General features: G+C 58.6%; 39 protein-coding genes. 17 read left to right on the top strand and 22 right to left on the bottom strand.

Annotation, left to right across the window (positions count from 1 at the left end):
- Positions 1–6: 6 nt before the first annotated feature.
- Complete coding sequence (locus IQ265_RS26875; RefSeq protein WP_194055677.1) at positions 7–264, bottom strand: hypothetical protein; 258 nt, start codon at positions 262–264, stop codon at positions 7–9.
- A gap of 79 nt (positions 265–343) precedes the next feature.
- Positions 344–1,426 carry a PIN/TRAM domain-containing protein gene (locus IQ265_RS26870; RefSeq protein WP_194055675.1) on the bottom strand — a complete coding sequence of 361 codons (1,083 nt, stop codon included), beginning with the start codon at positions 1,424–1,426 and terminating at the stop codon, positions 344–346.
- Positions 1,427–1,628: 202 nt separating this feature from the next.
- On the opposite strand from IQ265_RS26870, the gene IQ265_RS26865 reads away from it, so the two are divergent.
- Positions 1,629–2,753: a histidinol-phosphate transaminase gene (locus IQ265_RS26865; RefSeq protein WP_194055673.1), complete on the top strand. Its 1,125-nt coding sequence runs from the start codon at positions 1,629–1,631 to the stop codon at positions 2,751–2,753.
- Between the two features lie 86 nt (positions 2,754–2,839).
- Here IQ265_RS26865 and IQ265_RS26860 read toward each other — a convergent pair whose 3' ends face one another.
- Together IQ265_RS26860 and IQ265_RS26855 are read right to left on the bottom strand one after the other, a co-directional pair.
- Positions 2,840–3,307, bottom strand: a complete 468-nt coding sequence (locus tag IQ265_RS26860; protein WP_347404979.1) for a hypothetical protein — start codon at positions 3,305–3,307, stop codon at positions 2,840–2,842.
- A 337-nt stretch (positions 3,308–3,644) separates the two neighbouring features.
- The gene (locus tag IQ265_RS26855) at positions 3,645–4,250 is read right to left on the bottom strand and encodes a GNAT family N-acetyltransferase (RefSeq protein ID WP_194055671.1); all 606 of its coding nucleotides are present in this window, start codon (positions 4,248–4,250) and stop codon (positions 3,645–3,647) included.
- A 174-nt stretch (positions 4,251–4,424) separates the two neighbouring features.
- Between IQ265_RS26855 and IQ265_RS26850 the strand changes: the two genes are divergently transcribed.
- Together IQ265_RS26850 and ubiG are read left to right on the top strand one after the other, a co-directional pair.
- Positions 4,425–5,402: a hypothetical protein gene (locus IQ265_RS26850; RefSeq protein ID WP_194059415.1), complete on the top strand. Its 978-nt coding sequence runs from the start codon at positions 4,425–4,427 to the stop codon at positions 5,400–5,402.
- Positions 5,403–5,466: 64 nt separating this feature from the next.
- Positions 5,467–6,207: a bifunctional 2-polyprenyl-6-hydroxyphenol methylase/3-demethylubiquinol 3-O-methyltransferase UbiG gene (gene ubiG, locus IQ265_RS26845; RefSeq protein ID WP_194059413.1), complete on the top strand. Its 741-nt coding sequence runs from the start codon at positions 5,467–5,469 to the stop codon at positions 6,205–6,207.
- Positions 6,208–6,247: 40 nt separating this feature from the next.
- On the opposite strand, the gene IQ265_RS26840 is transcribed toward ubiG, so the two are convergent.
- Entirely contained in the window at positions 6,248–7,009 is a 762-nt protein-coding gene (locus IQ265_RS26840; RefSeq protein ID WP_194059411.1) for a histidine phosphatase family protein, read from the bottom strand.
- Between the two features lie 261 nt (positions 7,010–7,270).
- On the opposite strand from IQ265_RS26840, the gene IQ265_RS26835 reads away from it, so the two are divergent.
- From IQ265_RS26835 to IQ265_RS26825, 3 genes are all read left to right on the top strand, one after another.
- Positions 7,271–8,119, top strand: coding sequence for a cation diffusion facilitator family transporter (locus IQ265_RS26835; RefSeq protein ID WP_194059409.1), 849 nt, complete (start codon positions 7,271–7,273; stop codon positions 8,117–8,119).
- A 51-nt stretch (positions 8,120–8,170) separates the two neighbouring features.
- Positions 8,171–9,748, top strand: coding sequence for a D-Ala-D-Ala carboxypeptidase family metallohydrolase (locus IQ265_RS26830; RefSeq protein WP_194059407.1), 1,578 nt, complete (start codon positions 8,171–8,173; stop codon positions 9,746–9,748).
- 340 nt (positions 9,749–10,088) lie between these two features.
- Entirely contained in the window at positions 10,089–11,651 is a 1,563-nt protein-coding gene (locus tag IQ265_RS26825) for a hypothetical protein (RefSeq protein WP_194059405.1), read from the top strand.
- An 80-nt stretch (positions 11,652–11,731) separates the two neighbouring features.
- On the opposite strand, the gene IQ265_RS26820 is transcribed toward IQ265_RS26825, so the two are convergent.
- On the bottom strand, positions 11,732–12,556 hold the full coding sequence (locus tag IQ265_RS26820) for an SDR family oxidoreductase (RefSeq protein ID WP_194059403.1): 825 nt from the start codon (positions 12,554–12,556) through the stop codon (positions 11,732–11,734).
- The gene (rnc, locus tag IQ265_RS26815; RefSeq protein WP_194059401.1) at positions 12,553–13,218 is read right to left on the bottom strand and encodes a ribonuclease III; all 666 of its coding nucleotides are present in this window, start codon (positions 13,216–13,218) and stop codon (positions 12,553–12,555) included. The genes IQ265_RS26820 and rnc overlap by 4 nt, the downstream gene beginning before the upstream one ends.
- 72 nt (positions 13,219–13,290) lie before the next feature.
- Between rnc and recF the strand changes: the two genes are divergently transcribed.
- Positions 13,291–14,424, top strand: coding sequence for a DNA replication/repair protein RecF (gene recF, locus IQ265_RS26810; protein WP_194059399.1), 1,134 nt, complete (start codon positions 13,291–13,293; stop codon positions 14,422–14,424).
- A gap of 79 nt (positions 14,425–14,503) precedes the next feature.
- Positions 14,504–14,803, top strand: a complete 300-nt coding sequence (locus IQ265_RS26805) for a hypothetical protein (RefSeq protein WP_228038557.1) — start codon at positions 14,504–14,506, stop codon at positions 14,801–14,803.
- Positions 14,804–14,940: 137 nt separating this feature from the next.
- On the opposite strand, the gene IQ265_RS26800 is transcribed toward IQ265_RS26805, so the two are convergent.
- Positions 14,941–15,594 carry a hypothetical protein gene (locus IQ265_RS26800; RefSeq protein WP_194059397.1) on the bottom strand — a complete coding sequence of 218 codons (654 nt, stop codon included), beginning with the start codon at positions 15,592–15,594 and terminating at the stop codon, positions 14,941–14,943.
- Positions 15,595–15,911: 317 nt separating this feature from the next.
- Here IQ265_RS26800 and IQ265_RS26795 point away from each other — a divergent pair, with 317 nt between their 5' ends.
- Positions 15,912–16,154: a ChaB family protein gene (locus tag IQ265_RS26795; RefSeq protein WP_194059395.1), complete on the top strand. Its 243-nt coding sequence runs from the start codon at positions 15,912–15,914 to the stop codon at positions 16,152–16,154.
- 142 nt (positions 16,155–16,296) lie between these two features.
- Here IQ265_RS26795 and IQ265_RS26790 read toward each other — a convergent pair whose 3' ends face one another.
- From IQ265_RS26790 to xdhA, 5 genes are all read right to left on the bottom strand, one after another.
- Positions 16,297–17,280 carry an XdhC/CoxI family protein gene (locus tag IQ265_RS26790; RefSeq protein WP_194059393.1) on the bottom strand — a complete coding sequence of 328 codons (984 nt, stop codon included), beginning with the start codon at positions 17,278–17,280 and terminating at the stop codon, positions 16,297–16,299.
- A gap of 84 nt (positions 17,281–17,364) precedes the next feature.
- The gene (locus IQ265_RS26785; protein ID WP_194059391.1) at positions 17,365–18,177 is read right to left on the bottom strand and encodes a pentapeptide repeat-containing protein; all 813 of its coding nucleotides are present in this window, start codon (positions 18,175–18,177) and stop codon (positions 17,365–17,367) included.
- A 122-nt stretch (positions 18,178–18,299) separates the two neighbouring features.
- The gene (locus IQ265_RS26780; RefSeq protein ID WP_194059389.1) at positions 18,300–19,754 is read right to left on the bottom strand and encodes a hypothetical protein; all 1,455 of its coding nucleotides are present in this window, start codon (positions 19,752–19,754) and stop codon (positions 18,300–18,302) included.
- 198 nt (positions 19,755–19,952) lie between these two features.
- Positions 19,953–22,280, bottom strand: a complete 2,328-nt coding sequence (gene xdhB, locus IQ265_RS26775; protein WP_194059387.1) for a xanthine dehydrogenase molybdopterin binding subunit — start codon at positions 22,278–22,280, stop codon at positions 19,953–19,955.
- A gap of 225 nt (positions 22,281–22,505) precedes the next feature.
- Positions 22,506–23,966: a xanthine dehydrogenase small subunit gene (gene xdhA / locus IQ265_RS26770; RefSeq protein ID WP_194059385.1), complete on the bottom strand. Its 1,461-nt coding sequence runs from the start codon at positions 23,964–23,966 to the stop codon at positions 22,506–22,508.
- 685 nt (positions 23,967–24,651) lie between these two features.
- Here xdhA and IQ265_RS26765 point away from each other — a divergent pair.
- Entirely contained in the window at positions 24,652–25,227 is a 576-nt protein-coding gene (locus tag IQ265_RS26765) for an HD domain-containing protein (RefSeq protein ID WP_194059383.1), read from the top strand.
- A gap of 136 nt (positions 25,228–25,363) precedes the next feature.
- Here IQ265_RS26765 and IQ265_RS26760 read toward each other — a convergent pair whose 3' ends face one another.
- The 5 genes from IQ265_RS26760 to IQ265_RS26740 form a co-directional block, all read right to left on the bottom strand.
- A complete protein-coding gene (locus IQ265_RS26760) occupies positions 25,364–25,966 on the bottom strand; it encodes a class II aldolase/adducin family protein (protein WP_194059381.1) in 603 nt (200 codons plus the stop codon).
- Between the two features lie 105 nt (positions 25,967–26,071).
- Positions 26,072–27,181, bottom strand: a complete 1,110-nt coding sequence (gene mtnA, locus IQ265_RS26755) for an S-methyl-5-thioribose-1-phosphate isomerase (RefSeq protein ID WP_194059379.1) — start codon at positions 27,179–27,181, stop codon at positions 26,072–26,074.
- 117 nt (positions 27,182–27,298) lie between these two features.
- Positions 27,299–29,512 carry a hypothetical protein gene (locus IQ265_RS26750; RefSeq protein ID WP_194059377.1) on the bottom strand — a complete coding sequence of 738 codons (2,214 nt, stop codon included), beginning with the start codon at positions 29,510–29,512 and terminating at the stop codon, positions 27,299–27,301.
- Between the two features lie 62 nt (positions 29,513–29,574).
- Positions 29,575–30,438 (bottom strand): thermonuclease family protein, encoded by an 864-nt coding sequence (locus IQ265_RS26745; protein WP_194059375.1) that lies wholly within the window; start codon positions 30,436–30,438, stop codon positions 29,575–29,577.
- A 214-nt stretch (positions 30,439–30,652) separates the two neighbouring features.
- Positions 30,653–34,660, bottom strand: coding sequence for a WD40 repeat domain-containing protein (locus IQ265_RS26740; RefSeq protein ID WP_194059373.1), 4,008 nt, complete (start codon positions 34,658–34,660; stop codon positions 30,653–30,655).
- Positions 34,661–35,063: 403 nt separating this feature from the next.
- On the opposite strand from IQ265_RS26740, the gene IQ265_RS26735 reads away from it, so the two are divergent.
- The 4 genes from IQ265_RS26735 to IQ265_RS26720 all read left to right on the top strand — a co-directional run bounded on the left by IQ265_RS26735 (position 35,064) and on the right by IQ265_RS26720 (position 38,310).
- Complete coding sequence (locus IQ265_RS26735) at positions 35,064–35,516, top strand: cupin domain-containing protein (RefSeq protein ID WP_194059371.1); 453 nt, start codon at positions 35,064–35,066, stop codon at positions 35,514–35,516.
- A gap of 133 nt (positions 35,517–35,649) precedes the next feature.
- Positions 35,650–36,132, top strand: a complete 483-nt coding sequence (locus IQ265_RS26730; protein WP_194059369.1) for a hypothetical protein — start codon at positions 35,650–35,652, stop codon at positions 36,130–36,132.
- A gap of 188 nt (positions 36,133–36,320) precedes the next feature.
- Positions 36,321–37,154 carry a DUF5602 domain-containing protein gene (locus IQ265_RS26725; RefSeq protein WP_194059367.1) on the top strand — a complete coding sequence of 278 codons (834 nt, stop codon included), beginning with the start codon at positions 36,321–36,323 and terminating at the stop codon, positions 37,152–37,154.
- Between the two features lie 262 nt (positions 37,155–37,416).
- Positions 37,417–38,310, top strand: a complete 894-nt coding sequence (locus IQ265_RS26720) for a sulfotransferase domain-containing protein (RefSeq protein WP_278002874.1) — start codon at positions 37,417–37,419, stop codon at positions 38,308–38,310.
- 3 nt (positions 38,311–38,313) lie between these two features.
- Here IQ265_RS26720 and IQ265_RS26715 read toward each other — a convergent pair whose 3' ends face one another.
- Positions 38,314–39,507, bottom strand: coding sequence for an NAD(P)/FAD-dependent oxidoreductase (locus IQ265_RS26715; protein ID WP_194059363.1), 1,194 nt, complete (start codon positions 39,505–39,507; stop codon positions 38,314–38,316).
- Positions 39,508–39,606: 99 nt separating this feature from the next.
- On the opposite strand from IQ265_RS26715, the gene IQ265_RS26710 reads away from it, so the two are divergent.
- The 3 genes from IQ265_RS26710 to IQ265_RS26700 all read left to right on the top strand — a co-directional run bounded on the left by IQ265_RS26710 (position 39,607) and on the right by IQ265_RS26700 (position 41,080).
- Entirely contained in the window at positions 39,607–40,320 is a 714-nt protein-coding gene (locus IQ265_RS26710) for an AzlC family ABC transporter permease (RefSeq protein ID WP_194059417.1), read from the top strand.
- A gap of 45 nt (positions 40,321–40,365) precedes the next feature.
- On the top strand, positions 40,366–40,710 hold the full coding sequence (locus IQ265_RS26705; protein ID WP_194059361.1) for an AzlD domain-containing protein: 345 nt from the start codon (positions 40,366–40,368) through the stop codon (positions 40,708–40,710).
- 169 nt (positions 40,711–40,879) lie between these two features.
- Positions 40,880–41,080 (top strand): heavy metal transport/detoxification protein, encoded by a 201-nt coding sequence (locus tag IQ265_RS26700; protein WP_194059359.1) that lies wholly within the window; start codon positions 40,880–40,882, stop codon positions 41,078–41,080.
- A gap of 217 nt (positions 41,081–41,297) precedes the next feature.
- On the opposite strand, the gene nth is transcribed toward IQ265_RS26700, so the two are convergent.
- The 3 genes from nth to ispE all read right to left on the bottom strand — a co-directional run bounded on the left by nth (position 41,298) and on the right by ispE (position 44,255).
- Positions 41,298–42,005 (bottom strand): endonuclease III, encoded by a 708-nt coding sequence (gene nth / locus IQ265_RS26695; RefSeq protein WP_194059357.1) that lies wholly within the window; start codon positions 42,003–42,005, stop codon positions 41,298–41,300.
- Positions 42,006–42,117: 112 nt separating this feature from the next.
- Positions 42,118–43,209 (bottom strand): RIP metalloprotease RseP, encoded by a 1,092-nt coding sequence (gene rseP / locus IQ265_RS26690; protein WP_194059354.1) that lies wholly within the window; start codon positions 43,207–43,209, stop codon positions 42,118–42,120.
- Positions 43,210–43,310: 101 nt separating this feature from the next.
- Positions 43,311–44,255 (bottom strand): 4-(cytidine 5'-diphospho)-2-C-methyl-D-erythritol kinase, encoded by a 945-nt coding sequence (ispE, locus tag IQ265_RS26685; RefSeq protein WP_194059352.1) that lies wholly within the window; start codon positions 44,253–44,255, stop codon positions 43,311–43,313.
- Positions 44,256–44,348 lie beyond the last annotated feature (93 nt).

Here is a 44,348-nt window from a genome sequence, read left to right as displayed (position 1 = left end):
CCTTCCCTATTGAGAAGCACTATGGTTGGCAAGGCGCTGACGAATAGCGTCGAAACGTTGCCAAATCAACTCTGGAGTTTGGGGGACAATACCTTGAGCACGAGCGATACCACGAGCAATAATGGCATCTGCTTGTCGCAGTTCGCCCGAGGTTGGTAGAGCAATAACCTGACTCTGCAGCAGTTCAATAAACGCTAAAACATCCTGCTGCTGGTTAGGCCCTAGAACCTTGAATTTCTCAGCTACGACCTGTTCTATATTCATAGTGGGCATGCTCCTAACCTATCAAATTTGCCTGCGCAGAAAAGAGCCGCTAGCCAGACTCAATCCCACTTACGCCCCCTTAGGAAGCCACCATAGATGTTTTGGGGCGGGCAAAGATCATGCGTCCGGCGGAGGTTTGCAGCGACCCGGTGACGACGACCTCTAGTTCTTCGCCAATGTAGTCGCGGCCTTCTTCAACCACTACCATGGTGCCGTCGTTGAGGTAGCCGACGCCTTGGGAGGGTTCTTTGCCCTCCTTGAGAATCTTCAGGTCGATGTCGTCGCCGGGCAGGTAGGCCGGGCGAATGGCCTGGGCCAGATCATTGATATTGAGCACCTCAACGTCTTGAAAGCTGGCAACTTTGTTGAGGTTGTAGTCGTTGGTGAGCAGCATGGCGTTGAGCTCCTGGGCAAGCTTCACCAGCTTGGCGTCGACGGTGGGGATGTCGTCGTAGTCGACGGAGTTGATCAGCAGTCGGTTGGGGTAGGTTTCACGAATGCGGTTGAGCACGTCGAGGCCACGGCGGCCGCGATCGCGCTTTTGGTCGTTGCTGGCGTCGGCAACCTGCTGTAGCTCTTGCAGCACAAACTGCGGCACCAGCAGCTGCCCTTCTAAAAAGCCCGTGCCCAGCAGGCCTTCAATACGGCCATCGATAATGCAGCTGGTGTCGAGCACCTTGGTTTTGCTGGGCTTGAGGGTGCCCTCGGCCACCAGCGTAGACTCTAAAGTGCTGGGGCTGATCAGGCGCAGCAGCGATCGCCCGTGGGTATCGGCCAAATTCATGCCCGACACCGCAAACAGCACGCTGCCCAGCACCGCCGTCATTGGTTTGATAAAGCCAAACTCAGCCGGAATCGGCAGCAAAAACAACGGAGCCAGCATCAGGTTGGCGATCAGCAGACCCAGCACCAGGCCCACGGCGCGAGTAAGAATGCGATCGGGCGGCAGCTCTTTGATCTGGCGCTCCAGACGACGGTAGCTGGTCTGCATAACCAGACCCAGCCCAGTGCCAATTAGCCCGCCAAATACAGCGGTTACTGTGCCCAGGGCCTCAATATTTGTTACCTGCTGCAAAATGGGCTCGGGCAGCAGGTCAATGCTGTAGAACCCAATGCCCGCCCCGGCCAGGATGAATGAGAATACGATTAGTGCGTCTAGCATGGTGGTCCGCGGTTCTGGCCTTGATTTTGCAGCGGTTAGGGGTTAAGTACTTACCCTCTCAGTGTACTCCCCCAGATCAAAAGCGCCAGATTAAACAATACTGGGGGAAGTCAAGCTGGCAAAAGTATACCGCTAATGCCCAGCCCCCTGACCGCCCTACGGGCTCTGCAATAATGGTGGGGTTACTGCACTTGCATTCTCCATGTCTTTGCCCTTTCTGCGATCGGCGGTAGTTCAACTGGCGGCCTATACCCCTCATGTTGAGTCAGCCGACGATCCATCCCCTGCTGCTCTGGATATTCTCGATACCAACGAGTGCCCCTACGACCTGCCCAAGGCGCTGAAGGAAAAGCTGGCCTGGCAGCTGCACAACGATATTGCCGCCAATCGCTACCCCGATGGTGGGCATGGGGCGCTGAAAGAGGCGATCGCCCAGTACGTTACCGAAACCGCAGCCGGAGCAAGCTTCAGCGCCGACCATATCTCCGTTGGCAACGGCTCCGATGAGCTAATTCGATCGCTGCTGATTGCTACCTGCCTAGGCGGCGCAGGCTCGGTGCTGGTGGCCGACCCCACCTTTTCGATGTATGGCATTCTGGCCCGCACCCTGGGCATTCCGGTGATCACGGTAGGCCGCAGTGAAGACACCTTTGAGGTCGATCTGTCAGCAGCGCAGCAGGCGATTGGCCATCCCCAGACCCCTCCTGTGCGGGTGGTGTTTATGGTGCACCCCAACTCACCTACCGGCAACGCCCTCACAGCCGCCGAGGTCGCCTGGCTAGAGGCTCTGCCGTCAGACATCTTAGTGGTAGTGGACGAAGCTTACTTTGAGTTTAGCCAGCAGACCACGGTAGCCAACGTTCTGACCCGCCCCAACTGGGTAGTTATGCGAACGTTCTCAAAGGCCTTTCGCCTAGCCGCGTATCGGGTAGGGTATGCCGTGGCCAATCCAGCCCTCGCCCAGGCGCTCGAAAAAGTGCGCCTGCCCTACAACCTACCCAGCCTGACCCAGGCGGCCGCCCAGCTCGCCCTGGCTCACCGCCAGGAATTGCTGGCGGTAGTGACTGAAATTCAGCAGCAGCGCCGAGAGCTAGCCAGCGCGATCGCCCAAAATACCCCCTTGCGCCTGTGGCCCAGTGACGCCAATTTTCTCTACGGGCGACCCCCAGCTCAGCCTGAGCAGCCCTTGAAGACCGAACTAGAACGCTGGTTCAACCGCCTGCGGGTGCAGGGAACCCTGGTACGCCACACAGGCGGAGGCTTGAGGATCACCATCGGCACACCAGAAGAAAATCAGCGCACCCTGGCTCACCTACAGCAGGTTTAGGCAGAAGTCGCCCGGTAGCTGAACGCAGAGGAGCCGCCCGGTAGCTGAGCCCAGAGGAGATCCCCGGTAGCCGAGCGTAGTCGAAGCTACACCAGCGCCCTAGCTCGCCGCACCGTGTAGGGCAGCACCCCCACCAGCAGAGCAAAGGCTTCGTCAGGCACTTTGTCAACAATGCTTTGGTCAAAGTAGCTCTTAAACTGCTCTAGGATGAGCTGGGCGCGATCGAGGGGCACAGGCTTATCGGTGAAGTTTTGGGTGAGCCGCACCCACTGCAGGCGAATTTTGAGGGCTTTTTGCTGGGCTTCGGCTGACTCAGGCGAAATCAGCGACAGGCTACCGAGGGGTATCACCGCTCGACAGTCAGCATCGAGCCCCCCACCAACGGCGGCACCAGGGCCGGCAAACTCGGTGTAAAACTCCTTGTGGATAATCAGCCCGTTGCGGCGGCGGCTGTTGACAACCCACAGTTCACCACCTCGAATTCTGGCCAAGATGTCATCGTCTTCTGACAGCAGCAGATTAGATTCAAAAAATGGATTGGAAAGACCGCTCACTGGGTTCACGATTGGGGGGCGAGCGGGCTGAGGTGTGCCAGCAAACAAGCCGGGAGAACGTAGGGAGTTTCCGGGGCCTGGGCCTGAACTATTCTGCTCAAAATTAGAGATCATCCCCGCCACATCATAGCGACAACGGCTCGACCAGCCACGATCTGTGCCCATTTCCTCGGTCTTTCTTCGGCCTATGAGCTACCCAAGAGCTATAGCGCCTCAGGTATTTATTCTAGGGTAAACGGCTGGCTGGCCCCCGTAGAAGTATTTAGCTACGCTGAAGGAGGGATAAATTTCTATCCCAAAAGTTTAAGGTTTGTGTGAAGTGATCCGGTTGGGCCACTTAAGGCCACGGGGCAGGAGGCGTTATGGTCTTGCGCAGCAGCAGCCGACGGGCCTGTAGCCCAATCCAGGAGGCCGGAGTATCTTCAGTTTGAAACACCCCGAATCCGGCTTTGCGGTAGAGCGCCTGAGCCGCTAGGTTGTCTTCCATAACGTGGAGGCGCAGATCATAGATGCGCCACTGCTGCGCCAGTTGTTCACACGATTGCAGCAGCGCGCTAGCTATGCCCTGACGCCGAAAGCTCTGCCCCACCGCCAGGTTTGAAATATAGATGTGGCGATCGCCCTGCCAGGGCCAGGGCTGGCGCAGTGACGCTTCTACCGTGCCTGCGATCGCTGGACCGTCTGCAGGGGTAGCTCCAGCCGATGACATCGCCATCAGACAGGCATACCGGGGAGACTGAGCCTTGAGCCGCTGCTTCAGGTCTTCTTGAATGCCAAGCCGAATGAAGGGGTACACCCAGTACCGCCAGCCCGAGCAGTCGTAAAAGCTAGTGGTGAGCACATCGGTGAGCCGCTCCACATCCTGCAGCCGGGCCGGGCGAATTAGCGGCTGGGCTGTGTCGGTGGCTGGTAGAGGCGGCGAATTTGAGTCAATTTGTACCATAAACCCCAGCGGCAGACTCCCAAAAAAGATGCCCGGCAATGGCAAAGCCTAGGCGTTAGGATAATCGCTCTTGCAGTCAATATACCCTTCTCCCCCCGCTCAACGGGTAGGATCAAAAGGCGAGTTTCCCCTCCACAGCCCAATCGTCCCCCAGCCATCCACTCACCGCCATCCATGGCAACCTCACCCTTCTTGACCAGCTTTGTCCGCCACCGCGACCCCAGGCTACTGTGGCCGGTTGCGGGGGTAGCCTCGGTTGTGGCCCACGGGGTTGCACTGGTTATGGTTCGCACCCTGGCCATTCAAACCCCAGCCCTACCAGAGGGTGAATTGGCCCCGCTGCCCATTCAGTTGATTACGCTTCCCGCCGACCTACCGGCCCCAGCTGAGCCGATCGCCAGTATCTCCACGAATACGGCCTCTGGCGACTCAGCCTCTGTAGAACCCACCGCCGCCGCGCCACCGACTCCTGTAGCGGCCCAGACCACGCCGATTGCCCCTGCCGAGACTGCTGCCCCCGATCGCCCACCGCTAGAGCCATTTACCACCTCGGCCCCGCCCCAGACTGCCGCGCCGCCTGTAGCCCCGGCCCCTCCAGCCCCGGTGGCTCCTGCGCCTCCGGCTGTAGCCCCAGCGCCGCCGCGCCCTGCCGCCCCTTCCCCATCTGTAGCCCCGGCCCCGCCCGTATTGCCTGCCCCCGGCCCATCCACTGGAGAATTGCCCCCTACGACGCCTGCCCCTGGCTCACCCGCCCCCGCCCCTGTTCCCGAAGGGGCATMGGGGCAAGGGGGACAGGTCGTGCCCGTGGGCATTCGCCTCAACCCCAATGGCCGAGATATTCCTGATTCTGCCCCTCAGCTGCTGGGCGCTACGGCGATCGATATGCGACCTCTAGCGTCGAGCTGCGGCTTTGCCAACCTGGAGGCGCTGCTGACGGGCACGGTCGCTACTTCGGTACAGTTGCAGATTCGGGTAGAGCCCAGCGGCGAAATTTCTCAGGTGAGACCGTTGCAGGGCACGGGCAATGGTGCTTTAGACGATTTGGTGAGCTGCGTGGTCAGGCAGCGGCTGCGACTGCAACCGGCCAGCTCAGCTGGGGTACCTCAGCTCACTGACGCGTTTATCTTGGAGGCCCGTGTCCAATTTTTCTAGCCATACGTATATTGAGTTGAGCTTTTGTAACTCCACAACTTACAGCAACCTTTAGGAACAAATTTTGGCCGTACAACGCAATAACCTTGCTTTTTATGATCAGCAGGCCAGCCGTTGGTGGCATGAGGCGTCGACCGTTGCGCCTCTGAATCGTCTTAACCCACTGCGATTCAAATATTTCGACCGGGTTATACCCTGCTGGCAGGGGCTGCGAGTGCTAGATGTGGGCTGTGGCGGTGGTTTTACCTGCGAGTTTTTAGTCCATCAGCAGGCCCAGGTATGGGGCCTAGACCAGTCGGCGCAGTGTATTCAGGCGGCTCAGGACCATGCAGTGGCAGGCGGCTTACCCATTACATACAGCTGTGGCGTGGCTGAAGCATTGCCCTTTGAGGCGGCTACCTTTGATGTGGTCGTCTGTGTCGATGTACTGGAGCATGTAGTTAACCCTCAGCAAGCCGTGGCCGAAATCAGCCGGGTGTTGCGGCCTGGAGGAGTATTTTGCTTTGACACGATCAACCGCACGGTGCGATCGCGCCTCGTGATGATCTGGCTGTTGGAGACTATCCTGCGCCAGATTCCGGTCGGCATCCACGACTGGAAAAAGTTTATTACCCCTCAGGAGCTACGAGCCATACTGACTCAGGCAGGCTTTGGCGTGGTGAAGATAGATGGCTTCAACCTATTTGGTAGCACTGTGGCTGAAATGATTGCCGCTTACCGGTTTTATCAAACAACGGGCAAGTTTCAGGCGCACTTTGATGACGATACGCGGGTAATGTATATCGGTACAGCGGTGAAGGGGTAGACGCGCAGGTGAGGAAGGGTGATCCAGCCAATCGCTCAGCTTATCCTGGCCCCTGGAGGTGAGTGGTGTCGTTAAAGCGCTTGATTTGCCACAGCTCGGTGTTGAGACGGTTGGGGCCAGTTTGGTGCCAGCGATCGCGATCTAGCCAGAACTCAAACTGAGCGGTGTTGTCCATCGGCAGGCCCCAGGCGCGATCGCAGCCCAGCAGGCCACTGATGACGTGCTGCAAAATCCAGTGGTGGCCGATGACGAGAATGCGATCGCTATTGCCGTGCCGACTGAGCACGTAATCCACAAACTGCTGCGCCCTGGCTTGACCCTGCTCCAGGGTTTCGGCCTCGGGGATGGGCTGCCAGTCGAGGCTGGCGGTGAGCCGCTGGCAGAGGTCAGGGTAGCGATCGCAGGCCTCGGCCCAGGTCAGCCCGGTGAAAATGCCTGAGTTGTACTCCATTAACTCGGAGCGCAGCTCTACCGTCACAGTTTGGTCGGGGGCTAGGGCAACCTGATCAAGACTGCGTTCACTAGCAACAAATTTTGGGATATTTGGGAGCGGATCGCCGATGGATGAGCGCGAGGCTGTAAACCCTTGCACTAGCGCTGACAGCGTCTCAGTAGCTCGCTCTAGAGGGCTGCAATACGTGTGGGTAGGGTACCACCCCTTCGCGGCCAAATGCCGCCCCAGCCGCAGCGACTGCTCTACGCCCCAGGGGGTTAGCCCTGTAGAACTGAATCCCTCCATGCGACCCTCAACATTGCCTACCGACTGGCCGTGGCGCACTAAAAGCAGCTTGAGGGGGGGCATAGGTTCTAGAAAACGTGGTCAGCCAATCTGAAGCGGTTTAGATAACGCCAGTGGCTGGGGGCAACCTGATGGGAGAGCACTGGCGACAAATCAGGAGGAGCGGCGGCAAAACTGTCTACCAGCAACTCTAGAATTTCTGAAACGTGCCAGAATGCGTAGACGAATATACCAAGTTCAGCTTGAGATCTACGGGTTTCCCGCTGGCAAAACTTCACCACTGGACTTAGGTTTGGTTTATCCCTGAACTCTGATTCGCTATCGATGACATCTCCGGTTCATTCAGCTTCATCTCTACCCTGCCGCTGCGGCCTAAGCGCTGTTGATCGGCAGCGCTTAGGCCTGTTTCTCACCCTGGTACTGGGGTTTGCGGTAGTGGAGTGGCTGGTGGGCAGCCACAGCCACAGTCTAGCTTTGCAGTCGGATGCCGGGCACATGCTCACCGATGTAGGCGCGATCGCCCTGGCGCTGTCGGCGAGCTGGCTGACGCGCCTGACCCTGGCCCAGTCTAGACCGGGCCAGCCGCACCTGGAAGCGATCGCTGCATTGGTCAACGGCCTTGGGCTGCTGGTCATGGCGGGGCTCATTTGCTTAGAAGCATGGCATCACTTAACGGTGCCCACGACCACGCTGGTCAGCGGCCCTATGGCCGGTACGGCTTTGGTCGGGCTGGGTATCAACGGCTTTGGGGTTTGGCTACTCCACGGTCAGGGCGACGAGTCGTTGAACCGGCAGGGTGCCTTTTTGCACGTAGTGGCCGACTTGGCTAGCTCGGTTGGGGTCATCATTGGAGCGCTGTGCATGGCGCTGTTCCACTGGTTTTGGGTGGATGGGGTGCTGAGTTTGGCGATCGCCCTCCTAATTGGCAGCAGCGCCCTGCCCCTGATTTACCACAGCTGGAGACAAATTGCCCAACCTCAAACCACCCCGCCACCCCGGCCCGATCTCACCAGCCTGGGCTTTCTCGAAACCGGATACACCGACCTGAGCACCCTGCTGGCAGTAACGCCCGCCTCACCTGGGGCAAGCTGGCCAAACTTAGGTAACAAACCTGGGGCATTAGGTCACAAAACTGCGCCATATCGGTCATTCGATTCTAATATTCATACCTAGGCGGCCGTCTCTGCATCGGCCAGCACTGCACTGTGTCTACGGGAGTCAAACATGGGTACCTGGGTTAAGGAAACCGATGAAGCTTTTTACCTAATGCAGGGAAACCAGTGGATCTCCCGCATCCAGAAGCGTCCCTCCTCCGGCAACCCCAAGGAGCAGGTGCTCAATGTTGAGGGCATGCGGGAGTGGTTTTTGCGATCGGACGCTCCCCTGGCCATGACGGTGTCGGTTGGAACAGGCGGCCCAGAACCCGAGCAGTTCGGTAGTGGCTCCCCTGGCGGAGAAACTCCACCACCCGAAGAAGTGATTCCTCCACCGGACGGTGGCACCTCACCCCCCATAGGCGGCGGCACCGACCCCGAGCCCCCCGGTGCGGGAGGAGAGCCTGCCCCCGAACCGGCGAAAAACCTGACGCTGCGCGTGAAAAGTACGACTTACTTTAAGCTGCAGCCCAAGCTAGCCAACGAACTGACCGATGCCGAGAAGGTGCTGGTCACCAACGGCACCACCTTCGACATTCAGTACTACATCGACGTGGGCAAAAACCACTGGCAGATTCAGCTGCTTGAACCTACCCTGGGCGACAAAACCAACCGCACCTGGTTTGTCTACACCCCCGACATCGATGTGCTAACCGGCGTTCGGCTGCGCGTAGTTAGCGACACTCTGTTTAAGACCGAGCCCAAAATTTCCTCACAGCTGGGCGAGTCTCAAAAGGTATTCGTCAAAAACGGCACTCAGCTGAGGCTGCTGGCCTTTAAGCCAGCGGCGGGCGACCACTACGAGGTCGAGCTAGCCGACGCCGTCGTTGGGGCCGAAGTCAACACCAAGTGGTACGTCTACAGCCCCGACACCAAGGTAGACGGCAACCGTCAAACCCTGGAAGTTACCGGCGACACCATCTTCAAAGCCCGTCCTGTACAGTCGAACCAGCTCTCTGACGCTGAGAAAGTGCTGGTGAAAAAGGGAACCGTGTTCCTGCTCAATTCCTACGCTCAGCCCGAGAACAATCACGTGCGGGTAGCCCTACAGGGGGCCTTTCTAGGCCCTCAAAACCGTACAGCCTGGTATGCCTATGTGCCCGATATTCAGATCTCTGGCACTGAAATTGGCAATAATCCTACCGATCAGGGGCCGGGGCAACCAGCCAACCCAGCCGACCGGGGCGTGGCGCTAACCTTTCCTGGGTTTTCGGGCACCTACTACTCTAACTACCCCATTCAGCCCAAAAATCGCTACGGCGTGCGGGGTAACTTTACCTGGGGTGAGGCGCTGCACGTCAATCCCAGCACAGGCCGGTATCGCCGCCCGGCCAACGCCGGAGTGGTCTACAACATTTTGAAAGTGGCCGACGCGATGGAAGAAATTCGCAAGATGTACGGCGACAAGCCAATTAAGATCAACTCCTGGTACCGCGACCCGGCCACCAATGCAGCGGTGGGAGGGGCGTCTATGTCGCGCCACATGTCGGGGGACGCGGTAGATTTTGTGGTGCCAGGCGTGCGGTGCTCTGACGTCTACGCCCGCCTCAACGGCTGGTGGGGCAACCGGGGCGGGCTGGCCAGTTCTTCGGTGTTTACCCACATCGACGTGCGCGGCTACCGAGCCCGGTGGAGCTACGGCTACTAGGTCAGCCGGTCTGCCAGGCTGGACGGCCCTAAGGCGGGGAAGACCTAGCCGCAGCACTGCTCGATGCCGCTATCTGCTCAGCCTGAATCGGCCTGCCATTTCCGCAATCGATCGCAGACATCCCGCAGGGGCGCAGCATGCTGCGCCCCTACGGATCTGGTGGAGGCAGATAGAATTTAGGATGCCGAGCGGGGCCAGAAAATTTTTATCGCTGGCAGTCCTCACCCTAGCCCTGAGTATTGGGGGAATGCTTCCCGGACTGGCGCTTTCGCCTCCCCCCAATGTTGTTCTCCCCCCCGATCTAGCCAACTTCCCCTTAGTAAAACCCTACGACTTGGGTATGGCTAGCCTGGCTCAGAGGGGAACAGAATTTGATGCCATGCCGCTGGCGCTGACGGGGGCGATCGCGCTACCTCCCGGCAACTCCCCTGTACCCTGGGTCGTGGTACTGCACGGTCGTCATGCCGGATGCCACTTTCGACCCGATACCACCAGCCAGTGGCCCTGCGTCCCAGAACCCCGCTTTGACCTGGGCTTTGCCTACCTGGCCCAGGGTTTAGCTGAGGCAGGCTACGGCGTGATCATTCCCAACCTGAATGCCGCTTTTAGCGAAACCTATGGGGCCAATGCCGACAACCGTAACGAGCTGGCTGACCAGCGCAGCGGTCAAATTATCGATGCCCATCTGAGCCGCTTGGCCCAGGCCGATCGCGGAGATGACCCTGGCTTTGGCATATCACTGACGGGGCGCGTTGATCTGGGGCGACTGGCGATGGTGGGCCACTCCATGGGAGGCGGCGCAGCGGCGCTGAACGCCCTGCATCGACTTAACGTAGACTCGGCTGCATCGCTGCAGGCCAAAATTGCGGATGGGCTGGGTCCGATCGCAGCTCTGGTGCTGGTCGGCCCCACCCGCAGCTACCCGATCGCCCAGCGACCCGACGCCTACCAGCTGCCGGATGTGCCAACGGTGGTGATAGCCGGGGGTTGCGATCGCGACATTTTTGACCTCAGCAGCCTCTACTACGTCGAAACGGCCCGTCAGCAGCCTCGCAATAGCCCTGTCTTGGGCATTCTGCTGCCTGGAGCCAACCATCACTATTTCAACGCTGCCGTTGCGGCGGATGACTACTACCGCCAGCCCAATAACGGGCCGCTGTGCGACCCGCAGCGATCGCGCGATCGCCTCTCTCGGGTGGCCCAGGAAAACTTCCTGGCTCAATACACCACCGCCTTTCTGCAAACCGTCTGGTCTACTCCTGAGGAAGACAAACCTCTGTTCGAGGCGGGTCTAGCAGCTCAACAAGCCGCTCCGGCAAAAATGTTTGGGCAATCGGTGCTCACAACACTGGTAGCGCCTTCGGCCCAGCGCTACACCGCCTTTCACGCTAGGGAGGCTCCTGTAGCCACGCTGACCGGTGGCCTGAGTGCGGGGTTCTGTCAGGCGCTAGCGGCTTGCGAGCGATCACCCCGGCCCTACCCCCACTTCCCAGACCTGCTCACCCTAGAGTGGAATACTATTCCCCAACAGCTGCAAGTGCCCCTGGAGAACCCCAACGCCAGCACCTTTAGCAGTCTTGAGCTACGCCTCGCCCCTGACCCATCCTGGTCAGTGCCCCAGGGGCAGCCGGTGTTTGCGGTGGTGCTGCGCGACCAGCAGGGCAACGCAGCGCGGGTTGAAATTCTCTCGACGGTGCCCGCGCTGCGATCGTTTGAGGCTGACCCCACCCACGGCCACACCGCCCCTCTCTACCCTAGTTCTCTCCGTATTCCCCTGGGGCAGTTCTCTGGCGTTGACCTGACGGCAGTGACCAGCGTGGAGATAGTGTTTGACCAGGTTGCTGAGGGCAAGCTGCAACTGGCTAGCATTGAGTTTGTGGGGCGCGGCGATTTTAGATCTTAGATTGGCAATTTTGGATTTTGTTCAGCTAAGACTCTAGTTGTAACCGCCACACCCTCGCAAATCCAAAAACCAAAATTCACTTAGATGCCCTCGAAGCATGGATGACAAAACTCATAGCCCGCCGCCTTGAGCTTTTGGTTTGACACCCGCACGTTATAGGGCCGTGCGCTGGGCTGAGACGGGTCCCACTGCACAGGTTCGAGATGGTTGGCGGTGCAGACGCGATCGATCAGCTCGCGCACGGTGGGAATTTCGTCCTGCACCAGGTTGTAGAGGCCGCTGAGGGAGCGAGTTTGTGCAAAGGCGATCGCCCCTACAATGTCATCTAGATGCACCCAGTTGCTGGCTTCGTGCCCAGCACCAGGGCGGGTCTGCCCGGCGGCGCGGCTGTAGATTTTTGCTAATTCGCGCCCTGGGCCGTAGATGCCGCCGAGGCGAAAAATGCAGATGCTTCGCTCTGGCGTAGCAGCTTGCAGGAGCATTTTTTCTGTCTCTGCCATCGTGCGCCCGTTGTCGGTGGCAGGTTTGGCGGGGTCATCTTCTCGCACCCAGGCCCCCTCGTAATTGCCGTAAACCGAGTAAGTGCTGGTAAAGATGATTTGCCTGAGACTAGGAGCCTGCTCTAAGGCTTTCACGACGGTTTTGGCTGTGTTTAAGTAAACCTCTTCGTAGTTGGCCTGCCGACCGGCCCCCACGCAAATGAGCAGGGTATCTTGGTCTTGCAGCAGGGCCACAATTCCACCAGCATCTGAGCCATTCACGACTTGAACTGCTGCCGCTACCTTGCGTAAGTCGTCAACTCGATCGGGGCTAGTCGTTGTGGCGGTAACGCCGATTCCCTGGCTGCTCCAGAGCTGAGCCACGGCTTTACCGACATATCCACACCCTAAAATGGCGACCCTCATCGTTTCAATCTCCTCAAGGCGTCAATAGCTGCATTCTTACGGGCTTCTTTTTTGCTCCGTCCCTGACCAATGCCGTAGCTGGTTTCACCCACCACCACCTCGACGGTAAATTCCTTGGCATGGCTGGGGCCAGTATCGCCCCGGTCTCTGTATTCTGGGGGTTGAGGGCCTAGGTGGGCATGGACATACTCCTGAAATTCGCTCACTGGGTCAATGGCTGGCAGATCTACGACGCAATCAACCAGCGGGCCAAAGATCGATTCAACATAGCTCAAAGCCGCCGCAATACCAGCATCGAGTCGGTAAGCCCCAATCACTGCTTCAAACATGTCGGCCTGCACGCTGGGATTGTAGCGTTCGTGTTGCGCCCCAGCTCCTAACCGCATTTTGGCCGGAATGCCCAGCTTCACAGCCAGAGCAGCCAGACGCGACTCGTCGACCAGCTGATCGGCCCGCTGCGACATTTTGCCTTCGGGCATATCGTGGTATTGGGCAAAGAGCAGATCGCGCACCACAAACTCCAGAATGCTGTCGCCCAGGAACTCTAACCGCTCGTAGTGAGAATTTTCCTTGGGATGTTCGTCGGGATATTCGTTGGCATAGCTGCTGTGGGTGAGCGCCTGCCGCAGCAGGGCTGGATTTTGAAAAGTTGGTAAGTCCATGATGGCGGTAGGACGAGCAAGGCATCGGCACCGTCCTGTATCCTAAACCAAGTCAAGCCTCAGCCCTAACCCTTGTACCTCACCCATCTATCGCTCAGGCACTTTCGTAACTATGGCGAGCAGCAGATTGATTTTGCCGCTCCCAAAACGATTTTAGTGGGCGAAAATGCCCAGGGTAAGTCGAACCTGCTGGAGGCAGTGGAGCTGCTAGCCACGCTGAAATCGCACCGGACGAGCCGCGATCGCGACCTTGTGCAGCAAGACCAGCCCGTGGCCCAGGTCACCGCCTCCGTACGTCGGGATTTGGGCATGGCCGATCTCTCGCTGGTGCTGCGCCAGGCGGGGCGGCGCACAGCCATTCTCAATGGCGAAAAGCTGAGGCGGCAGCTCGACTTTCTCGGTGCCCTTAACGCTGTGCAGTTCTCTAGCCTCGATCTCGACCTGGTGCGGGGTGGGCCGGGGGAGCGGCGCACCTGGCTCGACACGCTGCTGATTCAGTTAGAGCCGGTCTATGCCCACATTTTGAGCCAGTACAACCAGGTGCTGAAGCAGCGTAACGCCCTGATCAAGCAATCCTACGGTGACGATGAGGGGGAAGCTGGGCAAACCATCGATGCCACGGAGTTTGCCCTGTGGGATGCCCAACTGGCGGCCCTGGGAACACGGGTGATTCGGCGACGAGCCAGAGCGATCGCGCGGCTGGCCCCGATCGCCCACCAGTGGCACCAGGCGATTAGCGGCCAGCGCGAAGACTTACGGATCCACTACCAGCCCAATGTGCCAATAGAGGAAGATGACCCCCAGGTGATTCAGGCCAGCTTTTTGGAGAAGATTAAACTGCGGGCGATCGCCGAGCAGCACCAGCGCACCAGCCTGGTTGGCCCCCACCGCGACGACATCGAGTTTGCCATCAACGACACCCCCAGCCGCCAGTACGGCTCCCAGGGGCAGCAGCGCACCTTGGTACTGGCCCTCAAACTGGCAGAGCTACACCTGATCGACGAGGTGATTGGCGAACCGCCCTTGCTATTGCTCGACGATGTGTTGGCCGAGCTAGATCTCAACCGTCAAAATCAGTTGTTAGAAGCGATTCAAGATCGGTTTCAAACCATTATTACCACCACCCACCTGGGGGCTTTTGGCAGCCAGTGGATGACCTCATCGCAAATTTTGACCGTTAAGGCAGGGCGGATTGAGGACAGCTAAGCAATTTTCAACTCGGCATGAGGAACAATCATGATGAGAGAAAGTTTTTGATACCCGAGCTTGATCAGGTTTTCGAAGCATGTTTGAACAGCAAAAAATCTCCCCTACCACAACTAATGGTCGCGCTGTTGCCCCACGACATCGCGCGATTTTGAGCCGAGGTAGCTACTTTAGCTTGTTAAGTTTAGGCAGTGCGGGCAGCATTCTCAGCATTGGCAGTACCGGCAGCATTCTCAGTATCGGCAGCGCGGGCAGCATCTTGAGCATTGGCAGTACCGGCAGCATTTTGAGCATTGGCAGCGCGGGTAGCGTACTGTCGGTGTTGAGTCTAGACAGCATTCTCAGCGTCTTGCAGTTTTGGGCCGTTCGTCAGTTTTGAATAGGCTCAGCCGTTGGGATGGCAATAACTCTCGCTCCCAAGATGCCAGAGTTTGCCACGATCGCATAGTCAACCAGCACGTTTAAGCGATTATTGGTAGGCCGCAGCATGGAACGCTACGGCCTTATTGATGTGGTTCAAGGACGATGGAGCAGGCGGGGCGGGGGGTTCAAAGCCTGCAGCATAAAGCGAGCTATGCCGTAGAGGATGAAGGTTTCTCCCAGGAGTTCGCCAAATTCTTCGATCGTGATTCTGAGGTGTTCGCCCAGGAAAAGACTTTGAGAGGAGAAATGGGTGGCCAGCACTCCCTTTACAGCTTCTGCGCCAAACCCGCCCAGAAGGAACACGCCTATCCCCACCAGCACCCACAATACCGAGGCACGATGGTGACGCCAGATCCAAACCAAATCTCGCCAGCCCAGCACCGGAATGGCGATCAGAATGCCTAGGTAGATGAGCTTCCAGTCGAACTGGTTGAGGGCCAGGTGAAGTTTGGTCAGTTCGTCTAAACCGCCGTAGAGGCTGAGCCCCGCCAGAGCGCTCGGCAAAAACCAGGAAATCGGGCTAGCCATGCGCTGACGAAACCGCAGCAGCGCCAAACATAAACCCCCAATGGCAAACAGGTGAGCTGCCTGCAGCCAGGAGGGCAGCGATCGCAAACCGTTGAGGTCAAGCAGCGGCACCGCCTCACCCCGAAAACAAATCATGGCCAGGTAGGCCAGGGCTAGCCCTAGTTCGGCTCCAACTAGGGCGATCGCGGCTTGCGGTATCCAGCTTTTTTGTTTGGTCATAGAAATTAAACGTAATTTATTAGTCCTATCTTGCCCTCGTATAGGGGTTAGTCGCTGTCTGATAAAGTCGGATTTAGGCGGTTAGGCAGAAGGCTGTTTAGTTACTCAATTAAGGCCATTTACGGTTAGGGCTACCGAGTCGAAGTAGCGCGTAACCCTTCATCGAGCTGAATGAAATCCCTTCAAAGCCACACTGTGATCCCTGCCCTAGGGCTGCAAGGAAAAGCATTGGGTTTATAGCGAAAGAGAGAGGTTAAGGAGGGTTCAGATGTTTTAAGGTCTACGCAAGTACCACCGCATGAACAGGAGACAACCTCATGCCTTACGAAAATACAGACGCTTTGCCCCAAGAGGCTCAGTCTTTGCCCCAAGAGGCTAAGCAAATCTTTATGGCCGCATTCAATGCTGCTTCACAAGATGGTTTCAGCGAGGGGGGTGCCCACGAAGTTGCCTGGAACTCAGTCAAAAACACCTTTATGCAAGACAGCAACGGCGAATGGACCTTTAAAGCTGACAAGATTGACTCTCGCAGCCGAACTGGCACCATGCCTGGGGCCTAACATTATTTAAGATGTCGATAATTTTCATAATTCATCAACATCTTAATTTTGCCTTTTAGTCTGGCTAAGTATTATCAGGTGAATAGGGTTTGATGCAGACTAGTATCGATCCCTGTTCACTTGATTAGTATTTTTTGCCGTTTTAGCTAGTGGTCATACTGCGGCGCAACTGTTCAGAGAGCGATCGCCCCGTCCCTCCACGTCTTACCATAGTTAACTCGGCACCGATGCTGACGGCAATTTCTTCAGGGGTTAGTGCCCCAATATCTAAACCAATGGGGCCGTAGATAGCGGCGAGTTTTTCTTTGGAAATACCCAGTCGAGCGATCGCGCTATAGACCTGTTTCACCCGCTTTTCGCTGCCGATCATGCCAATGTAGCGACAGGGGGTTGAGCGCTGAAGCAACAGCTGGAGAGCTTCGAGATCGTGGGTGTAGCCACGGGTGACGAGGGCAACATAGAGGTTTTGATAGTGGTTCAGAGATGCGATCGCTGATTCAATCCCTCCGACTAAAATTTGGCTAGCTTGAGGGTAATGCTCGGCATTGGCCCACTCGGGGCGATCGTCTTGCACCACAATTTGAAAGCCAATTAAATGGGCAACTTTGGCAAGCTGAATACCTACGTGACCTGCCCCCACTATCAATAGCGTCGGCGGCGGTTGCAGGGTTTCAACAAAGGCCATAGCAGGGTCAACCTGACCAACATTCTCTACCAAGTAAGGATTTCTATCCTGCACAAAGGGCGTTACCAGAGTGACTGACTGCCCGTGTTGGAGCTGCCGCAAAATCGAATGCACCAAGAGTTTTGCCGCATCACCCTGCCAGCGCTCCAGCCATACGCGCATGTGGCCTCCGCAGACCCCCTGAGTTTGTCGCTGGGGTGCCCCAGAGAGGTCAATCTCGACAAACTGCTTGGCTCCAGTTTTCAAAACATCTCGGGCTTGCAGCAGCACCTTGGCTTCCCCGGCTCCACCACCAATGGTATTGAAAGCTTGGCCGCTGACATCAACCACCAGCCTGGCCCCCACTTCGCGTGGAACAGACCCTCTGATGCTAACCACTGTAGCGAGAACCGCAGGGCCATCGTCAAGCGCCTGAGCCAGCTGCTGAAAACAAGTCACCATGGTCTAAAAAGCTACGGATTAAGGCGATCGCAATCTCAAGCCGTACGATCACCAAAAAGCAGACTGACGAAAAAGCTACACCTGCTACAAATGAGTGACCCAATACTCTACAGCCTGATGCTCTACACTACCGTCAGGCATGGTTGTACGATTCAGTTTTGCGCCATTAAGTTCTGAGCCTTGCAGTTCGGCCCATTTAAGTTCAGCATCTTCGAGATTAGCGCCCAAAAACTTGGTTTTCCAAAGGTCTGCTCCACGCAAATTGGCTCCTTTTAGATCGGCATTCTGAAGGTTAGCACCAGTAAGATCGGCATCCCGCAAATTAGCCAATCGCAAATTGGCTCCGTGCAGATCTACTCCCCGCAAATTCGCATTTTGCAGATTAGCCCCCTGGAGACGAGCTTCGGCCAGGTTAGCGCCGTGCAGGTTGGCTTCCCGTAAATCAGCCCCCTGTAAATTGGCTTCTATTAAGTACGCCTGGCTTAACTGAATTTTGACCAAATTGGCCCCTTGCGCTTCCAGCAATCGCAGCGGCACGCCATCGTTATGGAGGTCTTCTAAGGCGCGGATACGGGCATAGCTAGTAGACAGCTTATTGGCGGCGGCATTGTCAATTGTACGCCAGGCTTCATAATGCTTCTGAGCTTTGCGGTCAGGAGCCCCTTTGAAATACAGAATAACGGCGGCAACGATCGCAAAAGATTCAGCATTTTCAAAAAAGATTTTCAGCGTATCTCGCTTGAACAGGTCGGCGATAGAATTTATCGCAACGTCTTCATTTACCCAAACGGCAACCAACGCCAAAATCAGCACGGAAACCAGCACCGCCAGCCAGGTAGGAACTCGCTGCACCCATGCTTCCAGCTGTCGAACGTAATTTGACGAACTCCAATGCATAGGTAGTACTCAACTAAAAAAGCTTCGACGGGCAAGAGAACAACTAGAACAACTACCTGGTAGCCATGTCTAGAGCATCAGGTAGGGCAAGGGCACTAAGGAATAACTCTGTATCAACAATATCATCCGCCATCTTTGAGACTGAGGAAATTGTAAAAAGCGGGATGAACCGAGAAATAGCTAATATTTTCCAGATTGATGGTTGACAGCTCATAGTGACCGACGTAGGTACCACAAGTGTTGCGCATCGCCTGGGGCACCTTAGCCTTAAGAAAACCAATGTGCCAGAGCAGCTTTTTAAGTTCAAGATAGTCCATTTCTAATACCCACTCGGCAGCGCGATCGACATCTAGTTCGCCACAGACTGCTGATAGTAGCAGGTATTCCAAATCTTCTTTGCTAAGTCGTCCCTTACGGCCTCTAAAGACCTCAAACAGGTCGAGCAGATAGGGATACTTAAAGCGATATTCAGAGGCTAAATCCTTAGTCTTTTGTTCTGAGTAGACCTCCTCAGCCGCCAAGATCGCGCTTTCCTCGATCCGCTTGCCTTTGTTGTAATAGTCGAGGCAGAGTTTGCAGAATTGCAAGAGTTCGCGAGGGCGGTGCTGGGTGCGATCGATGATGTAGTCAACGGAGTTGATTTGCTGTGATGAGATCATCGAGCTAAAAACTGAGTTCCAGCGACGCAGACCGTTGTGCTGCTGCAGTTCGGGAAAACAGTGGGCAATGCGCAGACCAATTAGCTCTAGCAGTTCGGCCTTGCCCCAACGAATCACTTCAACATCCTCACGAATTTTCTGGGCATCTTCGTAAATTTGGGGAATATTGTCGAATAGTTCCTGTCGAATAGAGATGTAGACGCGGAGGTTAGGGCTGATGCGGTTTAGCTTCTGGGACGCCTGAAATAAACCAGCCAAGAAGTACTTGGCATCCTCTGAGTTGTCCCAACCCTTATCTAACTCATCGATAAAGATCTTGATGCGCGTCCTTTTAAGAATGATCTCCAGACTGGGCTGCAGCTCCTTGATTTCTTCTAGGCTGTAGAGCTTTTGCAGCTCACGAGATTTCTGAAAACTCTCGTGGTTGCCAATCTTAATTTGTTCGAGCCGCTTTAAATATTCGAACAAAATGCCGATAGAGTTCAGATCTTGGCTATTTAGGTTGTTGACAACATGGTTGTAGATATCTTTTTGCGGCCCTAGCAGCAGCCCTCGCTTTTCTTCAGCGATCTTTTTGAAAACCAAGCTAAAAAGCAGATACTGCCAGGCCACCGAGTAAGAACTTTGCTTGCCCCAAGAGCCCTCCTGCTCGCTGCGCAAATACTGTGACAGCAGCTCGTAGGAATACTCTTCGGGGGAGAGTTCAATCACCAGGTTGCCTTTGCGGGCTTCTGCCGATGCCATGTACTTGAAGATGGCGCTTTTGCCCGCGCCCCTAGTGCCCACCAGGATGGTTTTATCGCTGTTGAAAAACTTGTGGTAGGTCGAGTTTTGATAAAAATAGTCGGCTAAGCCGACGGTGATATCACGCTCTGCTGAATCTGATCCCAGGTTGAGTAGACTAATATCCAGAGGCATGGGGAGCGGTTTAGGGGTGCGAAGGGGTTTGTAGATTGCTCCTAGCTTATAGCTTTCGATCGCTTTGCCATAGCCTAGCTACAGATAGGGTCCACAGATGTTCTAAAGCGCTAAATGTAGAGCCTAAGGGGCAGGGGTCCATATCGCCCCTGGAGTTGACGCTATTGAGTTGAGAGCACTCTCGTCTGCGATCGCCGGTTAAGCCACCTCCACAGGCTGCGCCTGAAATGTTGCCGCACGAACCCCTTCGATCGCCCACAGGGTTGCCTCCGGCGTTGCCGGTAGGGCCAGTGGCACATAGTCAGCATTGCCAAACGCCGCCACCGCCGCACGAATCGCCTCTCGCACCGACATGGCCAGCATAAACGGCGGTTCGCCCACCGCTTTGCTGCCGTAGATCACACCGTCCTGGGCGGCGCGCTCCAGCAGATGCACGGTGAAGTTTTCCGGCACTTCGCTGATGGTCGGGATTTTGTAGGTGCTGGGGGCAAAGGTGCGCAGGCGGCCTTCGTCGTCCCACACCAGTTCTTCCATGGTCAGCCAGCCCATGGCCTGCACAAAGGCTCCTTCGATCTGACCCTTATCCACCAGCGGGTTGAGGGATTCACCCACGTCGTGGACGATGTCCACCTGACGCAGCTTAAAGGTGCCGGTGAAGCCATCGACTTCGACCTCAGAAACGGCAGCACCGTAGGCAAAGTAGTAGAAGGGGCGTCCCTTGCCCAGTTTAGGATCCCAAAAGATATTGGGGGTGCGGTAGAAGCCGGTGGCGGAGAGGCTGATGCGTTCGCTGTAGGTTTGCTGCACCACTTCGTCGAAGGCGATGCGGGCGCTGGGGTAGGTACGGCAGTAGATCCAGTCGTCTTCAAAAACCATGTCTTCGGGGGCGTCCAGATTCAGCATGCGCACGGCGACGGCGGCGAGGCGATCGCGCAAAATTTCGCAGGCATTCTTCACGGCCTGGCCGTTCAGGTCAGACCCGCTGGAGGCAGCGGTGGCCGAGGTGTTGGGCACCTTGTCGGTGCTGGTGTGCATGAGGCGAATGCGATCGCTCTTTACCCCCAGCGCTTTGGCCGCCACTTGGATCATTTTGGTGTGCAGGCCCTGGCCCATTTCGGTGCCGCCGTGGTTGAGCTGAATGCTGCCGTCGGTGTAAATCAGCACCAGCGCCCCGGCCTGGTTGTACTGTACCTTGTTGAAGGAAATGCCAAACTTGACCGGGGTGATGGCGAGGCCACGCTTTTTGTAGGGGCTGGTTTCGTTAAAGGCGGCGATCGCCGCCCGCCGTGCCATGTAGTCAGCTCCTTCCTTGGCCTCCTGCCAGATGCGGGCGATGCGGTTGTCGACAATGTCCTGGTCGTAGTGGGTGCGGTTGGTGTCGCCCTCGCCGTGGTAGAAGTTGCGCTCGCGCACCAGGTCGGGGGGCAGGTTGAGGGTGCGGGCAATGCGATCGCACACTTCCTCAATCACGATCATGCCCTGGGGGCCGCCGAAGCCGCGATAGGCGGTATTCGACACCCGGTTGGTTTTGGCGATGCGCCCTTCGACGACCAAATTAGGTACGTAGTAGGCGTTGTCGACGTGGAGCATGGCCCGCCCCAGCACCGGGGGCGACAGATCGAGGCTCCAGCCGCCGTCGGCGGTCAGCACCGTCTTCATCGCGGTGATGGTGCCATCGTCGTTGAATCCGACTTCGTACTGGCCGAGAAAGCCGTGGCGCTTGCCGGTGATCAGCATGTCATGGTGGCGGCGCAGACGACAGCGGGCGGGTCTGCCGGTTTTGTAGGTGGCCAGGGCCGCCGCTGAGGCAAAGGGGTTGGCCTGAGATTCTTTGCCGCCAAAGCCGCCGCCCATACGCAAGCAGGTACAGACCACTCGGTTTTTGGGCAGACCGAGAATGCGGGCGACGATCTCCTGGGTTTCGGTGGGGTGCTGGGTCGAGGTGTAGAGTTGGAGGTTGCCTTCACCATCGGGAATGGCCCAGCTGGTTTGGGTTTCTAGATAGAAGTGGTCTTGGCCACCGATTTCGATTTCGCCAGAGAAGGTGTGGTCGGCCTGGGCGATCGCCGTATCAGGGTCACCCCGGCGGATAACTTGGGGGTCGCTGTGGTAACTATTGGCTGCGATCGCCTCTTTCACCGTCTTAATCGCAGGCAGCGGCTCGTACTCCACCGCGATCTTCGCCGCTGCTTCCCGTGCCGCCGCTTCGGTTTCGCCCACGGCCCAGGCAACGACCTGGCCGTAGTAGCTGATTTCGTCGGTGGGCAACAGCACCTCGTCGTGGACGATCACCCCGGTATCGTTCTCCCCTGGCACATCCTCGGCGGTGAGCACCGTAACGCAGCCCTCCACCGTCAGCGCCGGAGCTACATCCAGCCGGGTGATTTTCGCCCGCGCGTGGGGCGAGAGCACCGGATACAGTGACAGCATCCCTGCCGGTTCGCGCTGGTCGTCGGTATAGACCGCCGTACCGCTGACGTGGGCGACGGCGCTTTCGTGGCTTTTAGGTTTACCGACTGGGCTCATGGGGGTACCTCTTAGCAATTGTGAATTGGCAGTTTTGGGTAGGGTGGGCACTGCCCACCAAAATCCTTAGGCAGAATCACCAGCATTGGGCAGAAACTAGGTTGATGAAGCGCAGCGTAGGGAATGGACTATCGGTTATGTAGGAACGGTGGGCAGCGCCCACCCTACGAAGACCGTCAACGGTAGAGTGCATCGCTGCGCGGATGCACCACAGCAGATGCCCCATCAAGAAAATTCCACAAAGAACTTCTCGAACAAATTCACCACCAGGCGCTGGCGGTACTCGGCGCTGCTCCGCAGGTCTGAGAGAGGAGTAAACGCCTCTTGGAGCAGGAGCTTGACGGCCTGAACAGTCTCCATTGTCCAGGGTTTGCCTAGCAAAAATTCCTCCACTGCCGTGGCCCGCACCGGAGTCGCTGCCACCCCGCCATAGCCCAAGCGGGCATGGAGAATTTGGTTATTCCCGTCCACATCCACCACAAAAGCCGCTGCCACAATGCTAATGTCGTCGGTGCCGCGCTTGCCAATTTTGTAGGACTGGCTCAGGCGGCGATCGGTGCCAGGGGTCAGGGCTTTGGGAATCTGCACTGCCACAATCACCTCGCCCGGTTGCAGTGCGGTCTGGCGGTAGCCGGTAAAGAAATTTGCTAAAGGTAGCGTTCTTTCGCCCTCAGGGCCAGCTAGCTTCAAAGTCGCATCCAGCGACAGCAGCACCGGAGGCAGGTCGCCAATGGGGGAAGCCGTGCCGATGTTGCCACCCAAGGTAGCCCGATTGCGCACCTGACGGGCCGCAAACCAGTGAATCATTTCATCCAAGTTGGGGAAGATACCGTTCAGCTTGGTCTCGATGTGGCTAAGGGGCACCGCCGCGCCAATTTCAACAAAGTCCTCGGTTTGGTGAATCTGCTTGAGTTCGGCGATCGCCTCTAAGGAAATCAGCGTTGGGTAGTGCTGCCGGTGCCAGCTCATCTCCAGACCCAAATCGGTGGCCCCGGCGACCAGGGTGGCATCGGGGTGCTGCTGCAACAGATCGAGAACTTCAGCCAGCTGGGTAGGTCGATAGAATCGTTCGCTGTGGCCGTTGTTTTGGGTGGCGTAGGCCAGGGGCAGCAGTGCTGTCGAGGCCGAGGCTAGCTGTTCTGAGAACTGGTCTTGAATCGTGGCGTCAGCAACCATTCGGGCGGCGCGGCGAATGGGGATGTAGCCCGTGCAGCGGCAGAGGTTGCCTTCCACCGAGAGGTCGTCGGGGGTGCCGTCGTAGTAGGCGGCAAACAGGCTCATGATGAAGCCGGGGGTGCAGTAGCCGCACTGGGAGCTGCCCGTTTCGACCATCGCGGCCTGCACGGGGTGGAGCTGGTCGGCAGTGACGGGTTCTTTCACCAAAGGGCTTTTGGGAATGCGGCAGTTGGTAATACCGTCTGCCGTCAATACCTGCCTTCCGGCCACGGCTCCCAGGGGAATCAGACAGCTGTTCACCGCCTGGTAGTGGGGTTGGCCATCGGCTCCTTCACCAATCAGGGCCACGGTGCAGGCTCCGCAGTCGCCGTCACCGCAGCCTTCTTTGGTGCCCGCGCGCCCGCTCAGGCGCAGGTACTCCAGCAGGGTGATCGCTGGCGAGAAATCTTTTATGGAGACCGGCTCTCCGTTGATGGTAAAGCTGAGTTGAACGTCGAGGTGTTGAGTCACAGGCGCTTTGTGAAGATTAAAGATACGTACCTATGGGCCATGAGATTAGTGTTCAACTTAGCGGCGATTTAGTTAGCAAAATAACAATTTGATTAAATTTAATTTGAGCTGTGGCCCTCGACTGAGGGCTAGGATAGTACCGCATCCTGGTTAGCTGCCCCAGCGCGGTAGGGCAAACGCTGTTTGCCCCTAACAAAAGTATCTCTTACTAAAATTTGTGAGGCGAGGTGAGGGCATGCGGCCCTTGTCCAAGAGTAAGGGAAAGCTAAGCCATGACTTCCCTGTTCAAAAAGCTGGAATTTAAAGGCTCAGGCTGAGATTTTGGTAATCAACGCCTCCGCTAGCTTTGAGCCAGAGCTAGCGGCTCCAGAAGGCGTGGCTATTCAGCGATCGCCCACCACCACCCAATCCATCACCTTTGCCCTGGCCTTTGTCACCCAGCAGGCCGAGGTCGATGCCCTGGCAGCGGCGATTCCGGGAAGGATCGATGCCGATTGGTCGGCGCTGCGGTTTCGGCAGGTAGAGTTCATTAAATCAATGACTCGCAATACCAAAATGGCGATTGGGCAAGGCGCGTTCTGCCGAGGGGACAGGTTCCTAGACAGTGCCTCAGCCATCCTTCAAACAGATGCGATCGCAGGCTCCGATCAGGCATTCTGGACAAAAGCGCTTTTTTCCCATCGCCATGACTCAGCCAACCTCGGCCTCGCCTCCCCTCGCCAGCGCTCTCCTAGACGCACTGCACTTTTCCGCCACCAAACACAGCGACCAGCGCCGCAAAGACAAAGAAGCCTCGCCCTACATCAACCATCCCATTCGGGTAGCGCAGCTGCTGGCCACCGAGGGCGGCGTCACCGACCTGGTGACGTTGCAGGCCGCCATTCTCCACGACACCGTAGAAGACACCGACACCACCCCCGAAGAAATCGAGCGCCGCTTTGGCCCCGAGGTGCGGCGCGTGGTAGAAGAAGTCACCGACGACAAGAGCTTGCCCAAGGCCGAGCGCAAACAGCGACAGGTGGAGCACGCCCCCCACCTGTCGCCCCAGGCCAAGCAGCTCAAAATCGCCGACAAAACCGCCAATGTGCAAAACATCACCACCTCGCCCCCCGACGGCTGGTCGCTAGAGCGCAAGCGCGAATATCTAGACTGGGCTGACCGGGTGGTAGCTGGGTGCCGGGGCTGCAACCCAGCCCTAGAAGCGGTTTACGACCAGGTCATGGCCCAGGGACGACAGGCATTGGCGGGGGTAGCCCACTAGTATTCAGTCAATTATTGATTGACGGGTGATTGTAGCCTAGGGTTCACGGTGCAAGGTATGCGGTACAAGGGCGGCCGTGAACCCTGTCCCTGATACCGTGAACCCGCTGACCCAACATTTTTGTTTTGACCATGCACTAGTCGTTGATGTGCTGGTACAGCATCTGCGCCGCCGCTTCCAGGGTGGGGCCAAACACCAACACCCCTTCTTCATGCCCGGCCATGATCAAAATGCGCGTTTGCATCAGGTCGTCGTGATCTAACAGCCGCCTCATTTCGTAGGCCATCGCCGGGGTGCCGTAGGGTACGCTGGCGGCGGTAGTGGGCAGCACCCCCTGACCTCGCTGCCACAGCGGGCGATTGTGAACGTGAATGATCGCCTGAATGGCGCTGCTGTAGTCGTAGAGGGCCGCATGGGTGAGCGACTCGGAGGAAGCCTGGATTGGCCCGGTGCAGTGCAGGGTATTGCGATCGATATCCCAGGCATCAACCAGGGTGTAGTGGTGGGGCGTGGTCTGGGCCAGGTGCCCAGTTTGGGTGCCCGAAACAGCAAAGCTCTGGGCCGATCGCCGGAGGCTGATATTGCCGTAGCCAATGCCGTTGGGGTAGAGACCAATCTGCTGAGCCTGATGCATGCGATCGCGCCATGCGATTAATTCCACCAGCTGAGCTTCTGGCAGCGGCGGGCCAGAATCCCAGTTGCAGACGTATTTAATGACGCCCTCATCAAAGGCAACCATAGCGCTTAGTCTCCCTCAACCAGGGCCTGAGAAACCGGGTTTCTCCACCGTCATTGCGCCTTGAGCTGGATGTCTCCTCAGAAACCCGGTTTCTGGGCTGAGACCTCACGCCGATACCTGGTCAGGAAACAGCCCCAGCAGACCAGCTTCAGAGGCCGGACAGATGCCCCGTTCGGTAATTAAGCCTGTGACCAGGCGGGCGGGGGTGACATCAAAGCCATAGTTGGCGGCGGCGGAAGACTCGGGGCAGATCAGCACCGAGGTGACGCCGTGGGGAGACAGCCCGTCGATGTACTTCACTTCGTTCTGGCTGCGCTGCTCAATCGGAATCTCTTTCACTCCGTCGCGCAGGGTCCAGTCGATGGTGGAGGAGGGCAGGGCCACGTAGAAGGGCACGCCGTTGTCGTGGGCGGCCAGGGCCTTGAGGTAGGTGCCGATTTTGTTGGCGACATCGCCCTGGCGGGTGGTGCGATCGGTGCCTACGATCGCCAGATCCACCATCCCATGCTGCATCAGGTGACCCCCGGCATTGTCAGGAATGACGGTGTGCGGCACCCCATGCTGCCCCAGTTCCCAGGCGGTGAGCTTGGCCCCCTGGTTGCGGGGGCGGGTTTCATCGACCCAAACGTGGACTGGAATGCCGCGATCGTGGGCATGGTAGATGGGCGAGGTGGCGGTGCCCCAGTCGACACAGGCCAGCCAGCCCGCATTGCAGTGGGTCAAAATGTTGACGGGCTGCCCGGTGCGGGCGTAGATATCTTCGATGAGCTTGACGCCGTGCAGCCCGATCTGGCGGCACTGCTCTTCGTCGGCATCGAGGATGGCCTCGGCGTTTTGGCGCAGGCGATCGACGGCTTCTGAGGCGGTAGCCACCTCGCGCAGGGCGTGGAGCTGGGAGGTCAGCGCCCAGTGCAGGTTGACCGCCGTGGGGCGAGTCTGGCCCAGGGTATGGGCAGCTCGGTGCAAAACCTCGCGAAAGTCGGGCTCAGCCACCGCATCCAAAGCCGCCAGGTACATGCCCAGGGCGGCGGTAGCCCCAATCAGCGGGGCACCGCGCACCACCATATCTTTGATGGCGTAGGCTGCCTCATCTACCGAGTTCAGGTCCATCCAGGTGAGCTGGTGGGGCAGCTGGCGCTGGTCAATCACCTGCACCACACCCGGATTATTGGGGTGTAGACGAATGGTTCTGGTCGGCTCGCCGTTAATTTTCACAGGCCTGCTCTAGCCTCCAAAATTCCACTGTTTATTATGACAGACCGCAGCGGCAGGTATGGCGGCGCTTGGGGCTGTCGCTTCATTGAGGAAATGCCTGAACTAGACCAGCTACAGCTACAAAACACAGCGGATGGATTCTAGAACCTGCTGGCGCAAACGGATCGCCTGGAGCTGATTGGCTACCTGCCTGGCCTGTTCGCCCTGCCCCAGCTGGGCGTATTGCAGGGCGATCGCTTCTAGCAAACTGCCCCGATCGTCCTCTCTATCAATGATGGTGTAGCCCTCGGCCCCCAGGCGATCGACCTGGGATTCTTCGCCGGGAATGGTCTGGGCCACCTGGAAAGCCTGGGCCAGAATGGGCAGCGCGGCCTCAGCCTGCCCCAGGTCGCTATAGCGCTGGGCGATCGCCAGCAGGAGCAGAGCCCGGCTGCTGGGCTCTGTAAGTTCATTGACCACGGACAGGGCCAGGTCAAAGCGATTTTGCTGCAGCAGAGCCGTCGCGCTGGTCTGCAAGCGTCCAAGGCGCACCTCTGCGGGTGAGGTAGCCTGGGCGATTTGTAGTGCCCCAACATACTGCTTCGCCGCCATGAAGACCTCAAAGGGTTGGTCGATTGGCCCCCCAAAAGAAGCATCGGTAATCGAGCTATCCAAAACGCTGATCCGCTGCAGGAGTTCGCGGGTGAGGTCGGCTTGCCCCGTTTGGGCATAGACAACGGCAATGGCGGTGAGGGCACTGGGCTCGATCAGAGCGCTTTGCGACACCTCTTCGGGGAACTGGCGCTGATAGGTGGCGACCAGCTCGTCTACGCTCTCCAACGTTTGCTGAAGCAAATTGTTGGCCCAGGCGGTTTGACCAGCCTGGTGGGCGGTCAGGGCGATCGCCGCTAACAGTCGAACCCGCAAGACGGGCCGATTGTCGAGGGGCAGCTGTTTGGCCCACGCCGCCGCTTGGTCGTATTGCCCTGTGGCCGCATAGGCGGTGGCGACCTTGACCATTAGCTCATCCTGGGGGCCATAGTTGATGGCTGCAATCTGGTCCCAGGATTGGCGAACCCACTCAAACTGCTGGGTGTCGATCGCCAGTTGCAGCAGGCTTCCGAGGGCAAAGCTTTGCTCCCAGGGGTCAGCGATCGCCTGAAGGTCACTCAACTGGTCTGACAGCCACGCCTCAACTACCTCCTGCTGCCCGGCCTGGCTGTAGGCCAACATCACCGATTTAACCGTCTCCTGTCGGGAGGCCCTGAGCTGAGTTTGGGCCAGCTCAAGCGCGGCGTCGCGCTGCCCCAGCTGCAAGTAAGTATCCACCAAGCTTCTAAAGACAAATTCTGGATCTGGAAAGCCCGCAGCCGTCTCGGCCTGCTCCCTAGCCTGGGCCATCACCTGGGTGGCTTGGGCGGGCTGGTTGGCGTTGTGGTAGGCGATCGCCACCTTCCCCAGAGCTAAAATGCGCTGGGTGGCAGCGGGAATGGCTTTAGCCGATGCCTCTGCCGCACTCAAACTTTGAACAGCAATTGCCCCTTCAACAATGCCCCGCAGCGCGATCGACTTCAGCTCATACTGATCGGGCAAGTCGGCGGCAATGGCTTCGGCCGGTGCGAAGTGGCCAATGTGGGCATAGGTGGTCGCCATGCGCTGCAAAATAGACAACTTCAGCCATTGGGACGTACCGGTTGGAATTTGCTCCACCGCTCCCCCCACCTGGATCAGCACGACCAGCGCCGAGGTCGTATCACCCATCAGGGCGTAGGTTTCGGCAATGTCGATTAGCGCACTGGCAGTAAAATCGCTGCCACGAATCAAGGTTGCTGCCTGCCGCGCCTGCTCTAGGGCTTGCCTAGCAGGTGGGTTTTCACCCTGCTCTAGAACGGTGTAGTAGCGGGCGATCGCCGCGAGCGATCGCGTTTTAACATAGCTGTGGCTTGAGGGCACCTGATTGGCCAGCGCCATAAACTGCTCCAGGGTAGCCTGGAGCTGGGGCAGTCGCGCCTGCTGATGTCCCTCGGTCAATCGCTGCCATCGCGTGGTTAGGTAGCCCTCGCGGTTATCCAACAACCACTGCTCTAGCAGTTCCGCCTGAAGCCGTCCATTCCGAAGCTGCCCAGCGATCGTCAAAGTCTCCTGCAACGATTGCAACGCCTCGTCGGGTTGAGCCCTTTCTAGGGCAGAACGCGCTTGCTCTCCCGCTACCCCCAGTCGATTTTGCAGGGCTGCATCGGGGTCGCAAACCGCTGTCTGCGCCTGCGCCGTATAGGTGGGGTTGAGGATGTTTTCCAAAGGTGCGATCGCCAGCACACCCAACAATAAAACCGACTGAATAGAGCGAATCATGGTTGCAGAGAATGATGAGTTAAACGAGGAGAGGGCGCGATCGCAAGGTCAATTCAACCGCTCTATTCCGTCGCCCGCCAAAACACGTAGGGACGATCCACAGAAACCCCAGAGGCCAGCACTTCCCGCGTGCCGTCGCCGGTCAAATTGAGGGTAAAGCGCACCTGGCCCCCGGCAAACTCGGCTCGATACATGGCCATTTGCTCAGCGCTGGCGCTGCCCGTGCACCCACTAAACTCTGGGCGCAGCGGAGCCGCAAATACTACCTGGTCGGCCGTGGCCGCCACCGGCTGGGCCAGGGCCGTCGCAACCTGGGGCATGTTCACCACCACAATGTGGTTGGCCCCGCCCTCAAAGCCGTTGCGAAAGGCCCATAGATCTAGCGACTCTGGGCACTGGCCTGAGTCGGTTTGCACGGGCAGCGACAGATTTGGCTCTAGGTCGATGGGGGCGGCGATCGCCAGGTCGTAGTCAGCCCAAAGGCCGCGACGGTTTTGTTGCGCGTCGATCTGGGCCTGCCAGTACGCCTCGGCATTGTCGGCACAGTCAGTGTTAGCCGCTGGATCAACCATTGCAACGCCCTCCTGCACCAGTTGCAGACCCACCGGCTGATTGCCCAGGAAAAGCTCGGCCACCGTTTGCCCGTCGCGATCGGCCACCCGCCGCATCTGCACCGCCTGCCCTGCTGGCAGCAGGCTCGTCAGCCGATCGGTGGCGGCGGATGATTGGGCAGGCACCACAACACAGGCCAGCGTGGTCGGCAGGTCTTGGCCCTGGTCGCGCACCACCAGCGTATGGCCGCCAGTTACGCTGACCACGCTGGGCAGCTGGTTTGGGGCATCCGCTTTGGGGCTCGGCGACGGAGCGCTGCACCCAAAAGCAGCGACTAGAACGAAGGCTGCAGGAGAGAAAAATTTGCGTTGCATAGAAACGGCGTGGAGGCAAAAGACCGCTGCGAGGAGATTGACCGGGAGAAAAAGGATTGGTTAAAACCTGATTCCATGTTGCGCCAGGGCATTTAGGGGCACAGGTTGAAATAGACGCTCGATCAAAGTGGCACTGCCATCGCCAACGGTGCCTGAGGCTGGGTTGATCGTTGCCGACCTTCTTCTAGCTAACCTAGCTAACCCCAAACTCAAGTCACAGCTCTACTGCGCCCAAACTTTTGAGAATGCCAATTTCGCTGGGTGAGAGGCCGGTAATGCCGGTGATATTCATCGCTTCATAAAGGCGATCGGGGCGCAGCACGGCGAGGCATTCCCCAGTTTCCACATTCCACAGGCGAATGGTTTCGTCGAGGCTGCTACTGGCCAAAATGGGGTACTGGCTGCCGAGGGCAGGGGTGGGCAAAAAGATCACGGCGGTAATGATGGAGGTGTGGCCCTCGAGCACCCGCAGGCAATTCCAGGTGGCAACATCCCAGACGCGAATGGTGCGATCGCTGCGACCACTGACCATCAGCGAGCCGTCGGGGCTAAAGGCAAGCCCGCCGTGAATGCCGGTGTGTCCCTCCAGTCTGCCGAGGAATTCTCCGGTTTCGCTATGCCAAAGCTTGATGTCGGCTACGTTACCGATGGTGGCCAGCAGCGGCTCGTGGGGGTGAGTGGCAACCCCCCAGGTGTGGCCCTCCTGGCCACCGCCCACCCGTAGGCACTCTCCCGTTTCCACATCCCACCAGCGCAGGGCACCGTCGTTGCCAGCGGTGACAAAGTAGCGCCCCTGGGGCTCGACGGCCAGGCCCAGCAGGTAGGCACCTGGGTCGAGCACAATGCTGCGCAGGCATTCGCCGCTGTCGCTGTCCCAATAGCGAACGGTGGCATCGGAGCTGGTGGCGCTGAGCAGGTAGCCCTGGGGCGTGTAGCCAAAGGCCTGAATCCAGGAATTGTTCTCGCGGCGCAGGGCGTGACGACAGCGGCCCGTGGTCAGCTCCCAAATGCGCACTTCGCCGCTGAGGCTGGCGCTGGCCAGCAGATCGCCCCGGGGGTGAAAGGCGACTTTCCAAATGCTGCCCTCGTAGTCGGTGAAGGTTTGCACGCATTCACCGGCCTCGTTCCACAGGCGAATGGTGCCGCCCAGGCCGCCGCTGGCGATCAGGTGCCGATGGGGGTGGCAGGCGATGGAGCGCAGACCGGCATTGCCGCCCTGGATGGTTTTGAGGCAGTGGCCGGTGGGGATGGGGGAGTGGGAGGGTGGGAGGGTGGGAGAGTGGGAGGGTGGGGAAGGTGAGGGAGATGAGAAGGGGGAGGGGGTGGGAGGGTAGATGGGTGAGGGAGATAGAGAGGTGGATAGGTGGGTGGCTTGGGTGGCGGGGGCGGGGCGGCTGACGTCCCAGAAGCGGATGGTTTGATCCATAGCGATGCTGACTAGGGCTTGGCCGGGAAGCCACTGGCCATCGGGGGTGTTGCCGTTGATGAAGGCGACGCCCCAAACGCTGTCGGCGTGGCCGGTGAGCACGGTGAGGCACTGGCCAGTGGCGACATCCCACAGGCGGAGGGTGCGATCGCTGCTGGCAGTAGCGACCAGCTGGCCGTCGGGGCTGAAGTGAACGCCGCAGACTTCGGCGGTGTGGCCGCGCAGGGTGTGCAGGCAGGTGCCGGTGGCGATGTGCCAGATTTTGACGGTGTGGTCAAAGCTGGAGGTGGCAAAGCGATCGCCCGCCGGGTGCATGGCCAGCGCCCAGCACATGCCAAGGTGCTCGGTCATGGTGTGCAGGCACTCGCCGCTGTCAACATCCCACACTTTGACCAGGCCATCCTGACCGCAGCTGACCAGGATGCGGCGGGGTGGTTCGCCGGGGGCCAGGGGGATGGGGTGGGGGGCAAAGGCAATGCCGTTGGCGGGGCCGCTGTGACCGGTGAGCGATCGCAGCACCTCCCCCGTGCGCCAGTTCCACAGCAGAATAGAGCGGCTGGTGTCGCCCAAACTGCCCGCCAGCACATTGCCATCGGGGCTAAAGGCCAGCCCCCACGGGTGGTCGTAGTGCCAGGTTTGCAGGCAGTGGCCGGTGGCCATATCCCAAAATTTGACGCCCGTATCCATGCTGCCGCTGACCATCACTTGCCCGTCTGGGCTAAAGGCCAGGGCAAAAATGTAGGTGCTGTGGGCCTGCATGATGAAGACCGGTAGCCCGGTAGAGGCCTGCCAAACCTGCACCATGCCGTCTTCGCCGCCCATGGCAATGAAGTCACCGTTGGCGCTGGCAATTAGCGCATTGGGGTGGGGCACGGGTTCGGCAAAGCGGCAGGCGATTAGGTTGGCATGGGCCAGGTTGACCCGATGCAGGGGTGTCTTTTGCAGGCCGGCCTGACGAATGGTTAGCCGCGAGAAGTCGTAGCCAGTGAGGTCGAGCTTGAGGTACTGCATCAGGTTGAGCAGGTTGCCCACCCCGTAGCTATAGCTCTGGGTAAAGGTCTGCCGCAGCAGGGCCAGCAGCTGCCGCATCTGGCGATCGAGGGCAGCAGTGGAGTTAAAGCGGGCGCAGAGGTTTTGGGCAATGGGCTGCAAAATCAGCCGGGTTTGGCTGTCGCGGATATATTCCTTGGCGGTGGCTTTGACCAGGGCGTAGCGGTCGATCAACAGCCCCTCGGCTGGGGACACCTGGGGCATGGCGATGATCTCGTCGCTGATTTGGTCGATCAGGCGCTCGGTCACATACTCCATCACCACCGGCTGCTGGGTGAAGCGGGCATTCTTTTGCTCGATCAGGCTGCGCCGCGCCAGCGACTCCAGGGTTTCGAGCAGGCGCTGCTTAGGGATAGCGGGCACAATGTCGGTTTGCAAGTCGGCAATCGTCACCCAGTCGCGATCGATCGCCAGCCAGCCCATAATCTGCTGCTCCAGAGGCACGAGGCGCTGGTATTGCTGGTCGAGCAGGCGGCGAATGCCGTTAAAGACAGTGGTTTCTTCCTGCACAAAGGCATCGACATCGCCGCCAAACAGCTCGCGAATGGAGGTGGCGACAATTTTGAGGGCCAGCGGGTTGCCGCTGTAGCTGTCAATTAAGCGGTGGCGACCCTGGGGCGATCGCGACAGCCCAATCGCGTCAAAAATCTGGTCGGTATCCGCCGGGGGCAGGCCGGGCAGAGTCAGCGATCGCACCGGCAGCGTCGCCCCTTCCATATCGGCTAGCACCGAGGGCTTTTCGCGGCTGGTCAACACCACACAGCTCTGGTGGGGCAGCTCACCCACCTGACGCAGCAGCTCGCCGTAGGCTTCGTAGCCCTCGCGGTAGGCCCCGGTCAGCCGCCCCTCCTGCAGCAGGGTTTCGCCATTGTCGAGCACCAGCAGACAGCGCTGCTGCCGCAGGTAGTGCATCAGTCGAGAGAGCAGCGGCGCAACGGCCAGCGTCGACGGGCTTTCCTGCTGACCCGAGAGCACCTGGATGAGATCGCTCAGCAGCAGCTCCAGGGGTGGGGCGTTGCGGAGGGTGCGCCAGATGATGGCGGAGAAGGGTGGGAGGGTAGGAGGGTGGGAAGGTGGATGGGTAGGAGGGTGGGAGAGTAGGAGGGGCAGTGAGGAGGTATCTGACGGCTCACTCATCCACCCATCCACCCATCTACCCTCCCACTCGCCTACCCTCCCACTCCCCCACTCCCCTAACCGCTGGGCCAGCTTCACCGACAGCGCTGTCTTACCGATGCCGCCCATGCCGAGGATGGCGACTAGACGGCAGCGATCGCGCTGAATCCACTGCGCTAGGGTGTCAAGCTCGGTGGCGCGGCCGTAGAAGAGGGAGGCGTCGATGGCTTCGCCCCAGTCGAGGGTGAGGGCGTGGGGTTGGGGAGTGGATGGGTAAGGGGTGGATGGGTAGGGGGTGGATGGGTAGGGGGTTGGGGGTTGGGGTGGCGCTGGGGTTGTGGAGAGGGGGGGCTCGTTGGGGTTGGGGTGTTGGTAGTCGGTGCGCTCTAGGAGCAGGTCAAAGGCGGCGAAGAACTGGTCGAGGGTTTGTTTGTCGACGCCGTGCTGGCCGTCGAGTACGCGGGTGACGGTGCTGAGGGCGAGGCGGGTGCGATCGCTAATTTCTTCAAGGGTGAAGCGATCGCCGTTGTTGAGAGTAGTTTCAAGCTGCCGCCGTGCTGCATCCAGTTTGCGACAGCCCGCTGGCGATAAAACAACTCCCCGTCTGCGACTCTTTTTGGCGGCGGTCATAGATAGTCAGGGTGGGTCAAGGGTGGCGATTGCAAATGAAGCCAGCAGCAAAGCCAAAAGTGATACTCATTTTACGTCAGTTAACTGAGATAAGTTCGAGTTAAGGGCCAGTCTTTTACCACGCGCAAGGCTTAAATACACCGCCCATTGGACATACCCGACTAACTCAAAACCAACACCTAACTAAGAGGTCTAAGTGAGCACCTAACTATCCGTATCTTCTCTGGTGACATCGGGGCGTTCTGAGGATATTGGGGACACGGTTAAACACCAGGTCGGCTGAGTGAAGCAGCGCCAACCAAGACTGGCCGTGTAGGTTGCGTCCCTGCTTCAACGAGCCTCCTGAGACGGAAATGCCCCGACGGGGCTGCCGCCCCCCCCCAATGCTGTAAGGAGAACTCCCATGACAATTGCTCTGCAACGCCAACGCCCCATCTTTCTGGAGTCTGATGAGGGTCGCGCCTACCAGATGCTCACCCACACCCTCACCCGCAAACTGACGTCCGTAGACACCAACGGCTACTACGCCCTAGCGGAACTCGCCGATGTTGCCGGTGCCGGTGCCCCCCTGCACAGCCATCCCTGGGAAGAAACCTTCTACGTCCTCGAAGGGGAGTTCGAAATGCTGATTGGCAACCAGCAGCAGATTTGCCCCGTAGGCAGCACGGCCCACGTGCCCGCCGGTGCGGTACACGGCTTTAAGATTCTCTCTCCGGTGGGTCGCGCCCTAGTCTTGATTGCCCCCGCCTCTGCCGAAGCGTTTTATCTCGAAGTGAGCGATCGCGTCTCAGACCTGGCCACCGATATGGAAACCATGCAAGAAATCTGCGCCAAATACGGCCTGCAACTGCGCTAACTCACCTACTGCCCGGCAGGTGAAGTCTGGTGAGGACGGCCCAAAAGGTCAGAAATTAGGCCCGCCGCGCATTTCTGTCATGTTTCGTTCTTAGATTTTCGTTCTTTTGCTCTATTCACCCAGGAGATTTCCCATGATTCACCATATTTCTGTCAGCGCTAACGACCCGCTCCACGTGGCCACCGTCATGGCCGAAGTTTTTCAGGGCTACGTGATTCCTTTTCCGCCAAACCCCGGCAGCTACATCACCTTAGCGGCGGATGACTTTGGCACCGCGATCGAATTCTATCCAGCCGGATCCGAAATTTTTCCCGATAGCCACGAGGGTCAGGCCGGGTTTCAGCTCAATCCGCAGCCGACCCAGTACTGCGCATTTCACGCCGCTATTTCGGTGCCCATCAGCCTCGAAGAGCTTGAGCGCATCGGCGATCGCGAAGGTTGGCGGGTGTTGTTTGCCAGCCGCGACGGCCTGTTTGACGTCGTCGAATTTTGGGTCGAAAACCAGCTCATGTTCGAGCTGCTCACCCCGGCCATGGCCGCCAAGTACCAAGCCGTTTTTAGCCCCGAACACCTGCCCGCCCTGGTCGAGCAGTTTGCCCTCGCCACAGCCCGATAGGCCAGCGAWWWWGGSAKTNKSRMRRGTWKGSGSGYRGWWGAGYKGNTGRSTKGAKKYKKSKGYYAGAAGCTGACGACTTAGAAAACCAAGCAGCAAATTTCCCCTCCCCCCCGCCCACTCATCCACCCGCCCACCCATCTACCCGCCCACCCATCCACCCGCCCACCCATCCACCCAAAGAAGCCCCCATGCGTCCCTTTCAAACTCTCCTCTACAGCACCAGCGCTGCTTTAGTGCTGCTCTCAGCCACTGGCTACTCTCAGGTGTCAAACCTGGGGTTAGAAAGCACACCCGAGCCGATCGCAAGCATGGCTTCGGTCTCTGAAGACAGCCCCAGCCAACCGTCTGTCATTGAGGGCACACCTCAATCCCTGGGCAATGGCACCATTCGCACCTACGTCGCCCTCGATGGCCACAACTATCCCCAAGAGGTGGGCGTCATCATTACCGAAGAGGCGCTGACTGAGCTGCCCCAGGAGGGCACCGAACTCCTCTTGCCGCTGCCCTTTCAGGCTGAATCTACTGCGATCGATCACATAGCCCTCGACTGGCGACCCCACGGGCACCCGCCAGAGCCCATCTACGGCGACGCCCACTTCGACATTCACGCTTACACCATTACCCCCGCCGAGCGCGAGGCCATTACCGCCCAGGGGGCCGACCTTGAGAAAACCTACAAAACTCCGGCCCCTGAGTACATTCCAGCGGGCTACGTCCTGGCTCCCGACAGTGCCGAGCCCCGCATGGGTGCCCACTGGGTTGCCCCCACGGCGGCAGAGTTTCAGGGCCACCCCCACGGCTTTGAGCACACCCTGATCTACGGCTTTTATAACGGCGCGATCGCCTTCATAGAGCCCATGGTTTCGCTAGATTTTCTAGCCAGTCAGCAGGACTTTGAAGGGGCCTTTGCCCTACCCCAGAGCTACGCCCGGCGCGGATTGTATCCCACCCGCTACCGGGTCGCCTACAGCGAGGCCACCCAGGAGTACGTTGTCGCGCTAACGAACTTCTCTGAGCCCTAGGGCGTGTCATCAGTTCTGGCCAAAATTCTTAGGACATATCAGCGGCTAATTGATGACCGCCCCTGGGGATTTATAGCCTTAGCTCAACCTGTCTATACACCCCATTTTTCTAGTTTGTCTGGAAACCCGAAGTGGCCGGGTGTAGCTAATCGAGCTGTGTAACACCCAATACATTTCACGCGTTCCATAAGGAGACTCACCCATGACCCAAGCCATCGACAAGCCTGCTCAACCCACCGCCGCAGACCTATCGAGAGCAGGAATGACCTATTGGCCCGTAAAAACCCGCGAGCTGCACAGCCACCACTTCGACTCCACCATCTGGAATAACTTTGAGTTTCGCCCCGACGACATTGTCATTGCCACCTACGGCAAATCGGGCACTACCTGGATGCAGCAAATTGTTGCTCAGCTCATCTTCAACGGCCAGGATGGCTTGAATGTGGGCGACATGTCACCCTGGATGGATCTGCGGGTGCCCCCCGCCCCCGTGAAGCTGGCCGCCGTAGAGGCCCAAACCCACCGCCGCTTTCTCAAGACCCATTTGCCGGTGGATGCCCTAGTCTTTTCGCCCCAGGCAAAGTACATCTACATTGGCCGCGACGGGCGCGACGTGCTGTGGAGCCTCTACAACCACCACGCCAACGCCAATGCCATGTTCTACGACCTGCTCAATAACACTCCCGGATTGGTGGGGCCACCCCTTGCGCCACCGTCTAGCTCCGTGCGCGAGTATTTTCTCGACTGGCTCGAAAACGACGGCTACCCCTTCTGGTCGCTGTGGGACAACATGCGCTCCTGGTGGGAGGTGCGCCACCTGCCCAACGTGCTGATGGTGCACTACGCCCAGCTCAAGCAAGACCTGCCAGGGCAAATGCGCCGCATCGCGGCATTTCTCGAAACCCCCGTCGATGAGTCGCGGTGGGAGGCGATCGTAGAGCACTGCACCTTCGACTATATGAAGCGCAATGCTGAGCAGGTCGCTCCTCTGGGCGGCATGATCTTTGAGGGCGGTGCCCAGGTCTTTATCAACAAGGGCACCAATGGCCGCTGGCGCGACACCCTTACCGACGCCGACATTCGCTGGTACGAAGCTGTAGCCCAGGCCCAACTGGGTGAAGAATGCGCCTACTGGCTCGCCAACGGTGACACCTGAGCTTTACTTTGTCACCAGCATGTCGCGCAGGGGTTTGGTCATCCAGTTTATGCCCACCCGTACCTGGTGCGAGAAGGTGGGCATGCGGTAGAGGTAGGCCAGGCGGCGAGCCACGTAGGCCAGCTCGCCGTCGAGCTGAATGCCCAACCCCGTTAGAGTGGCGCGGCTAGTGCCCAGGGTCAGCATTTCACCCAGGTGGCGGTAGCGGAAGGGCAGCTGGGGGCGATCGCTCAAACTGGCCCAGATATTCCACCCGACAAAGTCGGCCTGCTGGAGCGCCACCTGGGCCGTGGTGGGCACCTGCTGGCCCTCGGCATCGCGGCAGTCGGCGGCATCACCCAGGGCATAGACACCGGGGCGATCGACCGATTCCAGGGTGGGTTGTACGACAATCTGCTGGCGATCGTTGTGCTTGAGGGGCAAATTGGCCATTACCTCGTTGACGCGGGTGCCCACGGTCCACAGCACCAGATCGACGGGCAAAATATCGGTTTGCTCCCGAAAGGTGAGGCTAATGGTGTCGGCGGTGATGTTGTCGACGGCGGTTTCGAGATCGATCCATACGCCCAGGTCCGAGAGCACCTTTTGGGCCACCTCGCGGTTGTACTCGGGCGAGGTGCGTAAAATCATGTCGGTGCGCTCGACCAGGCGTACCCGGCCCCGATCGCCCAAATGTTCGGCTACTTTGCAGGCCAGCTCGACGCCGCTGTAGCCACCGCCCACCACCGCCACGCGAATTTTTTCGGCGTCGGAAGCCGTCAGCAGGCGCAGTCGGTCTTTGAGCTGGTAGGCGTCTTGCAGGGTGCGAAAGGCCAGGGCATGCTCGTCTACACCGGGGGCCATATCCATCGGCGTGGTGCCGCCCAGGGCCAGCACGAGGCGATCGTAGGTGATCGTCATGTCGTCGCTGAGGCTGACCCGCCGCTGATCGAGGTCGATAGCGGCGACCTCAGCCTGGCGAAACTGCACGGCGGTACCGGCCAGCAGCTCGACGTAGGGAGGGGCGACCTCCCAGGCCTGCAGCTCGTCGGTGACTAGCTCGTAGAGCAGCGGCAGGAAAAGGAAGCGATCGTTGCAGTCAACCAGCGTGATGGTGGGTGGGGTGCCTTCCCACGGCAGCTGGCTCAGGCGCAGGGCGGTGTAGAGGCCGCCAAAGCCACCGCCAAGAATACAAATTTGCTGGGGAGCGTCTGCCATGTCAAAAAGCCGTGATACCTCTTCTACCTTCTAACCCAAAATGGAAAGAGTCATCCTGCTTTTCGGAGATTTCTTTTGGCTACAGCGTCAGACTTAGAGATGCGATCGCCCCGTCGAGAGGCGCTGGCCGGAGCGCGAGACATCATTCCTCTGGTGGTTGGGGCCATCCCCTTCGGCATTATTTTTGGCACCCTGGCCCAGGGTAGCGGTCTGTCCTTCGGGGCAACCCTGGGCATGTCGGCCTTTGTCTTTGCTGGGTCATCGCAGTTTATTGCCCTGGGGCTATTGGCGGCAGGCAGCACCCTGCCCCTGATTGTGCTGACCACGGTGGTCGTCAACCTGCGCCACATGCTCTACGCCGCCAGCCTGCTGCCCTACGTACAGGAGGCTTCCCAGCGATGGAAAGCAGTGATCGGCTTTTTATTGACCGATGAAACCTTTGTCGTGACTATTCGCCGCTACATGCAGCCCGACCCCAGCCCCCACAAGCACTGGTACTACCTGGGCGCAGCGGTCACCATGTACGGCAACTGGATTTTGTGCACCTGGCTGGGGCTGACGGTGGGCCAGCTGATCCCCAACGCGGCAGCCTGGGGGCTAGATTTTGCTATGGTGGCCACGTTCATCGGCATGATCATGCCCTACGCCACGACCCGGCCCATGGTGGGGGCGATCGCCGTCGCCGGGCTTGTAGCGGTACTGGCCAACGGCTTGCCCCATAAATTAGGGCTGATGGTAGCGGCGATCGCCGGGGTCGCCGCCGGGTTCTGGCTCGAAACCCAGCTCATTCCCAGATCCAAGCCTAGAGAATAATGTCTGCCTAATTCAAAGTTCAAAATTCGAAATTCAAAACTTGCTATGACTGACTGGCTTCTGGTCGCCGCTATGGCCCTGGTGACGTTTTCAATCCGCTACGTGCTGCTGGCCTTCAGCGGTCGCATTCGGCTATCGCCGACCCTAGTGCGGGCCTTGGGTTACGTGCCCCCGGTGGTGCTGACCGCAATCGTGGTGCCTGCGGTGGTCTTGCCCGCTGGCGATCTCTGGCTGGGGTGGCAAAATGCGCGGCTGGTGGGGGCGATCGCCAGCATGGTTCTGGCCCTATGGCGCAAAAACCTGCTGCTGACTATCGCGGGCGGCATGGCCGTGTTTTGGGGCTGGCAGTGGCTGATGGCGTGGCTGGTAGCACAGCCTTTCCTGGGATGAGGGGCTGGCAATGGCGATCGCAGTAGCGAGAGGCAGTTTGGAGCAGACCAGGGCGATCGCCCCTCAAAAGGGCGCAATTACAGGTAAAAATTAGTCTTTTTATAGACGACAACCCACATATCTGCCAGTTAGAGTAAATGCCACAATGCAAAACTGTGGAGAAACTAGCATGTCACTGAAGTTTCAAGTTCCTACACTGGGCGACGAGCAATCGGCGCAAGAGCTCAAGAAACTCATTCTTACCTCTGAACCTGATGCCAACGTTGACATTAATCCTCAGGCAAAAACCGTGACCATCGATTCTGAAGCCTCAGAAGAAACTTTTAAGCAGCTAATTATCGCCGCTGGCCACAATATAGCCTCCGCCTAAAAACTGTGCCGCCTGCCTCACCGAAGTCTAGGGGCATATCATCAATTAGCGAGAATTCTAAATTTCATAGCCATCGCCAGAACAGTTGGGACACAATTTGTCCCTCCAAGGCGATGGCTACACGCCGTGGTGATTTCCCAAATGTTGCCACCGGGGGAGGCCGGTATCCTAAGTGCGATGCCATTGCTAGAACCATTGCTAGGACATTGGCAGACTGCTAAGACTGAACTACCTCTTCGACCACCAAGTCGCTCACCGATAGATTATTCAACGGAATAACTTTTGCGGAAGGACAGAGATCCGCCAGCTCGCACCGACTGCAGTGGGGGTTGCGGGCGTTGCACACGGCCCGTCCGTGGTACACCAGCCGAATAGACCAATTTTCCCAGTCGGGCTGGGGCAGCAGCTTCATCAGGTCACGCTCGATTTTGACTGGGTCGGCGTACTTGGTCAGCCCTAGCAAGTTGGTAATGCGCTTGACATGGGTATCTACCGTAACGCCACCATTAATGCCAAAGCCGTGGGCCAGCACCACATTGGCGGTTTTGCGCGCCACGCCGGGCAGCGTAACCAGGTCATCCATGCGGGGGGGCACTTCGCCGTCGAAATCCGCAATGATTTTTTGGCAGGCGGCGCGAATGTTCTTGGCTTTGTTGCGGTAGAACCCGGTAGATTTGACCAGGCGCTCCAGGTCATCTAGGTCGGCCTCAGCGAAGGCGTAGACATCAGGGTAGGCGGCAAATAGGGCTGGCGTAACCAGGTTTACGCGCTCGTCGGTGCACTGGGCCGCCAGCATGGTGGCGATCATCAGCTGCAGAGGGTTCTCAAAGTCGAGAGAGCAGGGGGCTTCGGGGTAGAGCCGCTTGAGGCGAATCAAAATCTCAAGCGCCCGCTGCTTTTTAGAGGCTCGCCGCTGGTTGGGCATGGAGTGGCTAAGTGGTTAAGAAAATTTGAAAAACTGGTGAAATAAATGAATTAGCGTACCCTGAGCGGAGTCGAAGGGGAGCGGAGTCGAAGGGTACGCCTGGGTCAAACAACTAACGCAGGTTTTGAAAGAATTCCAGCTGGGTGGTGTCGCGCACGATCAGAAATACTCCGAGACCCAGCAGCAGCACCAGCCCAGTCTGCATCACGTTTTCCTGAATGCGATCGGGCAGGGGCTTGCCGCCGCGCAGGGCTTCAATCAGCAAAAAGGCCAGCTGACCACCATCTAGCGCCGGCAGGGGCAGAATGTTGATGATCGCCAGGTTGATGCTAATGATGGCGGTGAAGGGAAACAGCATAGCAGCGCTGTTCTTGGCCAGCTTGGCTCCCTGCTCGACAATTTGGACCGGGCCAGCTACCTGACCCGACATTTCGCCAAAGTTGGTTACCAGCTGAACAAAGCCGCGCACGGTGCGTACCAGGGTGTCCTGAAACTGCTGAGCGGCCAGAGTAAACACCTCAATGGGGTTTTTGGGGCGGCGGTAGCCAAAATCGCCGTTGGGCTGTAACTGCACACCAATGACCGCCGAACCATCGCCACCGATTTCGGGCGTAACCGATAGGTCTAGCTCGCGATCGCCCCGCTGCACTGTAAGCTCCACGGGCCGATTGGCGCTTTCTTTAATGAGCTGAATGAAGGCGGGAATGCTCTCTTCGCCTACACCCAAAGGTTCGCCGTTGGCCGCCACTAGAATATCACCCGAGCGAATGCCCGCCTGACCCGCCGGAGAGCTTTCGGAGATGACCTGGGGCACCAAAATGCCGGGCTGGGGGTTAAAGGTTTCAGGAACGCCCACGGCGGTGAACTGAGTCACAAACACCAGGTAGGCAAATATCAGGTTGGCGATGACTCCAGCGCTGATCACGATCGCGCGATCGAGAATAGGGCGGTTCTTGAGCAGGTTGGGGTCGTTAGTGGGAATATCGCTCTCGGGGTCGTCGTCGGGAAAGCCCACAAATCCGCCTAGCGGAATAGCCCGTAGGGAGTACTCGGTCTCCGCTCCCTGGTACTTCCAAAGAATAGGGCCAAAGCCAATGGCAAAGCGGTTGACGTGAATGCCTTGTAGCCGAGCGGCTGTGAAGTGTCCGGCTTCGTGGACGGCTACCAGTAGGGCAATGACCGCGATCGCAGCTAAAACCGACATAGACAAACCCGATAGGTTAAGAACAATTTACTCATTCTAGCGTTGCTTCTCGCCCTCCACGGGGGGGTATCCTCACCGTCGCCCTATTCTCAGCCCTTTGGCTAGCCGTTAAGCTGCACACCACTCGACACGAACCGCGCCGTCCACATGCCCAAATCGGGGTCGGGCAGCGCCGCCCGCAGCCGGGTAGCCAGAGATTCTGCCTCCGCTTCCGATTCGGCCAGGGTAAAGACGGAGGGACCGGATCCCGACATTAGCGTGCCCAGCCCGCCCAGGCTGGCCATGGTCTCCTTGAGTGCGGCGGTTTTGGAGTGGGCAGGCAGCACGATTTTCTCAAAGTCGTTGCAGAGGTGCTGGCTCAGGGCCTGGGCATTGCGCTGGGCCACCGCCCGCACCATCTCGCCCGATCGCACCTGCGACTGCCGCTGCTGCCAGCTCTGGGTATCGGTTAAGTAGGTGTCGCCGTACTCGGCCCGGTAGGTCTTGTAGGCCCAGGGGGTGGAGACAAACTCGGACGCGTACTTGGCCAGCACCAGGTGCAGATTGTCGATGCCAGGTAAGGCGTCGAGCTGCTCACCCCGGCCGGTGGCGATCGCAGTGCCCCCCGACACGCAAAAGGGAATGTCTGACCCCAGCTCGGCCCCCAGATCTTGCAGCTCGCTTTGGGTCAGGCCCAAATTCCACAGCAGGTCTAGCCCCACCAGCACGGCGGCGGCATTGGATGAACCCCCAGCCAGCCCCGCCCCCACCGGAATTTGCTTTTCAATGGTGATTTCGACGCCGCCCAGCTTGGCCATTACCCCAGGGCAGCGATCGCTCACCAGCGCCGCCGCTTTGTAGGCCAGGTTGGTTTCATCGGCGGGCACTAAGGGATGGTCGCAGCGCACGCGGATCTCATCGACGCCAATGCTGCGCACGGTAATGCGATCGTACAGACTGACGCTCTGCATCACCATAATCAGCTCGTGGAAGCCGTCGGGGCGACTGCCCACAATTTCGAGGTAAAGGTTAATTTTGGCCGCAGCCAGCAGAGAGTAGAGACGCATCGAGCGATCCTTCGTGAATGGTGTGAGTACCCGTAGGGCAGGCGTCTCGCCTGCTTGGTTCCCGTGGTTCCACAGTCGTAGCGATTATCTTGA

The sequence above is a fragment of the Nodosilinea sp. LEGE 06152 genome, from assembly GCF_015207525.1.
Lineage (GTDB): Bacteria > Cyanobacteriota > Cyanobacteriia > Phormidesmidales > Phormidesmidaceae > Nodosilinea.
Note: the sequence above shows the minus strand (reverse complement) of the source record. Positions and strands in the feature narration are given on the sequence as shown.

Excerpts from the sequence above, each read along its gene's own strand:
- IQ265_RS26875 (WP_194055677.1), bottom strand. The coding sequence starts at position 264 with ATGAATATAGAACAGGTCGTAGCTGAGAAATTCAAGGTTCTAGGGCCT.
- IQ265_RS26870 (WP_194055675.1), bottom strand. The coding sequence starts at position 1,426 with ATGCTAGACGCACTAATCGTATTCTCATTCATCCTGGCCGGGGCGGGC.
- IQ265_RS26865 (WP_194055673.1), top strand. The coding sequence starts at position 1,629 with ATGTCTTTGCCCTTTCTGCGATCGGCGGTAGTTCAACTGGCGGCCTAT.
- IQ265_RS26855 (WP_194055671.1), bottom strand. The coding sequence starts at position 4,250 with ATGGTACAAATTGACTCAAATTCGCCGCCTCTACCAGCCACCGACACA.
- IQ265_RS26840 (WP_194059411.1), bottom strand. The coding sequence starts at position 7,009 with ATGCCCCCCCTCAAGCTGCTTTTAGTGCGCCACGGCCAGTCGGTAGGC.
- IQ265_RS26835 (WP_194059409.1), top strand. The coding sequence starts at position 7,271 with ATGACATCTCCGGTTCATTCAGCTTCATCTCTACCCTGCCGCTGCGGC.
- IQ265_RS26830 (WP_194059407.1), top strand. The coding sequence starts at position 8,171 with ATGGGTACCTGGGTTAAGGAAACCGATGAAGCTTTTTACCTAATGCAG.
- IQ265_RS26825 (WP_194059405.1), top strand. The coding sequence starts at position 10,089 with ATGGCTAGCCTGGCTCAGAGGGGAACAGAATTTGATGCCATGCCGCTG.
- IQ265_RS26820 (WP_194059403.1), bottom strand. The coding sequence starts at position 12,556 with ATGAGGGTCGCCATTTTAGGGTGTGGATATGTCGGTAAAGCCGTGGCT.
- rnc (WP_194059401.1), bottom strand. The coding sequence starts at position 13,218 with ATGGACTTACCAACTTTTCAAAATCCAGCCCTGCTGCGGCAGGCGCTC.
- IQ265_RS26805 (WP_228038557.1), top strand. The coding sequence starts at position 14,504 with ATGTTTGAACAGCAAAAAATCTCCCCTACCACAACTAATGGTCGCGCT.
- IQ265_RS26800 (WP_194059397.1), bottom strand. The coding sequence starts at position 15,594 with ATGACCAAACAAAAAAGCTGGATACCGCAAGCCGCGATCGCCCTAGTT.
- IQ265_RS26795 (WP_194059395.1), top strand. The coding sequence starts at position 15,912 with ATGCCTTACGAAAATACAGACGCTTTGCCCCAAGAGGCTCAGTCTTTG.
- IQ265_RS26790 (WP_194059393.1), bottom strand. The coding sequence starts at position 17,280 with ATGGTGACTTGTTTTCAGCAGCTGGCTCAGGCGCTTGACGATGGCCCT.
- IQ265_RS26785 (WP_194059391.1), bottom strand. The coding sequence starts at position 18,177 with ATGCATTGGAGTTCGTCAAATTACGTTCGACAGCTGGAAGCATGGGTG.
- IQ265_RS26780 (WP_194059389.1), bottom strand. The coding sequence starts at position 19,754 with ATGCCTCTGGATATTAGTCTACTCAACCTGGGATCAGATTCAGCAGAG.
- xdhB (WP_194059387.1), bottom strand. The coding sequence starts at position 22,280 with ATGAGCCCAGTCGGTAAACCTAAAAGCCACGAAAGCGCCGTCGCCCAC.
- IQ265_RS26765 (WP_194059383.1), top strand. The coding sequence starts at position 24,652 with ATGACTCAGCCAACCTCGGCCTCGCCTCCCCTCGCCAGCGCTCTCCTA.
- IQ265_RS26760 (WP_194059381.1), bottom strand. The coding sequence starts at position 25,966 with ATGGTTGCCTTTGATGAGGGCGTCATTAAATACGTCTGCAACTGGGAT.
- IQ265_RS26750 (WP_194059377.1), bottom strand. The coding sequence starts at position 29,512 with ATGATTCGCTCTATTCAGTCGGTTTTATTGTTGGGTGTGCTGGCGATC.
- IQ265_RS26745 (WP_194059375.1), bottom strand. The coding sequence starts at position 30,438 with ATGCAACGCAAATTTTTCTCTCCTGCAGCCTTCGTTCTAGTCGCTGCT.
- IQ265_RS26740 (WP_194059373.1), bottom strand. The coding sequence starts at position 34,660 with ATGACCGCCGCCAAAAAGAGTCGCAGACGGGGAGTTGTTTTATCGCCA.
- IQ265_RS26735 (WP_194059371.1), top strand. The coding sequence starts at position 35,064 with ATGACAATTGCTCTGCAACGCCAACGCCCCATCTTTCTGGAGTCTGAT.
- IQ265_RS26730 (WP_194059369.1), top strand. The coding sequence starts at position 35,650 with ATGATTCACCATATTTCTGTCAGCGCTAACGACCCGCTCCACGTGGCC.
- IQ265_RS26725 (WP_194059367.1), top strand. The coding sequence starts at position 36,321 with ATGCGTCCCTTTCAAACTCTCCTCTACAGCACCAGCGCTGCTTTAGTG.
- IQ265_RS26720 (WP_278002874.1), top strand. The coding sequence starts at position 37,417 with ATGACCTATTGGCCCGTAAAAACCCGCGAGCTGCACAGCCACCACTTC.
- IQ265_RS26715 (WP_194059363.1), bottom strand. The coding sequence starts at position 39,507 with ATGGCAGACGCTCCCCAGCAAATTTGTATTCTTGGCGGTGGCTTTGGC.
- IQ265_RS26710 (WP_194059417.1), top strand. The coding sequence starts at position 39,607 with ATGCGATCGCCCCGTCGAGAGGCGCTGGCCGGAGCGCGAGACATCATT.
- IQ265_RS26705 (WP_194059361.1), top strand. The coding sequence starts at position 40,366 with ATGACTGACTGGCTTCTGGTCGCCGCTATGGCCCTGGTGACGTTTTCA.
- IQ265_RS26700 (WP_194059359.1), top strand. The coding sequence starts at position 40,880 with ATGTCACTGAAGTTTCAAGTTCCTACACTGGGCGACGAGCAATCGGCG.
- nth (WP_194059357.1), bottom strand. The coding sequence starts at position 42,005 with ATGCCCAACCAGCGGCGAGCCTCTAAAAAGCAGCGGGCGCTTGAGATT.
- rseP (WP_194059354.1), bottom strand. The coding sequence starts at position 43,209 with ATGTCGGTTTTAGCTGCGATCGCGGTCATTGCCCTACTGGTAGCCGTC.
- ispE (WP_194059352.1), bottom strand. The coding sequence starts at position 44,255 with ATGCGTCTCTACTCTCTGCTGGCTGCGGCCAAAATTAACCTTTACCTC.